Here is a 53,876-nt window from a genome sequence, read left to right on the forward strand (position 1 = left end):
CTCATGGGCTCGAACATGCAGCGTCAGGCAGTGCCGCTGCTGCGTGCCGAAGCTCCGTTCGTCGGTACCGGCATGGAACCGGTCGTCGCCCGTGACTCCGGTGCCGCCATCGGCGCCCGCCGCGGCGGCGTGGTCGACCAGGTCGACGCGACGCGTATCGTTATCCGCGCCACGGAAGACCTCGAAGCCGGCAAATCCGGCGTCGATATCTACCGCCTGCAGAAGTTCCAGCGTTCGAACCAGAACACCTGCGTCAACCAGCGCCCGCTGGTCACCGTCGGTGACGAGGTCAACCGCGGCGACATCCTCGCCGACGGCCCGTCGACCGATCTCGGCGACCTGGCGCTCGGCCGCAACGCGCTCGTCGCGTTCATGCCTTGGAACGGCTACAACTACGAAGACTCGATCCTGCTCTCCGAGCGTATCGTTGCCGACGACGTGTTCACCTCCATTCACATCGAGGAATTCGAAGTGATGGCGCGCGACACCAAGCTTGGTCCTGAGGAAATCACCCGCGATATTCCGAACGTTTCGGAAGAAGCGCTGAAGAACCTCGACGAAGCCGGCATCGTCTATATCGGCGCTGAAGTTCAGCCGGGCGATATCCTCGTCGGCAAGATCACACCGAAGGGCGAAAGCCCGATGACGCCGGAAGAAAAGCTTCTGCGCGCCATCTTCGGCGAAAAGGCCTCCGACGTGCGCGACACCTCCATGCGCATGCCGCCCGGCACTTACGGCACGATCGTCGAAGTTCGCGTCTTCAACCGCCACGGCGTTGAAAAGGACGAGCGCGCGATGGCAATCGAGCGCGAAGAAATCGAGCGTCTGGCAAAGGACCGTGACGACGAGCAGGCGATCCTCGACCGTAACGTCTACGGCCGTCTGATCGAGATGCTGCGCGGCCAGGCTTCCATCGCCGGCCCGAAGGGCTTCAAGAAGGGCAGTGAGCTTTCCAACGCCGTTGTCTCCGAATATCCCCGCTCGCAGTGGTGGATGTTTGCGGTCGAAGACGAAAAGGTCCAGAGCGAGCTCGAAGCGCTCCGTGGTCAGTACGACGAATCCAAGTCGCGCCTTGAACAGCGCTTCATGGACAAGGTCGAAAAGGTCCAGCGCGGCGATGAAATGCCTCCTGGCGTCATGAAGATGGTCAAGGTCTTCGTCGCCGTAAAGCGCAAGATCCAGCCGGGCGACAAGATGGCCGGCCGTCACGGGAACAAGGGCGTGGTCTCGCGCATTGTGCCGGTGGAGGACATGCCGTTCCTCGAAGACGGCACGCATGTCGACGTCGTTTTGAACCCGCTCGGCGTGCCTTCGCGCATGAACGTCGGCCAGATCCTGGAAACGCATCTGGGTTGGGCTTGCGCCGGCATGGGTCGCCAGATCGGCGAACTGATCGATGCATACAAGGCCAGTGGCAACATTGAGCCGCTGCGCAAGACCATCGGCGATGTCGTCGGTACCGGCCCGAAGGCCGAACAGGTCCATGAGTTCGACGATGATTCGGTTCTGCGTCTCGCCGACCAGTGGAAGCGTGGCGTTTCGATTGCGACGCCTGTTTTCGACGGTGCAAACGAAGCCGACGTCAACGACATGCTGCGTCTGGCAGGTCTCAAGGATACCGGTCAGTCGACGCTCTATGACGGCCGTACCGGCGAGCAGTTCGACCGCCAGGTGACCGTGGGCTACATCTACATGCTGAAGCTCAACCACTTGGTCGACGATAAGATCCATGCTCGTTCGATCGGTCCTTACTCGCTCGTGACTCAGCAGCCGCTGGGCGGCAAGGCGCAGTTCGGCGGTCAGCGCTTCGGCGAAATGGAAGTCTGGGCGCTCGAAGCATACGGCGCGGCCTACACGCTGCAGGAAATGCTGACGGTGAAGTCGGACGACGTCGCCGGCCGCACCAAGGTCTACGAAGCCATTGTTCGCGGAGACGACACGTTCGAAGCCGGTATTCCGGAAAGCTTCAACGTTCTCGTCAAGGAAATGCGCTCGCTGGGCCTCAGCGTCGAGCTCGAGAATACCAAGCTTGACGAGGCGCAGGCAGCTCAGCTGCCCGACGCGGCCGAGTAAGCACTTGATAGGGCGTGCGCTGCCAATGCAGCGCACGCCGGTCCCGCCGGGCGCCGTATCCGTGTCGGCCCGGAAGGGAAGTTTCGCCGCATCTCGCGGTTATTCTCGTTTAAGCGAGGGAGGCGGCTCCCGGGAATTTGCCGCCGACCATCGCATTTTAAGGGCGCTTTAGCCCATGAAGGAGACAGGCATGAACCAAGAGGTCATGAATCTTTTCAATCCGCAGGTGCCTGCACAGAATTTCGATTCTATTCGGATTTCGATCGCGTCTCCGGAGAAGATCCTCTCCTGGTCTTACGGTGAGATCAAGAAGCCGGAAACCATCAACTACCGTACGTTCAAGCCGGAACGCGACGGTCTGTTCTGCGCGCGCATCTTCGGGCCGATCAAGGACTACGAATGCCTGTGCGGCAAGTACAAGCGCATGAAGTACAAGGGCATCATCTGCGAAAAGTGCGGCGTCGAAGTCACGCTGTCGCGCGTTCGCCGTGAGCGCATGGGCCATATCGAGCTCGCCGCTCCCGTTGCCCATATCTGGTTCCTGAAGTCGCTGCCGAGCCGCATTTCGACGCTGCTCGACATGACGCTGAAGGATGTCGAGCGCGTCCTCTACTTCGAAAACTACATCGTCACCGAGCCGGGCCTGACCGCCCTGAAGGAGCACCAGCTCCTCTCGGAAGAAGAGTACATGCTCGCCGTTGACGAATACGGCGAAGACCAGTTCACCGCGATGATCGGCGCCGAGGCGATCTACGAGATGCTGGCCTCGATGAACCTCGAGAAGATCGCTGGCGACCTGCGCGCTGAGCTTGCCGACACCACGTCGGATCTCAAGCAGAAGAAGCTGATGAAGCGCCTGAAGATCGTCGAGAACTTCATGGAGTCGGGCAATCGTCCGGAATGGATGATCATGAAGGTCGTTCCGGTCATCCCGCCGGACCTGCGTCCGCTGGTTCCGCTCGACGGCGGCCGTTTCGCGACGTCGGATCTGAACGATCTCTACCGCCGCGTCATCAACCGTAACAACCGTCTGAAGCGCCTGATCGAGCTTCGTGCACCTGGCATCATCATCCGCAACGAAAAGCGCATGCTGCAGGAATCTGTTGACGCGCTGTTCGACAACGGCCGCCGCGGCCGCGTCATCACCGGCGCCAACAAGCGTCCGCTGAAGTCGCTCTCCGACATGCTGAAGGGCAAGCAGGGCCGCTTCCGTCAGAACCTGCTCGGCAAGCGCGTCGACTATTCCGGCCGTTCGGTCATCGTCACCGGTCCGGAACTGAAGCTGCACCAGTGCGGCCTGCCGAAGAAGATGGCGCTCGAGCTCTTCAAGCCGTTCATCTATGCCCGCCTCGACGCCAAGGGTTACTCCTCGACCGTCAAGCAGGCCAAGAAGCTGGTCGAAAAGGAAAAGCCGGAAGTCTGGGATATCCTCGACGAGGTCATCCGCGAGCATCCGGTTCTCTTGAACCGCGCACCGACGCTGCACCGCCTGGGCATCCAGGCCTTCGAACCTACCCTGGTCGAAGGCAAGGCGATCCAGCTGCATCCGCTCGTCTGCACGGCCTTCAACGCCGACTTCGACGGTGACCAGATGGCCGTTCACGTGCCGCTGTCGCTCGAAGCCCAGCTCGAAGCCCGCGTGCTGATGATGTCGACCAACAACATCCTGCACCCGGCCAACGGCGCGCCGATCATCGTTCCCTCGCAGGACATGGTTCTCGGCCTCTACTATCTGTCGATCCTCAACCAGAACGAGCCGGGCGAAGGCATGGCCTTCTCCGATCTCGGCGAGCTGCATCACGCTCTCGAAAGCAAGGTCGTGACGCTGCACACCAAGATCCGCGGCCGCTTCAAGTCGGTCGACGAGGATGGCAAGCCTTACTCGAAGATCTACGAGACGACGCCTGGCCGTCTGCTCATCGGTGAACTGTTGCCGAAGAACGGCAAGGTGCCCTTCGATATCTGCAACCAGGAAATGACCAAGAAGAACATCTCGAAGATGATCGACACGGTCTATCGCCATTGCGGCCAGAAGGACACGGTCATTTTCTGCGACCGCATCATGCAGCTCGGTTTCGCCCATGCCTGCCGCGCCGGCATTTCGTTCGGCAAGGACGACATGGTCATTCCGGATGCCAAGGCCAAGATCGTTGCCGACACCGAAAATCTGGTGAAGGAATACGAGCAGCAGTACAATGACGGCCTCATCACCCAGGGCGAGAAGTACAACAAGGTTGTCGACGCCTGGGGCAAGGCGACCGAAAAGGTCGCCGAAGAGATGATGGCGCGCATCAAGGCGGTCGAATTCGATGAGAAGACCGGTCGCCAGAAGCCGATGAACTCGATCTACATGATGAGCCACTCCGGTGCCCGCGGTTCTCCGAACCAGATGCGCCAGCTGGGCGGCATGCGTGGCCTCATGGCCAAGCCGTCGGGCGAAATCATCGAGACCCCGATCATCTCGAACTTCAAGGAAGGGCTGACCGTCAACGAGTACTTCAACTCGACGCACGGCGCCCGTAAGGGTCTGGCAGACACCGCCCTGAAGACCGCCAACTCCGGCTACCTGACCCGCCGTCTCGTCGACGTCGCGCAGGATTGCATCGTCACGCATGTCGACTGCGGAACGCAGACGGGCCTCACCATGACCGCCATCGTCGATGCCGGCCAGGTGGTTGCCTCGATCGGCGCCCGTATCCTCGGCCGCACGGCGCTCGACGACATCGATCATCCGGTCACGGGTGAGCGCATCGTCGATGCCGGCAAGATGATCCTCGAGCCCGACGTCGTCGAAATCGAAAAGGCCGGCATCCAGTCGATCCGCATCCGCTCGGCACTGACCTGCGAAATCCAGACGGGCGTCTGCTCTGTCTGCTACGGCCGCGACCTCGCGCGCGGTACGCCGGTCAATATGGGCGAAGCCGTCGGCGTCATCGCTGCTCAGTCGATCGGCGAGCCGGGCACCCAGCTCACCATGCGTACCTTCCACCTTGGCGGTACGGCAACCGTGGTCGACCAGTCGTTCCTTGAAGCCTCGTACGAAGGTACGGTGCAGATCAAGAACCGCAACATCCTGCGCAACTCCGATGRCAATCTCGTTGCCATGGGCCGCAACATGACCGTCCAGATCCTGGACGAACGTGGTGTCGAGCGGTCGTCGCAGCGTGTGGCCTACGGTTCGAAGCTGCATGTCGACGAAGGCGACAAGGTCAAGCGCGGCCAGCGTCTGGCAGAGTGGGACCCCTACACCCGTCCAATGATGACGGAAGTGGCCGGTACCGTTCAGTTTGAAGATCTGGTCGACGGTCTCTCCGTTCTGGAAGCGACCGACGAATCGACCGGCATCACCAAGCGTCAGGTCATCGACTGGCGTTCGACCCCGCGCGGCTCGGACCTCAAGCCGGCGATCGTCATCAAGGATGCCAGCGGCAATATCGCCAAGCTGTCCCGTGGTGGTGATGCCCGCTTCCTGCTCTCGGTCGATGCGATCTTGTCGGTCGAGCCGGGCACGAAGGTCTCCCAGGGTGACGTTCTCGCCCGTTCGCCGCTCGAAAGCGCCAAGACCAAGGACATCACCGGCGGTCTGCCGCGTGTTGCCGAGCTGTTCGAAGCCCGTCGTCCGAAGGACCACGCCATCATCGCAGAGATCGATGGTACGATCCGTCTCGGCCGCGACTACAAGAACAAGCGTCGCGTCATCATCGAGCCGGCGGAAGATGGTGTCGAGCCTGTCGAATACCTGATCCCGAAGGGCAAGCCCTTCCACCTTCAGGAAGGCGACTATATCGAAAAGGGTGACTACATCCTCGACGGTAACCCGGCTCCGCACGACATCCTGGCGATCAAGGGCGTGGAGGCTCTGGCCTCCTACCTCGTCAACGAGATCCAGGAAGTCTACCGCCTGCAGGGCGTCGTCATCAACGACAAGCACATCGAGGTGATTGTCCGTCAGATGCTGCAGAAGGTGGAAATCACCGATGCAGGCGACTCGACCTATATCGTCGGCGACAATGTCGACCGGATCGAGCTCGAAGACGTCAACGATCATCTGATCGAGCAGGGCAAGAAGCCAGCCTACGGCGATCCGGTTCTTCTCGGCATCACCAAGGCGTCGCTGCAGACCCCGTCCTTCATCTCGGCCGCATCCTTCCAGGAAACGACCAAGGTGCTGACGGAAGCTGCAATCGCCGGCAAGACCGACGGTCTGCAGGGTCTGAAGGAAAACGTCATCGTCGGCCGCCTCATCCCGGCCGGTACCGGCGGTACCATGACCCAGATCCGCCGCATCGCCACGTCGCGCGACGAGATGATCCTCGAAGAGCGCCGCAAGGGCACGGGTGCTGCCGTTGCCACGCCGATGCTGCAGGACATGGCCGAAAAGGCTCCGGCTGCGGAATAATCCGCGGCTGAAGTCGACGAATTGAAAAACCGCCCGGAGCGATCCGGGCGGTTTTTGTTTTATTTGCTCTGACTGGTCTGGCGGGGAGGGAGGCGCTGCTTCGCTTAGGCTGCCTTGACAGCGTCAGCGGCGGCTCCTTTCAGTTGAACCGGATGATCGCGACTTCGCCTTCGACGGCGCCCTGATAGGCAGATGCGTGCGGCTCTTCGGCCGGGACCTCGGTCAGCATGCCGATCTGGTCGAGATCGGCCTCGATGAAGCCTTCCTCGGCAAGGGCGTTCAAGGCCTCGCGTACGGCAGTGTCGTCGTCAGGCGCCTTCAGCATGATGTGCAGGTCGATGCCTTCGCTGGCGTCGGACTCATAGCCCTTGCCGATGATGATGAAGATCATCGGGCCGTCGAAATTATTGTCGTTATCAGGTGTCGTGATCATCGCCTGTCCTTCGGCTCTTTGACGATTCGGTCGCTCGAATCCTGCTGTGAGGGCCGAACGCCGCGATTGCTGATTCCTTAACTGTTTTTGCTGCAATGCCCAAGTTTTTATCTTGGTGCACAGCCGTGAATTCGTCTAGAAGGATGAAACAGGGCGTTTGGCCGGCATATCAAGGCGATACGGCGAGTTTATTTCTTAACCGGCCTTGACGAGACGGGTGGAAACCAGTAGTACCCCGGCCATCAGATCCCATGTGAGGCTTGGCTGTTCGGGGCGACGCGCCCTGAAGTTCACCTCAAACAAGGTTCTAAACGCACGTTGAAGTCATGATGCTGCACGCACGACGCATGTTTTATGCGTCCTCTGCTCCTTGTGGTCCATCTGCGGAAGCGGATCGGGCCATATTTTGCGCATTGACGGAGAGTGCGTCACTGCCGGAGACGGCGCGAGTTCAAGCCCGCAAGGGTACTGAGATAAAACGTAAGGGATGGTTGAATGCCTACCGTAAACCAGCTGATCCGCAAGCCTCGCCAGGCGAACGTAAAGCGTAACAAGGTTCCTGCACTCCAGGAGAACCCGCAGAAGCGCGGCGTTTGCACGCGCGTCTACACGACGACGCCGAAGAAGCCGAACTCGGCTCTGCGTAAGGTCGCAAAGATCCGCCTGACCAACGGCTTCGAAGTCATTGGTTACATCCCCGGCGAAGGTCACAACCTTCAGGAACACTCCGTCGTCATGATCCGTGGCGGCCGCGTTAAGGACCTTCCGGGTGTCCGTTATCACATCATCCGCGGCGTTCTCGATACCCAGGGTGTCAAGAACCGCAAGCAGCGCCGCTCCAAGTACGGCGCGAAGCGTCCGAAGTAATTCGGTTTTTGAATAATCCGGCGCTGCGCGAGGTCCTCCGCGTCATGAAGCGCCTTAACGGTTGAAGAGACAAAACTATGTCCAGACGTCATAAAGCAGAAAAGCGCGAGATCAATCCGGACCCGAAGTTCGGCGATCTCGTCGTCACCAAGTTCATGAATGCCATCATGCTCGACGGCAAGAAGTCCGTTGCTGAAAACATCGTCTACGGTGCGTTCGACGTTGTTCATGGCAAGTCCAAGCAGGAGCCGCTCACGGTTTTCCATTCTGCGCTTGAGAACATTGCCCCGCACGTTGAAGTCCGCTCGCGTCGTGTCGGTGGTGCGACCTATCAGGTCCCCGTCGATGTTCGTCCGGAGCGCCGCCAGGCTCTTGCTATTCGCTGGCTGATCGCTGCTGCCCGCAAGCGCAATGAAACGACTATGGTTGACCGCCTTTCCGGCGAACTGCTCGATGCGTCCAACAACCGCGGCTCCGCCGTTAAGAAGCGCGAAGACACGCACAAGATGGCTGACGCCAACCGCGCGTTCTCGCACTATCGCTGGTAATTCCGAACGGTATCGAAAGGCAGTCCACAATGGCTCGCGAATATAAGATCGAAGACTACCGTAATTTCGGTATCATGGCGCATATCGACGCCGGCAAGACCACGACCACCGAGCGTATTCTTTATTACACCGGCAAGTCGCACAAGATCGGCGAAGTCCACGACGGCGCAGCCACCATGGACTGGATGGAGCAGGAGCAGGAGCGTGGCATCACGATCACCTCTGCTGCCACCACGACCTTCTGGAAGGGCCGTGACGGCAAAATGCGCCGCTTCAACATCATCGACACTCCCGGCCACGTCGACTTCACCATTGAAGTCGAGCGTTCGCTGCGCGTTCTCGACGGCGCCATCGCGCTTCTCGACGCCAACGCCGGTGTTGAGCCGCAGACGGAAACCGTCTGGCGCCAGGCCGAAAAGTATAATGTCCCGCGGATGATCTTCTGCAACAAGATGGACAAGACCGGCGCCGACTTCTACCGCTCCGTCGAGATGATCAAGACCCGTCTCGGTGCAACGGCTGTCGTCATGCAGCTGCCGATCGGTGCAGAAACCGAATTCAAGGGCGTCATCGACCTGGTCGAGATGAACGCACTCATCTGGCGCGACGAGTCGCTCGGCGCCCAGTGGGATGTCGTCGAGATCCCCGAGGACATGAAGGCCAAGGCTGAAGAATATCGCGAAAAGCTGATCGAGACGGTCGTCGACATCGACGAAGCCGCCACCGAAGCTTACCTCGAGGGCATTCTGCCCGACAACGAGCAGATCCGTGCACTGGTTCGCCGCGGCACGATCGACGTCAAGTTCCACCCGATGTTCTGCGGCACCGCCTTCAAGAACAAGGGCGTGCAGCCGCTGCTCGACGCCGTTGTTGACTACCTGCCGTCGCCAATGGACATCCCGGCGATCAAGGGCATCGACTTCAAGACGGAAGCTGAAATCGAGCGTCATGCCGATGACAGCGAGCCGCTCTCCATGCTCGCCTTCAAGATCATGAACGACCCCTTCGTCGGTTCGCTGACCTTCGCCCGCATCTACTCCGGCAAGCTCGAAAAGGGCGCGTCGGTCATCAACACGGTCAAGGACAAGCGCGAGCGTGTCGGCCGTATGCTGCAGATGCACTCCAACTCGCGTGAAGACATCGAAGAAGCCTTCGCAGGTGACATCGTCGCTCTCGCCGGCCTCAAGGAAACCACGACCGGCGACACGCTCTGCGATCCGCTGAAGCCGGTTATCCTCGAGCGCATGGAATTCCCGGAGCCGGTCATCCAGATCGCCATCGAGCCGAAGACCAAGGGCGACCAGGAAAAGATGGGCCTCGCGCTCAACCGCCTGGCTGCTGAAGATCCGTCCTTCCGCGTCAAGACTGACCAGGAATCCGGCCAGACCATCATCGCCGGCATGGGCGAACTGCATCTCGACATCATCGTCGACCGCATGCGTCGTKAATTCAAGGTCGAAGCAACTGTCGGCGCGCCGCAGGTTGCCTACCGCGAAACCATCACCCGGACGCATGAAGAAGACTACACGCACAAGAAGCAGTCCGGTGGTACCGGCCAGTTCGCGCGCGTCAAGATCGTCTTCGAACCGAACCCGGACGGCGACGAATTCAAGTTCGAGTCCAAGATCGTCGGCGGTTCCGTTCCGAAGGAATACATCCCCGGCGTCCAGAAGGGCATCGAAAGCGTACTGTCTTCGGGTCCGCTCGCAGGCTTCCCGATGCTCGGCGTCAAGGCTACCCTCATCGATGGTGCCTTCCACGACGTCGACTCCTCGGTTCTCGCCTTCGAAATTGCATCGCGTGCCTGCTTCCGTGAAGCAGCCAAGAAGGCCGGCGCTCAGCTGCTCGAGCCGATGATGAAGGTCGAAGTCGTCACCCCGGAAGATTACGTCGGCGACGTTATCGGCGACCTGAACTCCCGTCGCGGCCAGATCCAGGGCCAGGAAAGCCGCGGTATCGCCGTCGTCATCAACGCGAACGTCCCGCTCGCGAACATGTTCAAGTACGTCGACAACCTGCGCTCCATGTCCCAGGGCCGCGCCCAGTACACGATGACCTTCGATCACTATTCGCCGGTCCCGTCGAACGTCGCAACTGAAATCCAGGCAAAGTATTCCGGTCAGAAGTGACCGGAATACCAATTGACCGATAACAAGAATTAGATCCCTTCGGGGACTAGCAAAATGGAGACCCGAAAATGGGAAAGAGTAAGTTTGAGCGCAACAAGCCGCACGTCAACATTGGCACGATTGGCCACGTTGACCACGGCAAGACGTCTCTGACGGCAGCGATCACGAAGTACTTCGGTGAGTACAAGGCGTACGATCAGATCGACGCGGCTCCGGAAGAAAAGGCCCGTGGCATCACCATCTCGACGGCGCACGTCGAGTATGAGACGCCGGCCCGCCACTACGCGCACGTCGACTGCCCCGGCCACGCCGACTACGTCAAGAACATGATCACCGGTGCTGCCCAGATGGACGGCGCGATCCTGGTGTGCTCGGCCGCTGACGGCCCGATGCCGCAGACGCGCGAACACATCCTGCTGGCYCGCCAGGTCGGCGTTCCGGCAATCGTTGTGTTCCTGAACAAGGTCGACCAGGTTGACGACGCCGAGCTTCTCGAACTGGTCGAGCTCGAAGTTCGCGAACTGCTGTCGTCCTACGACTTCCCGGGCGACGATATCCCGGTCGTCAAGGGTTCGGCMCTTGCTGCTCTYGAAGATTCGGACAAGAAGATCGGCGAAGACGCGATCCGCGAACTGATGGCTGCTGTTGACGCCTACATCCCGACGCCTGAGCGTCCGATCGACCAGCCGTTCCTGATGCCGATCGAAGACGTGTTYTCGATCTCGGGCCGCGGCACGGTTGTGACCGGCCGCGTCGAGCGTGGCATTGTCAAGGTTGGCGAAGAAGTCGAGATYGTCGGYATCCGTCCGACCTCGAAGACGACGGTGACCGGCGTTGAAATGTTCCGCAAGCTGCTCGATCAGGGCCAGGCYGGCGACAACATCGGTGCGCTGATCCGCGGTGTGAACCGTGACGGCGTCGAGCGTGGCCAGATCCTGGCGAAGCCCGGCTCTGTCAAGCCGCACAAGAAGTTCATGGCAGAAGCCTACATCCTGACGAAGGAAGAGGGTGGCCGTCATACGCCGTTCTTCACCAACTACCGTCCGCAGTTCTACTTCCGCACGACCGACGTGACGGGCATTGTGACGCTGCCGGAAGGCACGGAGATGGTGATGCCGGGCGACAACGTCACGGTTGCCGTCGAGCTGATCGTTCCGATCGCGATGGAAGAAAAGCTGCGCTTCGCTATCCGCGAAGGCGGCCGCACCGTCGGCGCCGGCATCGTCGCGTCGATCGTCGAATAATTAGCGGCTGGGCCACCAGGCCCAAGGAAAGGATAGGGACGCTGATCTCGGTGTCCCTCTCGATCTTTGAAACCGGTGGCCCGCTAACGTAACTGAAGGTAAGTCGTGTCCCTAAGTGGTGACACGCGGATAACAGACACAAGGATAAAGTCGAATGAACGGCCAGAATATCCGCATCCGCCTGAAGGCGTTCGATCACCGGATTCTCGATGCCTCCACGCGCGAGATCGTATCGACGGCTAAGCGCACCGGTGCAAGCGTCCGGGGCCCCGTTCCGCTTCCGACCCGCATCGAGAAGTTTACGGTCAACCGGTCCCCGCACATCGACAAGAAGAGCCGCGAACAGTTCGAGATGCGCACGCATAAGCGCCTTCTCGATATCGTTGACCCGACCCCGCAGACGGTAGACGCGCTGATGAAGCTCGATCTCGCCGCCGGTGTCGATGTTGAGATCAAGCTCTGAGACCTCGGGTCTTCGGGCTGAGTGAGAAGGATTGAACCGATGCGTTCAGGTGTGATTGCACAGAAGGTGGGAATGACCCGCGTCTATAACGACGCCGGCGAGCATGTCCCGGTAACGGTACTGCGTATGGAAGGCTGCCAGGTCGTAGCCACGCGCACTGTCGAAAAGAATGGCTATACCGCAGTTCAGCTCGGTGCCGGCCAGGCGAAGGTGAAGAACACGTCGAAGGCGATGCGTGGCAACTTTGCCATTGCCAACGTCGAGCCGAAGGCCAAGCTCACTGAATTCCGCGTGTCGGAAGATCAGCTGCTCGAGATCGGCACTGAGATCAAGGCGGGTCACTTTGCAGCCGGTCAGCTCGTCGACGTGACGGGCACGACGATCGGTAAGGGTTTTGCCGGCGCCATGAAGCGTCACGGTTTCGGCGGTCTGCGTGCCACGCACGGTGTGTCGGTGTCTCACCGCTCGCACGGTTCGACCGGCTCGCGCCAGGATCCGGGCAAGGTTTTCAAGAACAAGAAGATGGCTGGTCACATGGGCCAGACGCGCGTCACGACGCAGAACCTGGAAGTGGTTTCGACCGACGAAGATCGTGGTCTGATCCTGATCAAGGGTGCTGTTCCTGGTTCCAAGGGTGCTTGGATCATCGTGCGCGACGCCGTCAAGTCGGCCGCGAAGTAAGGGAGCCAGATCAATGGAATTCAACGTCAAGACCCTCGAGGGAAAAGACGCCGGGAAGGTTTCCCTTTCGGACGCGATTTTCGGCCTCGAGCCCCGTGAAGACATTCTCGCCCGCGTCATTCGCTGGCAGCTTGCCAAGAAGCAGCAGGGCACGCACAAGGCTAAGGGCCGCGCTGAAGTTTCGCGCACCGGCGCCAAGATGTACAAGCAGAAGGGTACGGGCCGCGCCCGCCACCATTCGGCTCGCGCTCCGCAGTTCCGCGGCGGCGGCAAGGCCCACGGCCCGGTCGTCCGCAGCCACGAGCACGATCTTCCGAAGAAGGTTCGTGCACTCGGCCTTCGCCACGCCCTTTCGGCCAAGATCAAGGCCGATGACGTCATCGTCATCGACAACCTGGTTGCCACCGAAGCCAAGACCAAGGCTCTCGCGTCCGTTTTCGAGACGCTCGGCCTGACCAACGCCCTCTTCATCGGCGGCGCAGAGCTTGACGGCAACTTCAAGCTCGCAGCTCAGAACATCCCGAACATCGATGTTCTGCCGATCCAGGGCATCAACGTTTACGACATCGTGCGCCGCGGCAAGCTCGTGCTTTCCAAGGCTGCGGTTGAAGCGCTAGAGGAGCGATTCAAGTGACCGATCTTCGCCACTACGATGTGATCGTCTCTCCGGCGATCACCGAAAAATCCACGCTGGTATCCGAAAACAACCAGGTTGTTTTCAATGTCGCCAAGCAGGCGACGAAGCCGGAAATCAAGGCTGCGGTCGAGGCGCTGTTCGGCGTCAAGGTCACGGCTGTCAACACTCTGCTGCGCAAGGGCAAGACCAAGCGGTTCCGCGGTTTCGTCGGCAAGCAGAAGGACGTGAAGAAGGCTGTTGTGACGCTGGCTGAAGGCCAGACGATCGACGTCTCCACCGGTCTCTGAGGTATAAGAAAATGGCATTGAAAACATTCAATCCGATCACCCCGAGCCAGCGCCAGCTGGTCATCGTCGACCGCTCGGCCCTCTACAAGGGCAAGCCGGTCAAGGCGTTGACGGAAGGTCTGACCAAGAGCGGCGGTCGTAACAACCTCGGTCGCATCACCGCCCGCTTCATCGGCGGCGGTCACAAGCGCACCTATCGTCTGATCGACTTCAAGCGTCGCAAGTTCGACATCGAAGGCACGGTCGAGCGTATCGAATACGATCCGAACCGCACGGCTTTCATCGCGCTGGTGAACTATGCTGACGGCGAAAAGGCTTATATCCTCGCTCCTCAGCGCCTGGCTGCCGGTGACAAGGTTATCGCTTCCGAGAAGGCTGTCGACGTCAAGCCCGGCAACACTATGCCGCTGCAGTTCATCCCGGTCGGCTCCATCATCCACAACGTGGAAATGAAGCCGGGCAAGGGTGGTCAGATCGCTCGCTCCGCCGGTGGCTACGCACAGCTCGTCGGCCGCGACCAGGGCATGGCGATCCTTCGCCTGAACTCCGGTGAACAGCGTCTCGTTCATGGCTCCTGCCTTGCTTCGATCGGCGCCGTCTCCAACCCTGACCACGCCAACATCAACGACGGCAAGGCCGGTCGTACCGTTTGGCGCGGCAAGCGTCCGCATAACCGCGGTGTTGTCATGAACCCGGTCGACCATCCGCACGGCGGTGGTGAAGGCCGCACTTCCGGTGGTCGCCATCCGGTGACACCGTGGGGCAAGCCGACCAAGGGCAAGCGCACCCGGTCGAACAAGTCGACCGACAAGATGATCATGCGCTCGCGTCATCAGCGTAAGAAGTAAGAGAGGAAGTCTCCAATGGCTCGTTCAGTATGGAAAGGTCCGTTCGTTGACGGCTATCTTCTCAAGAAGGCTGAGAAGGTTCGTGAAGGCGGTCGCAGTGAAGTGATCAAGATCTGGAGCCGTCGCTCCACGATCCTGCCGCAGTTCGTCGGTCTCACCTTCGGCGTCTACAACGGCAGCAAGCATATCCCGGTCAGCGTCAATGAAGACATGGTCGGCCACAAATTCGGTGAATTCTCTCCGACCCGCACCTACTACGGTCACGGCGCGGACAAGAAGGCGAAGAGGAAGTAACAATGGGCAAGGCAAAAGCCGAACGCCGGCTGAAGGACAACGAGGCGCAAGCAGTCGCCCGCACGCTCCGCGTCAGCCCCCAGAAGCTCAACCTGGTTGCTGCGGCTATCCGCGGCAAGAAGGTCGAGCGCGCACTCGCTGAGCTGGAGTTCTCCCGCAAGCGCATCGCAGGCGCCGTCAAGAAGACGCTCGAATCTGCGATCGCCAACGCCGAGAACAACCACGATCTCGACGTCGACTCGCTGGTTGTCGCCGAGGCCTATGTGGGCAAGTCGATCGTCATGAAACGTTTCCACGCTCGTGGCCGCGGTCGTGCGTCGCGCATTGAAAAGCCCTTCGCGCACCTGACGATCGTCGTTCGTGAAGTGCAGGCAGCAGAGGAGGCCGCATAATGGGTCAGAAAATCAATCCAATCGGTTTCCGCCTCGGCATCAACCGTACCTGGGATAGCCGCTGGTTTGCGGACAATGCCGAGTACGGCCAGCTGCTGCACGAAGACCTGAAGATGCGCAAGTTCGTCATGAGCGAACTGAAGCAGGCCGGGATCTCCAAGGTGGTCATCGAGCGTCCGCACAAGAAGTGCCGCGTCACGATCCACTCGGCACGTCCGGGCCTGATCATCGGCCGCAAGGGCGCAGACATCGACAAGCTCCGCAAGAAGCTGTCGGAGATGACGAATTCGGAAACGCACCTCAACATCGTCGAAGTGCGCAAGCCCGAAGTCGATGCGACGCTGGTCGCTCAGTCGATCGCCCAGCAGCTCGAGCGTCGCGTGGCTTTCCGCCGCGCCATGAAGCGCGCCGTTCAGTCGGCGATGCGTCTTGGCGCCGAAGGCATCAAGATCACCTGCGCCGGCCGTCTCGGCGGTGCTGAAATCGCCCGTACGGAATGGTACCGCGAAGGTCGTGTGCCGTTGCACACGCTGCGCGCCGACATCGACTACGGCACGGCTGAAGCAGAAACCGCATTCGGCATCTGCGGCATCAAGGTCTGGATCTTCAAGGGCGAAATCCTTGAGCATGATCCGATGGCTTCCGAGCGCCGTGCGATGGAAGGTGACGCCCAGGGTCCGGCAAGCCGTGATCGTGACCGCGACAGAGACCGTCGCCGCGACAACGCTTGATAGCGCGCGTGGCAGAGAAGTTCGGAGAATAAGAAAATGTTGCAGCCAAAGCGTACCAAGTACCGCAAGCAGTTCAAGGGCCGCATCAAGGGCGTCGCCAAGGGCGGTTCTGACCTGGCATTCGGCGAATTCGGCCTGAAGGCACAGGAACCCAACCGCGTCAACGCGCGCGAGATCGAAGCGGCCCGCCGCGCGATCACGCGTTATATGAAGCGCRCCGGCCGTGTATGGATCCGCGTGTTCCCGGACGTTCCGGTAACCGCAAAGCCGACCGAAGTCCGTATGGGTAAGGGTAAGGGCTCCGTTGAATACTGGGCATGCAAGGTCAAGCCCGGCCGTATGATGTTCGAGATCGACGGTGTCAGCGAAGAAATCGCCCGTGAGGCGCTTCGCCTCGGCTCTGCCAAGCTCTCGGTCAAGACGCGCTTCGTTCAGCGCATTGCAGAGTAAGGGATTGAGCTCATGAAAGCCTCAGACGTTCGCGCGTTCAGCGCTGACCAACTCAAGGACGAGCTTGCCAAGCTGAAGAAAGAGCAGTTCAACCTGCGCTTTCAGAAGGCAACCGGCCAGCTCGAAAAGTCCTCGCGCATCAACGAAGTCCGTAAGGATATCGCCCGCGTGAAAACCATTGCCCGCCAGAAGGCGGCAGAAGTTAAGGCCTAAAGGAAGAAAAATATGCCGAAGCGCATCCTGCAGGGCGTCGTCGTTGGCGACAAGAACGAGAAGACGGTAGTGGTTCGTGTCGAGCGTCGTTTCGCTCACCCGCTGCTCCAGAAGACCGTTCGTCGTTCCAAGAAGTACAAGGCCCACGACGAGAACAACCAGTACAAGATCGGCGATACCGTATCCATCGAGGAATGCGCGCCGATCTCCAAGGACAAGCGCTGGACGGTGATTTCCGCCCAGGGCAAGTAACAGAATTTTGCGCGAGGCCTTGCGTCTCGCCGAAATATCTGTATGAAGCAGCGTCAGAACGCTCGAATGCCGGGCGTTCTTTTGCTTTGAGCGCACGGAAGGTCCCGTTCGGGAAACCACCCTGGCACGATCGATCCCGCGCTATTCAGCTATTGCCGCGTCTGTGCTGCCGTCATGGCAGCTCGGCCGGCGAAAATTTTCATAAGCCGGAGTAGGGGGCTAGCCCAACCATTCCGGTAAACCAAGAAGGCGACCTGATATGATTCAGATGCAAACAAACCTCGACGTCGCGGATAATTCCGGCGCACGTCGTGTCATGTGCATCAAGGTGCTGGGCGGCTCGAAGCGCAAGTATGCCTCGATCGGCGACGTCATCGTCGTTTCGATCAAGGAAGCGATCCCGCGCGGCCGTGTGAAGAAGGGTGACGTGATGAAGGCGGTTGTCGTTCGCACCGCCAAGGATATCCGTCGTCCGGATGGCTCCGTCATCCGCTTCGACACCAACGCAGCAGTCCTCATCGACAACAAGAAAGAGCCGATCGGCACCCGTATCTTCGGACCGGTTCCGCGCGAACTTCGCGCCAAGAACCACATGAAGATCATCTCGCTGGCTCCCGAAGTACTGTAAGGAGCGAAGCGATGCAGAAGATTCGTAAGGGCGACAAGGTCGTCATGCTCGCTGGCAAGGACAAGGGCCGTACCGGCGAAGTTGTTCAGGTCATGCCGAAGGAAGATCGTGCCGTTGTTCGTGGCGTCAACGTCGTCAAGCGCCACCAGCGCCAGACGCAGACCCAGGAAGCCGGCATCATCAACAAGGAAGCCCCGGTTCACCTGTCCAACGTTGCAATCATCGACAAGGACGGCAAGCCGACCCGTGTCGGTTTCAAGGTTGTTGACGGCAAGAAGGTCCGTGTGGCCAAGCGTTCTGGAGAAGTGATCGATGGCTGAGGCAAAATATGAGCCGCGGCTCAAGAAGGAATATGTCGAGCGCATCCGCAAGGCGATGCAGGAGCAGTTCTCCTACGCCAACGAGATGATGATCCCGAAGCTCGACAAGATCGTGATCAACATGGGTGTCGGCGAAGCGACCGCTGACTCGAAGAAGCCGACGGTAGCTGCCGCCGACCTCGCTGCGATCGCCGGCCAGAAGCCGGTCATCACCCGCGCACGTAACTCTATCGCAGGCTTCAAGGTCCGCGAACAGATGCCGATCGGCGCGAAGGTCACCCTGCGCGGCGCCCGCATGTACGAGTTCATGGACCGTCTCGTGAACATCGCGCTCCCGCGCGTTCGCGACTTCCGCGGCCTGAACCCGAAGAGCTTTGACGGCCGTGGCAACTTCGCCATGGGCATCAAGGAGCACATTGTGTTCCCTGAGATCAACTACGACAAGGTTGATCAGATGTGGGGCATGGACATCATCGTTTGCACGACGGCGACGACCGACGACGAAGCACGGGCTCTTCTGAAAGAGTTCAGCTTCCCGTTCCGTCAATAACCGTAACGACGAGCGTAGAAAAGGAACCTGACATGGCGAAGACAAGCGCAGTTGAAAAGAACAAGCGCCGCCGTACTACGGTCGCCAACCAGGCCGCTAAGCGGGCTGGTTTGAAGGCGATCATCATGAACCAGGCTCTTCCGATCGAAGAGCGGTTCAAGGCCTCGATCAAGCTGGCATCCCTGCCGCGTGATGGATCGAAGACCCGTATTCGCAACCGTTGCGAAGTTTCGGGGCGTCCGCGCGCATATTACCGCAAACTGCGCATGTCGCGTATTGCGCTGCGTGAACTCGGCAATCTCGGCAAGGTGCCGGGTATCGTCAAGTCGAGCTGGTAAGGAGCAGGTTACATGACAATGACTGATCCGTTGGGCGATATGCTCACTCGCATCCGTAACGGCGCTTCCCGCCGCAAGTCGTCGGTCTCGACGCCTGCTTCGAAGCTCCGTGCACGTGTTCTCGATGTTCTGCAGTCCGAAGGCTACATCCGTGGCTATTCCGTTGTCGATTTCGGCAATGGCAAGTCGGAACTCAGCATCGAGCTGAAATATTACGAAGGCGCATCGGTGATCCGTGAGATCGGCCGTGTGTCCAAGCCGGGCCGCCGGGTTTATGTCTCGGTCAAGTCCATTCCGCAGGTCGCGAACGGTCTCGGCATCACCATCCTTTCGACTCCGAAGGGTGTGATGGMCGATCACCAGGCTCGCGAACAGAACGTTGGTGGCGAGGTTCTTTGCTCGGTCTTCTAAGATCGGGCAGGGATCTCCATAGCGAACAGACAGGATTGAAACATGTCTCGTATCGGTAAAAAGCCCGTTCAGGTGCCTGCTGGGATCACGGCTACGGTCGATGGCCAGAAGGTGACTGCAAAGGGCCCGAAGGGCGAGCTGTTTTTCGTTGCTAACGACGAAATCAGCCTCAAGCTTGAAAATAACGCCGTCGTCGTGACGCCGGTGAACCAGACCAAGGATGCGCGCGCAAAGTGGGGCATGTCCCGCACGATGATCGAAGGCATCTTCAAGGGCGTCAAGGACGGTTTCGAGCGCAAGCTTGAAATCAACGGCGTCGGTTACCGCGCCGCCATGCAGGGCAAGAACCTGCAGCTCGCTCTCGGTTTCAGCCACGACGTGATCTACGAGCCGCCGGTCGGTATCTCGATCGTTGTTCCGAAGCCGACGGAAATCGTCGTCAGCGGCATCAACAAGCAGCAGGTCGGTCAGGTTGCCGCCGAAATCCGCGAATACCGCGGTCCCGAGCCTTACAAGGGCAAGGGCGTCAAGTACGCTGACGAGCGGATCGTCCGCAAAGAAGGCAAGAAGAAGTAAGGATCACGCGAAATGGCTAGCAGGAAAGAAGCACTTGCACGTCGTGCCAACCGCGTGCGCCGTCATCTCAAGTCGGTGGCCAATGGCCGTCCGCGCCTGTCGGTTCATCGCTCCTCGAAGAACATCTACGCCCAGGTCATCGATGATGTGGCCGGCAAGACGCTTGCGTCTGCCTCCACTCTCGAGAAGGATCTGCGCGGTTCTCTGAAGACCGGTGCCGATACCGCCGCCGCTGCCGTTGTGGGCAAGCTCCTCGCAGAGCGCGCCTCCAAGGCCGGTGTTACGGAAGTCGTGTTCGACCGTGGCGCCTTCATCTATCACGGCCGCATCAAGGCTCTCGCCGAAGCGGCCCGCGAAGGCGGTCTCACCTTCTGATCAGTTTCCGGCCGGACGCCTCAAGCGCCGGCCGGATTTTCGCCGGACCGCAGGCGCTCTCCGAAAGGGGAGTGCTGATGCGGTCCACATTTGTTTGCCGATTGCACCCGGAAAAGAAAAAGGAAGAGGACAATGGCACAGGAAAGAAGGCCGCAGCGGGACGACCGCCAGAGCCGTGAAGAGCGCGATAGCGAATTCGTCGACAAGCTTGTCGCGATCAACCGCGTCGCCAAGGTCGTCAAGGGCGGCCGTCGTTTTGGTTTCGCAGCACTCGTCGTCGTCGGAGACCAGAAGGGCCGCGTCGGCTTCGGCCATGGCAAGGCACGTGAAGTGCCGGAAGCCATCCGCAAGGCAACCGAAGCCGCCAAGCGCGAGCTGATCTTCGTACCGCTGCGTGACGGCCGTACGCTGCATCACGACGTTCATGGCCGCCATGGCGCCGGCAAGGTTCTGCTGCGCTCGGCCAAGGTCGGTACCGGCATCATCGCCGGCGGTCCGATGCGCGCCGTATTCGAAACACTCGGTATGCACGACGTCGTCGCCAAGTCGACCGGTTCGTCGAACCCCTACAACATGGTTCGCGCCACCTTCGACGCTCTGAAGCACCAGGTTCACCCGAAGGACATCGCAGCTCAGCGCGGCATCAAGTATGCAACGCTGCAGGCTCGTCGTGGCGCCTCCGGCAACGCCTCTGAAGAATAAGAGGAGTTTGACAGATGGCCAAGGCTACCAAGAAGGCTGAAGCGAAGACTGTCACGATCGAACAGATCGGCAGCCCGATTCGCCGTCCGGACGTCCAGCAGCGCACGCTGATCGGTCTCGGACTGAACAAGATGCACCGTCGCCGCACGCTGGAGGATACTCCTTCGGTTCGTGGCATGATCCGTGCTGTCCAGCATCTCGTTCGCGTCGTCGACGAGAAGTGAGACGGAGGAAACGCTCATGAAACTCAATGAAATCAAGGACAACGAAGGCTCGACCCACAGCCGCAAGCGCCTCGGCCGCGGTATCGGTTCGGGCTCGGGCAAGACAGGTGGTCGCGGCGTGAAGGGTCAGAAGTCCCGTTCGGGCGTCGCCATCAACGGCTTCGAAGGCGGCCAGATGCCGATCTATCGTCGCCTGCCGAAGCGCGGCTTCAACAACATTTTCGCTTCCGATTTTGTTGTCGTGTCGCTGGCCCGTATTCAGACGGCGATCGACGCCGGCAAGCTCGATGCCAAGACGACCGTTGACGCAGCTGCCCTCAAGGCTGCTGGTGTCATCCGCCGCGTCAAGGATGGCGTTCGCGTTCTCGCCGACGGCGAGATCAAGGCCAAGATCACCATCGTCGTTGCAGGCGCCTCCAAGCCTGCCGTCGAGAAGATCGAAAAGGCCGGCGGCACCGTGACGCTGCTTTCGGCTCCGGCTGCAGCCGAATAAATAATCTGATGATATATCGCCCGGGGTGCTTCACACCGGGCGATTTTGCTCCCATATGTGGGCCTCACAAAAACTTGGCTGGCGCGCCCGCGTCATGCCGGTAAGACTCGAAAACAAGGGTGAGGCAAGGGGTTGCGCCGCAATCCGTCCTGAACCCGGTTTTGAATAATTTCATACTGATTCCGGGTCCGGTCTGTCCCCCAGAGACGCCGGAATTGGTAGCGCGGAGAAACGCATGGCTTCTGCAGCGGAACAATTGGCATCCAACCTCAATTTTTCGACCTTCGCCAAAGCCGAGGATTTGAAGAAGCGCCTGTGGTTCACACTGGCAGCTCTCCTCGTCTACCGACTCGGCACGCATATTCCGCTTCCGGGTCTCAATCCCGAAGCCTATGCCCAGGCTTTCCGCGGCCAGTCAGGCGGCATTCTCGGCCTTTTCAACATGTTCTCGGGCGGCGCTGTTCAGCGCATGGCGATCTTCGCGCTCGGCATCATGCCCTATATCTCCGCTTCGATCATCGTGCAGCTCATGACCTCGGTGGTGCCGGCGCTCGAAAACCTCAAGAAGGAAGGCGAGCAGGGCCGTAAGATCATCAACCAGTATACCCGCTATGGTACCGTCATCCTCGGTGCGCTTCAGGCCTACGGCATTGCCGCCGGCCTTGAAAGTGGCCAGGGCCTCGTCGTCGAGCCGGGCTGGTTCTTCCGTGTTTCCACCGTTCTGACGCTGCTCGGCGGCACGATGTTCCTGATGTGGCTCGGCGAGCAGATCACCTCGCGCGGCATCGGCAACGGCATCTCGCTGATCATTTTCGCCGGCATCGCCGCGGGCCTTCCGACAGCACTTGCCGGCACGCTCGAACTCGGCCGCACCGGTGCGCTGTCGACCTTCCTCATCCTGCTCGTCATTGTCGTCGCGATCGCCGTCATCGGCATCATCGTCTTCGTCGAGCGCGCCCAGCGCCGGCTGCTGATTCAGTATCCGAAGCGTCAGGTTGGCAATCGGATGTTCCAGGGCGATACCTCGCACCTGCCGCTGAAGCTCAACACTTCAGGTGTCATTCCGGCGATCTTCGCGTCGTCGCTGCTGCTGCTGCCGGCAACGGTCGCGGGTTTCGCCAACACCACGGCAATGCCTTCCTGGGCGACATCGATCGTCGCGGCCCTCGGTCATGGCCAGCCGCTCTACATGGTGCTGTACGGCGCGCTGATCGCCTTTTTCGCCTTCTTCTATACGGCTATCGTCTTCAATCCGAAGGACACGGCCGACAATTTGAAGAAGCATGGCGGCTTCATTCCCGGCATCCGCCCGGGCGAGCGCACTGCCGAATATATCGACTATGTGCTGACCCGCATCACGGTGATCGGCGCGATCTATCTGGTCTTCGTCTGCATTCTCCCAGAGATTCTGGTGTCGCAAACCGGCATTCCATTAGCCCTTGGTGGGACTTCGCTTTTGATCGTGGTTAGCGTAACTCTTGATACGGTTGCACAGATCCAGGGTCACCTGATCGCGCAGCAATACGAAGGCCTGATCAAGAAATCGAAGTTGCGTGGAGGAAAGAGGGGGCGATGAGACTTATCCTTTTGGGGCCGCCGGGCGCGGGTAAGGGAACCCAGGCCCAGCGGATCGTGGAAAAGCACGGCATTCCGCAGCTTTCCACGGGGGACATGCTGCGTGCAGCGGTTAACGCCGGCACGGATGTCGGCAAGCGCGCGAAGGCGGTCATGGACGCCGGCAAGCTCGTCTCGGATGAGATCGTCATTGCCATCGTTTCCGAGCGCATCGATCAACCCGATTGCGCCAATGGCTTCATTCTCGACGGCTTCCCCAGGACGCTCGTCCAGGCTGATGCCACCGAGGCGATGCTGAAGGCAAAGGGTCTCGGCCTCTCCGTTGTCATTGAATTCCGTGTCGATGATGACGAGTTGATTCGACGTGTCGCCGGTCGCTACTCCTGTGCACAGTGTGGCAGCGTCTATCACGATGCTGATAAGGCCCATCCGGCTGTTGAAGGCGTCTGCGACAAGTGCGGTTCGACGCACTTCAAGCGCCGTCCCGATGACACCCCGGAGACCATGACGGCTCGGCTGCAGGTCTACTACAAGGAAACCTCGCCGCTGATCGGCTATTACCATGCCAAGGGCAAACTCAAGTCCGTGGACGGCATGGCAGAGATCGATCAGGTGACGGCCGAGGTCGAAAGCATTCTTTCCAAGCTTTAAGGCTTTGAAAATAAACTTGGCGGAACGGTTGCTTTTCAGCAGTGATTCCGCTAAACACCGCGCCAACTCGCGACATTCCATGCGATCGGCGCGGATTTCCCAGGGAAGTCCGGGTGCGGTCGTTTTGACATGTTACGGACGTAAATCTGAACGGGCGGTTCTCAAGAGCCGCATAACGAAGCCCACTTGCCGGATGGCAACTGGAATGCAAGGAGAACAGGCGTGGCACGTATCGCTGGCGTCAACATCCCGACTGCGAAGCGCGTTGTTATCGCGCTGACCTACATTCACGGGATCGGTCCGAAATTCGCACAGGAAATCGTCGAAAAGGTCGGTATCCCGGCCGAACGTCGTGTGCATCAGCTGACGGACGCAGAAGTCCTTCAGATCCGCGAAGCCATCGATCGCGACTATCAGGTGGAAGGCGATCTTCGTCGTGATACCGCGATGAACATCAAACGTCTGATGGACCTCGGCTGCTACCGTGGCCTGCGTCATCGCCGCGGCCTTCCGGTTCGCGGTCAGCGCACGCACACCAATGCCCGCACCCGCAAGGGTCCGGCAAAGGCAATCGCTGGCAAGAAGAAGTAATTTCCGGGAAACCGGGGTGGGGAGGCTGGCGGTCTGCGCCGGCCTCTTTTGAGTTTGGAGCGGGACCATATGGGCGCCGTTCCGGTGTAGCCGCTGGCATTACGGCGGTGAAGAGATCAACGAAAGGAATACCATGGCTAAGGAAGCCGTCCGCGTTCGCCGTCGCGAGCGCAAGAACATCTCGTCGGGTGTCGCTCACGTCAACTCGACCTTCAACAACACGATGATCACCATCACCGACGCGCAGGGCAATGCGATCGCCTGGTCGTCGGCTGGCGCCAAGGGCTTCAAGGGCTCGCGCAAGTCGACCCCGTTCGCCGCCCAGATCGCTGCCGAAGACTGCGCCAAGAAGGCCCAGGAGCACGGCATGAAGTCGCTGGAAGTCGAAGTTTGCGGTCCGGGTTCGGGTCGTGAATCGGCTCTGCGCGCGCTCCAGGCTGCAGGTTTCATGATCACGTCCATCCGCGACGTGACCCCGATCCCGCACAATGGCTGCCGTCCGCGCAAGAAGCGCCGCGTCTGATCATCGCTCTCGTCACCGGTGAGCGCCTTCGCGCTCCCGGTGGTTTTCAAGCTCGGTTGCCACGATTGGATGGTGGCAACGAACGGAAGGCAAACTCATGATTCAGAAGAACTGGCAGGAACTGATCAAGCCGAACAAGGTGGAGTTCTCTTCGAGCTCGCGCACCAGGGCGACGCTTGTTGCCGAACCGCTGGAGCGCGGCTTCGGCCTCACGCTCGGCAACGCGCTTCGCCGCGTTCTGCTCTCCTCGCTGCGCGGTGCTGCCGTCACGGCGGTGCAGATCGATGGCGTGCTGCATGAATTCTCCTCGATCCCGGGCGTCCGCGAAGACGTGACGGACATCGTGCTCAACATCAAGGAAATCGCCATCAAGATGGATGGCGATGATGCAAAGCGCATGGTCGTGCGTAAGCAGGGCCCGGGCGTTGTCACGGCTGGCGACATTCAGACGGTCGGCGATATCGAAATCCTCAACCCCGAGCATGTCATCTGCACGCTCGACGAGGGCGCCGAGATCCGCATGGAGTTCACCGTCAACAACGGCAAGGGCTACGTTCCGGCCGAACGCAATCGTGCGGAAGATGCTCCGATCGGTCTCATCCCGGTCGACAGCCTCTATTCGCCGGTCAAGAAGGTGTCCTACAAGGTTGAAAATACCCGTGAAGGACAGGTTCTCGACTACGACAAGCTGAACATGACCATCGAAACCGATGGCTCGATCACCGGCGAAGACGCCGTCGCTTTTGCGGCGCGCATCCTCCAGGATCAGCTTGGCGTCTTCGTCAACTTCGACGAGCCGCAGAAGGAAACCGAAGAGGAAGCAGTCACCGAACTCGCTTTCAACCCGGCTCTCCTGAAGAAGGTGGACGAACTCGAACTGTCGGTCCGTTCGGCAAACTGCCTGAAGAACGACAACATCGTCTACATCGGCGACCTCATTCAGAAGACCGAAGCAGAAATGCTCCGCACACCGAATTTTGGTCGCAAGTCGCTGAACGAAATCAAGGAAGTTCTCGCTTCCATGGGCCTGCACCTCGGCATGGAAGTGCCGGCATGGCCGCCCGAGAACATCGAAGATCTCGCCAAGCGTTACGAAGACCAATACTGAGAAAACAAAAGGCAGGCTCTTTCGGCTGCCTTTCCCCGTCAAACAGCAGGCCGATCGCCTGCATGTGCCAGGAAACGGCAGGCCCACTTAGCGTAAGGGCACCTGCATTAAAGGAGAATAGCAATGCGCCATGGTAAAGCCGGCCGCAAGCTGAATAGAACTGCAAGCCACCGCAAGGCGATGTTCGCCAACATGGCGGCTTCGCTGATTACCCACGAGCAGATCGTCACGACCCTTCCGAAGGCCAAGGAAATCCGCCCGATCGTCGAGAAGCTCGTCACGCTCGGCAAGCGCGGCGACCTGCACGCTCGCCGTCAGGCGATCTCGCAGATCCGCGATGCCGCTGTCGTCTCGAAGTTGTTCGACACGATCGCAACGCGCTACGCCACCCGCAACGGCGGCTACCTGCGCATTATGAAGGCCGGCTTCCGCCAGGGCGACAATGCCGCCATGGCTGTGATCGAATTCGTCGACCGCGATGCCTATGCCAAGGGCGCAGCCGACAAGGCCCGCGTCGCTGCCGAAGAGCAGGCTGTCGCCGCTTAATCTTCCGCTCCGGCGGAAACAGAACAGCCGGGCTGCAAAGCCCGGCTGTTTTTGTTTCTGATATAGTGACGAGACCGGCTCCATTGCGCAAAATCATTCAGATTCGCTCTCCGCAGTTCCTTCGTCTGGCCGCCCTGTTTCTTGTCATCGTTCTCGGGCTGGTGCTCCGCAGGTTTGGCTATGCGGTCGATCTGCCTTTTATCGTCGTCAAATATGGCGGATCGGCACTCTGGGGAGCGATGGTCTATCTGCTCGTGGCGCTCTTTGTCACAAGGTCACGGCCGGCAGTAATTTCTGTCACAGCGCTGTTCATAACGATCTCAGTGGAATTGTTCCGGCTTTATCACACGCCCTGGCTCGACGCGTTTCGGCTGACCACGGCAGGCGCGCTGTTGCTTGGCCGGGTATTTTCGCTTTGGAACATGCTGGCCTATGCCATCGGCATAGCCGCGGCCTGCGCCTTCGATCCCGCACGTCGGGCTGCGACGCATCCTCGCGGGTAAGTTTGCAATCCTACGAAACAGACGCTACTGCGCGATTGCGCGTCCGCCCTTTGCCCTTCTGCCTGTTGCGTGCGATGGGCCGATAGGAGCGGTAGAGGATCAGTGCGATGATCAGCCCGACATAGATATATTGCTCGAGGTCGAGGATCTTGGTCGAGAGCGCGAAGTGCAACGCCCCGCAGGCGGCGATGATATAGACGAGGCGATGCAGCCAGATCCAGTTCTTGCCGAGGCGGCGGATCGAGAGATTGTTGGATGTCAACGCCAGCGGAATGAGCATCGCAAGCCCGGCCATGCCGAACATGATGAAGGGGCGCTTCAGCACGTCGTTGATCACGGCGGAAATATCCATCGCCTGGTCCAGCACCATGTAGACGGTGAAATGCATCAGCGCATAGTAGAAGGTCAGCAGACCGAGGGCGCGGCGATAGCGTAGATAGTTCCAGCCGAAGAGCTCACGGGCAGGGGAAACGGCAAGGGTCAGGATCAGAAAACGGATCGTCCAGATGCCGAGGAAGAGCTCGAAGGTCTTGACCGGATCGGCGCCGAGCTGGTCGGTCGCGCCGAGATAGAAAGTCCAGGCCGCAGGCACGAGCCCGACGACATAAAGCAGCCAGACGGAGGCGGGTTGCCAGCGCTTCGGGATGGCGAGCGACAGTTCCGCCATCAGAAATTCGCCTTCAGGTCCATGCCGGCATAAAGGCTCGCCACCTCGTCGGCATAACCGTTGAAGGGCAGGGTGGGATGGCGGCTCGCGCCGAAGAAGCCGCTTTCGCCGATGCGCCGTTCGCTCGCCTGGCTCCAGCGGGGATGGTCGACCGCTGGATTGACGTTGGCGTAGAAGCCGTATTCCTGCGGATTGGTGACCTGCCAGGTATTCTTGGGCTGCTGGTCGGTGAGTGTGATCCTGACGATCGACTTGATGCCCTTGAAGCCGTATTTCCACGGCACGACGAGCCGGATCGGCGCGCCGTTCTGGTTTGGCAGCGTTTCGCCATAGAGCCCGACGGCAAGCAGCGTCAGCGGATGGCGCGCCTCGTCCAGGCGCAGACCTTCGACATAGGGCCAGTCGAGCGACTGGAAGAAGCCCTTCTGCCCAGGCATCTCGTCCGGCCGCACGACGGTTTCGAAGGAGACGTATTTGGCGCTGCCGAGCGGCTCCACCTTGTCGAGCAGCGATGCCAGCGGAAAGCCGTCCCAGGGGATGACCATCGACCAGGCCTCGACGCAGCGCATCCGGTAGGTGCGCTCCTCGATCGGGAATTCCTTCATCAGCACCTCGAGGTCGAAGGTACCTGGCTTGTTGACCATGCCGTCGACCTTGATCGTCCAGGGCAGCGGCTTGAAATCGCTGGAAAGTGCTGCGGGATCGCCCTTGTCGAGGCCGAACTCATAGAAATTATTGTAGGTCGTGACGTCCTTGAGCGGCGTCGCCTTCTCGTCGACCTTGTACTTGCTCTCAACGGCGGAGAGGGCCGCAGCGCTCGCCTTGCCGGCGCTGTAGAGCGCCATGGCGCCAAGTGCTGCCGCGCCGAGGAATTCACGACGGCGCACATAGATCTGGCGCGGCGTGATCTCCGATGACGCGATCTTCGGTGGGCGATAGGTTGGCATGGCGAAATCTCCTGGGCGGATTTCTGCAATATAGTCTTTAAACGAACCGCCCGCATGTTCGGATGAGTGTCTAAGCCTTGAATATTACAGACGTGAAGCCAATTTTTTGTGTTCGGCCGTGATGGAATAGGCTGTAACGAAACGTCGCGCTGTACCGTATATGATCGATGGGCCTCATGGCGCTCAGGCCATGGCGTACCGGATTTGGCCTTCACGGTAGTGACAGCCCCCGTCGATTGGATTAGGACAATTCGAAAAAGCAGCGTTTGCCCGGCCTGCAGGCTCCATGCCGCCCCGCTTCGCCTGATAATTCCGACACGTTGAGGAAGACACCGATGCCAGCTTACCGTTCCAGAACCACGACCCATGGCCGCAACATGGCGGGCGCCCGCGGCCTTTGGCGCGCCACGGGCATGAAGGATTCGGATTTCGGCAAGCCGATCATCGCGGTGGTGAATTCCTTCACCCAGTTCGTGCCCGGCCACGTGCACCTGAAGGACCTTGGCCAGCTCGTTGCCCGCGAGATCGAGGCGGCTGGCGGTGTTGCCAAGGAATTCAACACGATCGCCGTCGATGACGGCATCGCCATGGGGCATGACGGCATGCTGTATTCGCTGCCCTCGCGAGAGCTCATCGCCGACAGCGTTGAATACATGGTCAATGCCCATTGCGCCGACGCCATGGTCTGCATCTCCAACTGCGACAAGATCACCCCCGGCATGCTGATGGCGTCGCTACGCCTCAATATCCCGACCGTCTTCGTCTCCGGCGGTCCGATGGAAGCCGGCAAGGTCGTGCTGCACGGCAAGACGCATGCACTCGACCTCGTCGATGCCATGGTCGCCGCAGCCGATGACAAGATCAGTGACGAGGACGTCCAGACCATCGAACGCTCTGCCTGTCCGACCTGCGGCTCCTGCTCCGGCATGTTCACCGCCAATTCGATGAACTGCCTGACGGAAGCGCTCGGCCTGTCGCTGCCCGGCAACGGCTCGACGCTTGCCACCCACGCCGACCGCAAGCGCCTCTTCGTCGAGGCCGGCCATCTGATTGTCGATCTCGCCCGCCGTTATTACGAGCAGGACGACGTAAAGGCGCTGCCGCGCATCATCGCTTCCAAACAGGCGTTTGAGAATGCCATGACGCTCGATATCGCCATGGGCGGCTCGACCAATACGGTCCTGCACATCCTTGCTGCCGCCCATGAAGGCGAGGTCGATTTCACCATGGCCGATATCGATGCGCTATCGCGCCGGGTGCCGTGCCTGTCAAAGGTCGCCCCCGCCAAGAGTGATGTTCACATGGAAGACGTCCACCGCGCCGGCGGCATCATGTCGATCCTCGGCGAACTCGACAAGGGCGGCCTCTTGAATCGCGATTGCCCGACCGTCCATGCCGAGACGCTGGGCGATGCGATCGATCGCTGGGATATCACCCGCACCAACAGCGAAACCGTTCGCAACTTTTATCGTGCCGCTCCGGGTGGCATTCCCACCCAGGTCGCCTTCAGCCAGGAGGCCCGCTGGGACGAACTCGACACCGACCGCGAAAACGGCGTCATCCGCTCGGTCGAGCATCCCTTCTCCAAGGATGGTGGTCTTGCCGTGCTCAAGGGCAACCTTGCGATCGACGGCTGCATCGTCAAGACTGCCGGCGTCGATGAATCGATCCTGAAATTCTCCGGCCCCGCCCGCGTCTTCGAAAGCCAGGATGCCTCCGTCAAGGCGATCCTTGCCAACGAGGTGAAGGCCGGCGACGTCGTCGTCATCCGCTACGAAGGCCCGAAGGGCGGCCCAGGCATGCAGGAAATGCTCTATCCGACGAGCTATCTGAAGTCGAAGGGCCTTGGCAAGGCCTGCGCGCTCATCACCGACGGCCGCTTCTCCGGCGGCACCTCCGGCCTCTCGATCGGCCATGCCTCGCCGGAAGCGGCAAATGGCGGCACGATTGGCCTGGTGCGCGAAGGTGACATGATCGACATCGACATCCCCAACCGCACGATCAGCCTGCGCGTCAGTGAGACCGAACTCGCCGCCCGCCGCGCCGATCAGGATGCCAAGGGCTGGTATCCCACAGAAGTCCGCAAGCGCAACGTCACGACCGCCCTGAAGGCCTACGCCGCCTTCGCAACGAGTGCGGACCGCGGCGCCGTGCGCGATCTGAACGCCCGCTGAGTCGCTTCAACCTGCGACCCGCTGATTAAGAGTCAGCTGCTCCGCCGACCGGTCGCTTTTAAAGCGGCCGGTTGATGTTTTTATAGGTCTCGCCGAGCTGCTTCAGCCGCTCGTCATAGACAGCCTTGATACAGGCCACATCCGCCCCGCATTCCTGCCGTTTCTTCAGCCAGGCGGTCTGTTCGTCCTGCAATGTTCCACGCGAGCCCATCGCCAGCAGGCCGGAGAGCAGCTCGAAGGTCGTCACCATCTTCACGTCGGCATCGTTGAGTGCGCGGTTGTCGCAGATCGCTTTCTCATCCGGCTTCAATTCCTTCGCATCGCAATCGAAGCTTGCTGCCTGTACCAGGTTCGATGCAATGAGCAGCATCGCAAAGCCGAGAGCCGCTGTCGTCGTTCTTGTCGTGATCATTCATATGTTCCTATTGCCGCCGGTCAGGCCAGCTTCCGCAGTGCCAGAGCCAGGAAGATGATGCAGATGAGCCAGACGGCAAGGATGAAGATCAGTCCGACCCGGCTGGAGGGACGTTCGATGCGCCTTGCCGCCTCCGTGCGAAGCTCGTTCATCACCTCTGCCGGAACGAGCCGGATCGCCAGCATGATGCCGAGCGGCACGATGAGGAGATCGTCGAGATAGCCGAGGATGGGGATGAAATCGGGGATGAGATCGATGGGCGACAGCGCATAGGCGGCAACGGCGCCGGCCACCGCTTTGGCATGCCACGGCACACGGGGATCGCGGGCGGCAAGCCATAGGGCCACGATGTCACGCTTCAGTGACCTCGCCCAGTTTTTGGCTTTTGATATCAGTTGCATGGCCAATCTTCCTGAATCAAATTCATAATGACTTCAACCGGTTTCCAAGACATCCCTTTGCCTTATTCTTCCATGCTTCCGCCCCCTTTCCTTTCTAGCGTCGGGCCGCAGAACAGGATGATTTTAGGCCGGTCGGCCTAAAATCTGAATCCTGTTCGCAATTAGATAGTTAGAGCATGATGTCGTCCGAAAACCGCTCACACTTTTCGGCATCATGCTCTAAAACGTTCCTCAAGAGGATTCAAAAGGGATACCCATGCAAGGCCTGTTCAAGCGCGCCTCCGTCTCGCTATTCGCTCTCATGCTCGTTCTGCCGGCTGCGGCCCATGCGCAGACGGCAAAGACCGTACCCGAGAGCCAGATGCAGATGCAGCTCTCCTTCGCCCCGCTCGTCAAACAGACGTCGGGCGCCGTCGTCAACGTCTATGCGGAAAAGACCGTAAAGCGGCAGTCGCCCTTTGCCGGCGACCCTTTCTTCGAGCAGTTTTTCGGCCAGCAGATGCCAAACCGTTCGGAAAAGCAGTCATCGCTCGGTTCCGGCGTCATCGTCGAGGCGAACGGCACTGTCGTGACCAACAATCATGTCGTCGAAGGCGCCGACGACATCAAGATCGCACTGTCGGATGGCCGCGAATTCCCCTGCAAGGTGGTGCTGCGTGATGACCGTGTCGATCTCGCCGTGCTGAAGATCGACACCAAGGAAAGTTTTCCGACATTGCCGATCGGCAATTCCGATACGGTCGAGGTCGGCGATCTCGTGCTGGCGATCGGCAACCCCTTCGGCGTCGGCCAGACGGTGACGAGCGGTATCGTCTCAGCACTTGCCCGCAACCAGGTGGTCAGGAACGAATTCGGCTTCTTCATCCAGACCGATGCCTCGATCAATCCCGGCAATTCCGGCGGCGCCTTGATGAACATGAAGGGCGAACTGATCGGCATCAACACGGCGATCTTCTCGCGCGGCGGCGGCTCGAACGGCATCGGCTTCGCCATCCCTGCCAATCTGGTCAAGGTCTTCCTCTCCTCTGCCGATGCCGGCGTCAAATCCTTCGAACGGCCCTATGTCGGCGCGAGCTTCGATGCCGTGACCTCGGAAGTGGCTGAGGCGCTGGGGCTGAACAAGGCCCGCGGCGCGCTCGTCGTCAAGGTCTCGGAAGGCGGGCCGGCGGCCAAGGCCGGGCTGAAGGCCGGAGAAATCGTCACTGCCGTCGACGGGATTTCTGTCGAACATCCGGATGCGCTGCTCTACCGGCTGACGACGGCGGGCCTCGGCAAATCGGTCAACCTCACCGTCGTCGAGAACGGCCGCGAGGAGCAGCTGCCGCTGACGCTCGCCCGTGCCCCGGAAACCTCGCCGCGCGACCAGCGCACGATCGGCGGGCATACGCCGTTTACCGGCGCCGTCGTCGAGAACCTGTCGCCCCGGGTCGCCGACGAGCTGCGCATGCCGCCGGAATCGGCAGGCGTCGTCGTATCCGAGGTGAAGGACGATTCGCCTGCTGCCCGTCTCGGTTTCGAACCGAAGGATATCATCGTCTCGATCAACGGCACGGATGTGAAGTCGACCAGCGAACTATCCCAGATCGCCGATAGCGACCCCGGCCTCTGGCGGGTCGAGATAGAGCGCGACGGCCAGCGCATCCGGCAATTTTTCCGATGAGCAACGATCTCTTCGCGCCGCGTATTCCGGAGGAGGTCGCTGCCAGGCGGCCGCTTGCCGACCGGCTGCGGCCGAAGACGCTTGCCGATGTCACCGGTCAGGAACACCTGACCGGTGAGGATGGCGTGCTGAAAAGGATGATCGAAAGCGGCTCGCTCGGCTCGATGATCTTCTGGGGTCCGCCCGGCACCGGCAAGACGACGGTGGCACGGTTGCTTTCGGGCGAGGCGGGCCTGGCCTTCGAGCAGATATCGGCGATCTTCTCCGGCGTCGCCGATCTGAAAAAGGTGTTCGAGACAGCCCGTTTGCGGCGTATGGACGGCCGTCAGACGCTGCTCTTCGTCGATGAGATCCATCGTTTCAATCGCGCCCAGCAGGACAGTTTCCTGCCCGTCATGGAGGATGGCACCGTCATCCTCGTCGGCGCCACCACCGAGAACCCATCCTTTGAGCTCAACGCCGCTCTGCTGTCGCGTGCCCGTGTGCTCACCTTCAAGTCGCATGACGAGGAGAGCCTCGAGGAACTGTTGAAGCGTGCCGAGGCGATCGAGCAGAAGCCGCTGCCGCTGACGGAGGATGCTCGCGTCAGCCTGATCCGCATGGCCGACGGCGATGGCCGCGCGGTGCTGACGCTCGCCGAAGAAGTCTGGCGCGCGGCGCGCGAAGGCGAGAGCTTCGACACAGAAGGCCTGACGCGCATCGTCCAGCGCCGTGCCCCGGTCTACGACAAGGCGCAGGATGGTCACTACAATCTGATCTCGGCGCTGCATAAATCCGTACGCGGCTCGGATCCCGATGCCGCGCTCTACTATCTCGCCCGTATGTTCGATGCCGGCGAGGATCCGCTCTATCTCGGCCGGCGGCTGGTGCGCATGGCGGTGGAGGATATCGGTCTTGCCGATCCGCAGGCGCTGGTGATCTGTAATGCCGCCAAGGATGCCTATGAGTATCTCGGCTCGCCGGAAGGTGAACTGGCGCTGGCCCAGGCCTGCGTTTATCTCGCCACCGCGCCGAAATCGAATGCGGTCTACACTGCCTTCAAGGCGGCAAGCCAGGCCGCAAAGCAGAATGGCTCGCTGCTGCCGCCGAAGCATATCCTCAATGCGCCGACCAAGCTGATGAAGGGCGAGGGTTACGGCGAAGGTTATCGCTACGACCACGACGAGCCGGACGCCTTTTCCGGCCAGGACTATTTCCCGGAGAAGATGGGTCGCCAGATCTTCTACGATCCGCCGGAGCGCGGTTTCGAACGCGATATCCGCAAGCGGCTGGAATGGTGGGCAAAGCTTCGCAAGGAGCGCAATCCGCGCTGAGGTGCGGTGCCTGTTCGGTTGGTGAAGGAGCTCAGCCGCCAAGAACGATCGCTATTGCAACCAGAAGCAATCCGAGACAAGTCATCGTCATCCCTGCATAAAAGGGCCTGCCTCCTGAAAACGTCGCCCACGCATAGCCCGTCACAAATAGCAGCATAACAAGAAACAGGTTGCTGGCTCTCAGAGCAAGCTGCGCATTGTCGATGAGAAGGAAAGGGATAACTGCCGGAATGGAGGTGGCAGAAACCAAAAAGAAGATCGCAATTGCGGCAAACAGATCGCCTTTCGATAGGGACACCTTCACAGGATCGGCCCGAGATGCGAGCGTCAGGAGTGACCGATAGAGTGCCTCCGCATCGGCGGCCTTTCCAGAAAATGGTGCTTCTTCAATCGGGAATTCGTTCGCGAGCACCTTGAGCGCCGCAGATTCACTTTTGGCGGCTTTGATTTGCCGAAAAAGGCGCAGCCGTCTGCTCCTGTAGAATGTCGTGCCCAGGATGAACAATACGGCGTCAATGATCCCCCAAGCGACATTGCATCCGATTGTTGCAACTAAAAGCTCCTGAACATTTAACCCCTCTTTTTCAAGAACAAGTCTCGAACCAATCGTCCACGTGAGCGCCATAATCAATCCGAAAAGTACTTCGCCGAGCGCATCGCCAGGATCGATGATATTGGTGATACGACCCATTGGGCTCGAAGTCATGGCCTACTCCCCACGTTGTGAAGATCTTCGTCTGCTACCCCACTTACCCTCGGCGCATCAAATGGCGAGCCGAGCTGCATCTGGTGGCGCTGCGGCGCGGGCAAGCCTCGCGACAGGAGAACTGTGATCGACGTGGCAGTCTGATTCAATGATCCTGATCAAGGATCGGGGAGGATCTACGCGTTTTCCGAGGGCTTGATGGCTGCACGAACGCCCTAATCGGGGGCGCCGGCTGGTTGGCAGGAGAGACGAGCCGAGAAGATGCGTGGTGCTGCCAAGCTCAGGAAACGCGCGGTGTCTTCTGATTTGGTGGTGCGGCGATTACCTTGACGGACGATTCCGCAAGCCCGTGATGACCTTCCATGTCGACGACGACATGCCAGTGACCGCTTTCCGGAACGGCGATCTTGATCGGCGATTTGCGCGCCACGCCGCCGATATATTTGAAATCGAGAACCTCGGTGAACCGCTGGAAATTCGGCGCCGTCATCAGGCGGACATTGTTCACCGCATTCAACGACACCTCGATGATCGTTCCGGCGCGTTGTTCCTTGAGATCATAATGGGTGAAGCGGAAATTCGGTTTCGGCATCGGTCTCGCGGCGTCTGAAGTCTCTGCGCCAGGATTTTACCAGCATGCCGGTTAAGGAAAAGTTGGATATTGGCCTCCAACCCATGTCTTCGGTCTCCCGCCGGGTGAAAACGGCGGGAGACCGGTAAGATTTAGTGGATATTCGCGGTGCTATGCGTAAAGGGCGCGAATTCGAGCACCATGCCTGCGGCCGCCCTATGGATATCAGCCGAGGGGCAGTTGCATTCCCCTGCAGCGAAATGGAGGGCGGCCGCCTCATTGATGAAGAGCCCGCCAACGAGGCCATCGCGATCGTGGACGATCCAGCGGCCGCTTCTGTCGCGGCCGACGGTGAAGCGGGCAGAAGGCGAGGGCGCTGCGGAAGGCAGGCTGCGGCGTTGCTGTGCGTTTGCCATTGTGATGATCCTTCGGTCCTGATGGTTCAGCGGGAGATGAGGCTGAAGGTCATCTGCACCAGCCCGGCAAAGGCCATCGCTGCCCCAAGGCGGGGCGCAATGGCGGCAAGGCCGGAGAGCATCGGATGGGAGGGATCGGCGGCGAGTGTGCTGAGGTGGCTGCGTTGCAGCGGGTCGCTCTCGGCACTCGGTTCAGTCAGGCGTGACATCGGTTTGTCCTTTCGAAGTCTCACTCAACCGCCGCTTGATAGTGCGGCGGTGTCACGCCTTGGAAGATAGGCGTCTGCGGATAGGGTTTCCATTTGGCGCCAGAGAGGAAAATATAAAAATCTCATAGGGATAGCGCCATCCTCGTGCTGCTTTCGTCAAGGAAAGGCGCAAGCGCCTCGCCGATGGCCAAACACACCTCCGGCTCGGCCGCGACAAGCGGAAGGCGAAGCTCGGCCTTCAGCCCGCGCATCAGCCGCAGCGCATACTTGATCCTCGCCGGATCGCCCTCCGGCCCGAGCGCTGATATCAGCGGTAGCAACCATTCCTGCAGCGAATGCGCGGCCGAAAGGTTCCCGGCCCGGGCCGACTGCTGCATCGAGGTGAAGAGCCGCGGCACCACATTGGCGCCCGACGAGATCGTGCCGTCGCCGCCGGCGATGGTGAAGGCGAGCGCGGAAGGATCGTGCCCGGCAAAGAAGCGGAAGCGCTGCCGCAGGATAGCCGAAAGGCCGACGAAGCGAGCGATGTCGCCGGTGGCGTCGCGGATGCCAAAGATTCCCGGGATGACGGCCAGTCTGTCGAGCGTTTCCGTCGAAAGATCGCTCGCCGTCTGCGCCGGCGCATGGTCGATGATGACGGGCAGTCCGCTTGCCGCCGCCAGCTGCTCGAAGTGGTGGACGATGCCCTGCTGCCCAGGCTTGGAATAATAGGGCACTGTGACGAGCGCTGCTGCGGCGCCGAGCACTTCCGCCTCGCGGGTGAGCGCGATCGTGCTGTCGGTGGAATTGGTGCCGGTGGCGGCGACGACCGGCACGCGGCCGGCCGCAGAGCGGATGACGAGATCGATTACCTCGGCGCGCTCCTGCTGCGAAAGCGTCGGGCCTTCCCCCGTTGTCGAGCAGACGGTGAGCCCGTCGACGCCGCTGAGGATCTGCCATTCCGCAAGCGCCCGGAGCGCCGGCCTGTCGAGACAGCCATGACGAAACGGCGTGATGAGAGTGGTGATCGCGCCGCCAAGGCGCGGCATTCTCGCCGTTTCCACGGGCCGGCCTCAGAGCCAGCCGAAAACGACGACGTAGAGCTCGACGCAGGCGAGCACCACGCCGAAGACGATCAGCGCTCGGGCAGTGCGCTTCTCGCGCATCCGCCGGCTGCCGCGCGTGATCCTGTAGGGGTGAAGGGATTTAGAATCGGAGGACATGACATATCGCATGGCATTTGACCTTTGCAGTGATGGCGAAAGCCTACTGCTGCGCGCGATAGGAAATCCATTCGGGGCACGGGGCGAAAATATAGGAATGGCATAAAGGTGATGGCAGTAATTTCGAAGCGCGGTGTCGGAAAAGCATGATCGCCGCCGTCCTTGCGGTATCGACGCAAACACGGAGCAAGGACATGTCGAAAATGACGCTGATTTCGATGATCGCAACGGCTGCCGCATTCCTCGCCGCGCCCGATATATCAGGTGCTGACGGTGGCACGCCGGCGAGCGAGGACAGAAAGGCCGTGGCGCCGATCGTCAGGAAGGGAAGCGTGCCGGTCAACGGCATCGATTATTATTACGAGATCCGTGGAGAGGGCGAACCGCTGCTGCTCCTTCACGGCGGCCTCGGGCAGATCGAGATGTTCGCGCCGGTCATGCCTGTTTTCACCGACCACCGGCAGGTGATCGCCGTCGATCTACAGGGCCATGGCCGCACGCCCCTCGGCAAGCGGCCGATCGAGCTTCCGGCCATCGGCGCCGATCTCGCGATCCTGGTGAAGCAACTCGGCTACGACAAGCTCGACGTCTTCGGTTATTCCTTCGGCGGCGGGGTGGCGCTGAACATGGCGGCGACCGCGCCCGATCGGGTGCGCCGGCTGGTGATACTCTCGGCGCCCTATGCGCAGAACGGCTTCTTCCCGGAGATGCTACCGCAACAGGCGGCCGTCGGCGCTGGTATGGCCGACATGATGAAGGACACGCCGATGTTCCTCTCCTACAAGGCGGTGGCGCCCGACGTTTCCGAATTTCCGAAGCTGCTCGACGCCATGGGCGCGCTGATGCGCGAACCCATCGACTATAGCGATGCCGTCACCAAGCTCACCATGCCGGTCATGCTGATCTATGGCGATGCCGACATGATCCGGCCCGAGCATATGATCGACTTCTACCACAAGCTCGGCGGCGGTCTGCGCGATGCAGGCTGGATGCGGGAAAACATGTCGAGGAACCGGCTGGCGATCCTGCCTGATCTCACCCATTACGAGACTTTCGCCTCGCCCCTTATGGCGAATATGGCAATGACCTTCCTCGATGGCGGCGGCAAGGCGCCGAACTGGGCCGAGCAGGTCGGAAAGTAAGTGAAGACGGCCGGGCTTTCCGGTTGCCTTTCCCTCTGCGATCAGCTGCCGCGCTGGTTTTCCCTATCCAATTGCGTCACCAGCGCCAGGATCGTTTCCGAGACTGGCGTCGGCACGGCACTCAGGCGTCCGAGCGTCACTACCATGCCGACCAGCGGCGTGATTTCGAGCGCCTTGCCGCCGATCAGGTCCTGCAGCATCGATGTGCGCACGGCGCCGATGTGGCGCGATTGTTCGAGCCGCTGCTCGACGGTCATGCTGAAACGCGCGCCCAAGGCCTCGCCGACGGCGCGGACCTCGTTCATCACCTTGCCGACCGTGGTCGAAAGTGCCGGATCTGCCATGATGTCGGTCATCAGCGCCCTGGTCAGCGCGCTGATCGGGTTGAAGGCGGTATTGCCCATCAGCTTGTTCCAGATCTCGTCGCGGATAACAGGCGTCGTCGTGATGTTGAGGCCGGCGTCGGTCAGCACCGCGGCGATCGCCTCGAGATCGGGCGAGATCTCGCCCGAGGGCTCGCCGAGCACGAAGCGGCCGTTGTTGGCAAGCTGGATCTCACCGGGATTGATCACCTCTGCGCCTTGATAAGCGACACCGCCGATGACCCGTTGCGGCCCGATCAGCCGCCAAAGCCTGCCGCCGGGATCGAGCTCGTCGAATTGCAGCTCGGCATGCCTGCTCAGGGTATCGCGGTGAAAATACCACCACGGAATGCCGTTAAGGATCATGACGACGCGGGTACCTTCCTTGAGGAGGTTTGCAATGCCTTCGGCAGCGGGTGCCAGCTGATGCCCCTTGAGGCCGGTGATGACGAGATCCTGCGGCGGCAATGTCTTGGGATCGTCGGTCGCCGTGAGGCGGACATTGAGCGGCCTTTCTGCATCGGCTTCGCGCAGGCTGAGACCGTTGTCGCGAATGGCGTCGAGATGGGCTCCGCGCGCGACGACGGAGATGGTGGCGTCGTTTCCGGCTTGGCTTGCAAGCTTGACGGCGATAGCGCCGCCGAGTGCGCCAGCGCCATAGATGCAGATGGACTTGATGGACATGCTCGCCTCTTCATGGTGGTGGTCGAACCTAGATCTAGGTCATTCCAGACGTGAGGCGAATGCTAATTTGCCGCATCATGGGTTTTCTTGCGGTCACAGCGGCGCTGCCGCCGCATTCCCGAGATCTGGGATGCGGCGGGCAGTGCCCTTCAGGCCAAGGCCGTTACATCGCTTGGAAAATCCGTGGACAGCGCGAGCTGGCGCCAGGCGGCAAGTTCCTTTTCGACGCTGGCATGCTGCTGCTCGATGACGGCCACCGTGTCGCTGCCGAACGGCATCCGCAGCGGCGGATTGGCCGAGTTGACCATCGTCATGATGCCGGTGGCGAGCCTGGCGGGATTGCCGGGCTGGGCATGGTTGGCGTCGGCGGCGAAACTGCGCATGTTGCCGGCCGGCGTGCCTTCGTAGTCGGCGATGGAGGCCGGGCTCACCGCCAGCGACGTGTCGGCGAGGAAATCGGTGCGGAAGAAGCCGGGCTCGACGATCGTCACCTTGATACCGAAAGGTTCGAGTTCGGCGGCCATCGACTCGGACAAACCTTCGACGGCGAACTTCGTCGAGCCGTAGACGCCCCAGCCGGGATAGCCGAAGTAACCGCCGATCGAGGAAAAGTTAAGGATGTGGCCGGAACGCTGGCGGCGCATATAGGGCAGCACGGCGCGCGTCACCTTCAGCAGACCAAAGACGTTCGTGGCATAGAGCCTTTCGATCTCTTCGGCAGTGGCTTCCTCGACAGCGCCGAGCAGGCCGTAGCCGGCATTGTTGGCGAGAACATCGATGCGGCCGAAGCGGGCGATGCCGGCAGCCGCGGCCTCTTTCGCTTGTGCCTCGTTGGTGACGTCGAGGGCGACAGCAAGCAGGTTCGGATGATCACCGAACTGCTCGGTCACGGTCTTCGGGTTGCGGGCGGTGGCGATGACGGCATCGCCTGATGCGAGGGCTTCCTTGGTCATCAGCGCGCCGAAGCCGCGGGATGCACCAGTGATGAACCAGACTTTCATGACGAATTCCTCTCGATAACTGTTCGGTTGGCGTCGCATCTCTGTGCTGACGGGTTGAATTTGACCGAAAATCCGTTGCTGTATAAGATTTGTTATTCTTGAAACTATGATGAGTGTATTTCAGTAATGCGAGCCACCGAACTGTCCGAACTTGCGGCCTTCGCGGCGGTCGCGCGGCATAAGAGCTTTCGGAAGGCGGGTGAGGAGCGGGGCGTCACCGCTTCCGCAATCAGTCATGCCGTGCTCAATCTCGAAGACCGGATCGGCGTTCGCCTGCTCAACCGCACGACGCGCAGCGTTTCGCTGACCGAGGCCGGCRAACTCCTGGTCTCGCATCTCGATCCGGCCTTCGGCGAGATGGCAGCAGCGCTCGATGCCCTGAACCGCTACCGCGATACGCCGTTCGGCAAGGTGAGGATTAATGTGCCGAACTCGATCGGCCCCTTCGTCATCGGCCGCATCATCGGCCCCTTGCTCAAAAGCAATCCCCATTTGCAGCTGGAGATCAACGCGACCGACAGGCTGGTCGATATCGTCGAGGAGGGCTTCGATGCCGGCATCCGCTTCGGCGAGCGCGTCACGGAAGGCATGATCGCGCTGCGCATCAAGCCGCGCATCCGCTTGGTCGTCGTCGGTTCGCCCGCCTATTTCGAGACCCGGCCGAAGCCGACGATACCCCACGAACTCAAGCGCCATCTCTGCATTCAGAACATGTTTCCGTCAGGTGCGCGCTATGCCTGGGAATTCGAGAAGGATGGCCAGACCGTCAGCTTTCAGCCAACCGGACCGCTGTCGCTCGATGACCACGAACTGATGATGCAGGCGGCACTTGGCGGTGTCGGCCTTGCCTATATCTGGGAGCCGCGCGTGGAGAAGGCGATCGCCAGCGGAGAGCTGATCCAGGTGCTGGACGACTGGTGCCAACCGGAGGAACCGCTCTATCTCTACTATCCGAGCCGCCGCCACATGTCGGCGGGCTTCAGAGCAGTCATCGACGCGATGAGAGCCGAGTAAAAAGGTCGGGATTCGCATCGCTCACCCTTTTGACTTCGCCGCGTGAACTGGCCAAAGATACTGCCATGGCCGTCATGGCCCGCATCATCGGGAGAGGTTGATGAACCGTCGGATTTTGCCAACTGCCAATCGAAGAGGACTAAAGCGGCCCAGCGGTCTGTTTCCTGCGCTGGCTGCGCTGATGCTGCTCGCCTCGGCGGCGGTCGGGCGGGACATCGGACCGCAAAGCCAAATCTCGCGCGAGCAGGTCGAAAAATTCATCGGCCTCTGGAAAGATCACTTTGCCGGCGCCGATAGCCTGCAGCAGCGGCGGACAGCCTTCAGGACGCTGATGGAGACGACGCCGGGACCGACGCGCATCCAGGTTCGGCAAGTCGATGCCGACGGCGTCGATGCCGAGTTGATGTGGCCCGCTCGTCTTCATCATCCGATCGGCCAAAGGGTGATCCTCTATGTTCATGGCGGCGGCTTTTCCAGCGGCTCGATCCGCACGCACAGCCTGCTCGCGGGATCTCTCGCCAAGGCCGCGTCCAGCGACGTTCTTCTCATCGATTATCGGCTGATGCCCGAATATGCTTATCCCGCGCAGATCAACGATGCGCTGACGGCCTATCGTTGGCTTCTCGACAACGGCTATCGCAACGAGAACATCATCGTCGCCGGAGACGGCGCTGGCGGCAATATCGCGATCGAGACGGTGCTGCGGCAGATGCAGGCGGCGAAACCGCTGCCGGCTGCCGTGATCGCGCTCAGCCCCATCACCGATCTTGCCGCGACGGGCGGCTCGATGACATCAAATGCCGGAAACGACCCACTGCTCGGCAAGGCTGAGATCGAGACGCTGCGCAAGACCTATCTCCGCAGCCGGTCTCCGACCGATCCCCAGGCATCGCCGCTCTATGCCGACATGGCCGGCTTTCCGCCGCTGCTGCTGCAGGTCGGCTCCGGCGAAGTCCTGCTGGATGATACGCTACGGCTCGCCGACAAGGCGCACCAGGCGGGAGTGGATGTCACCACCGAGGTCTGGCCGGGCATGCCGCATCAGTGGCAGCTGTTTCCCTCTTTGCTCGACGATGCCGATCGGTCGAGCCAGAATATCGCCGAGTTCGCGATCCAGCATTTTGCGGACAAACCGCAGGAGTAGAGGCCGCAGGAGTGACGGCCTGAGGAGTTGGAGCCGCAAGAGCACACGCCGGACGCTCTCCGTCATCGCATCATTGCGATGTGCCGCGGGACGGTGAGGGCGCCAGAGGCCGCTCGACTTCCCGGCCGACGCTGAGCGTCTTTCGCACATTCGGCTCCAGCCGCTCGATATAGGCGTGGTCGGGTGCAGCGCCCAGCGCATCCAGCATTTTCGAGAAGAAACACCGGGCCGCTGCCGCAGCGGTGACGTCGAAGACATCGGCATCGCTCAGCCCGTGTTTTTTCAGGCCATCTATATCCTGCTGTGTCACCGACGTCGCATCGCGTGCCACCTTGGCGGCAAAGGCCATGATCGCGCGTTCGCCGGCATCGATCGGCGCCTTCTCCGTCTCGTTGACAACAGCTGTCAGCCCGTCGCTGGTGAAACCCTCGCGCAGCAGCACCGAACCGTGTGCCAGCATGCAATACGAGGATTTCAGCTCTTTTGCCGCCGCCAGCGTCACCAGTTCATAGCGCCGCAGGCTCATATGGCCGCGAATGCTCGAAAGCAGCGCTGCCCAGCTCTCCATCACCTCCGGCCGGTGGCCGAAGGCCCGGTACATGTTCGGCAGATAACCGTAGTTCGCCTCGGCCGACGCATACATCGACGTCGTCTTCTCGCTGGCGGATGCATTGGGGGTGTGAATGAAAGCCATGGCATGATCCTCCTCTATTGTGAGAAGGATAGGGTAGATATGCAGGACAGCAATCCTGAAACATCAGGCAGCGTCACCGGTCGCGGAAGCGTTACCACTTCTCTTGATGGGAAGGGTTACGGTAAATGTCGATCCGCATCCTCTTTCGCTTCGAACCTCTATCGAGCCGCTATGCAGTTCAACGATCTGCTTCACCAGGTTGAGGCCGATACCCGTTCCGGCAATCCCGGTCGACGTCCGGGCACGAAAATAGCGCTGGAACAGCCGTGGCACGTCTTCTGGATCGATCCCCACCCCGTCATCGCTGATGGAAACTTTAACGTTTCCTGTCTCCGCCCATGCCGTGACGCGAATTTCCGATGTTCCAGGCGCGTATTTGACGGCATTGGAAAGCAGGTTGGTAAAGACCTGTGCCAAAGTGCGGGGATCGGCATCGATGAACTCCGGCAGCCCATCGATATCCAACACAAAACTGTGCGACTTTGCGATCGTCGACTGCCGCTCGCAACAGGTTTTTATCAATGATCTCAATGCGCAGGCGTCGTAATTGATATCGATCTTGCCGGCATCAAGGCGTCCGCTGACAGGATGCTCTCCATGAGATCGACAATCCGGTTCACCGATGCGCGGATTTGATCGACCTTGTCGCTGAGAAATTCGGGCTCGACCGCCCCCCTTTTTCGCAGCAGCCGCTGGGCAGCAGCGTCGATGATTGCAAGCGGGGTCCTGAATTCATGGGATGCCATCGCCACGAATTGCCGCTGCAATTCGTTGATGTTCCGCTCCTGCGCCAGCATGCGCTCGAGTTCCCGCGCCTGTCGCTCGACTTCCGCCGTGCGGCTCTTAACCGTCGCTTCGAGCTGATCATGATGTCGGCGCAGCTCTTCGGCAAGTCGAACGGTCTTGGTGACGTCCTCATGGGTGGCCACGTATCCACCGTTTTGCATCGGATTGTGGGTGATCTTGATAACGCGCCCATCGGCCAGGACGATGTTCTGGCTGGCCGGCGCACCGCGGGCTGTCGCTTCGAAGACCACGTCAAAATAGGTCGTGGTATCGGCCGGGCCATTTCCCTCCCGGCTGCGATAGGCCAGGATATCCACAAGCGGCGTTCCCGGTTGCGTCAGAAGGTCCGGCAGATTGTACATCCGCGCGTAGGAGGCGTTGCACAATATCAGGTTCTTGGTCGAATCGAACATGCATAGCCCATGCGGCATGTTGCTGAGGGCTGCGTCGAACCGGCGATGTTGTTCGGTCAGGCTGTCTTCGACCCGAATGAGAGTCGAGATGTCTTCGTAACTGAGGATCCAGCCTCCATCCCTCGATGGGGCGCAGGTCAATGAGACCATTCCTCCGTCCGAAAGGGCAAACTGAGACGTGGGCGGTCCACCGACCATCGATCGCCGGGACGCCACCGCACGGCAGTCTGCAGTGCCCGGCAATCCGTCGATATTCATGCCTTTGCGAATGGCTCCTTGCGGAAGGCCGAGAATATCAAGCGTGCGTGAATTGAAAGCCGTCACCGTACCGGCAGGATCAAGCAGAACAATGCCCTGAGGCAGGCTCTCCAGAATGGATTCAAACGAGTGTAACATCATCCGGCCCTGCTTCAGATCTGGCGCGTTTGCACGTATCCGTAGCATTCGTCAGAAACGATAAAGTTTCGCTAATGTCTACCGGCGGGAACTCCTCGACGGAAACCTGGAGCACACGCCTGATCCGGAATTCTTCTGTCGTTTGCGATAGGCGAACCAGYGTTCAAGCGGAAGCTGCTTTGGTTCTGCCGGCAGGCTGCGGAGAACCGTATGTCGACTTCAGGTGGAACGCCAGGCTGAGCAGCAGATAATCGTCCTTATTGTCGATGTCCTTGCCCATCAATAGCTGCGCCCGCTGCAGCCTTTGATAGAGGGTGTTGATGTGTATGCCGAGGGAGGCCGCTGCCTTGGACGCTGATTTTCCGCTCTCGATGTAGATTTCCAAGGTCCTTAGAAGGGCGTCGCCGTTTGCTTCATTCTCGAAGGGAGCGAGTATCTGATCTGCGAATTCCAGGATATCAGCAGCGGATTGTTTGCGCAGCAGTCTGTCGATGCCGGTCTCGCTGTGCATGAGGATGCCCGGCCGATGCCGCATGCCCATGAGATGCGCGGCCTCGACAGCCTGGGCGGCGGCTTCGGGATAACGATGGGGCGCGCTTTGAATCAGGCTCGCCCCGCAACACCATCCCTCCGCAGCCGCCTGGTCTCCGATGGATTCCAGGTTCGTCCTCAGGGTTTCCTCGGTGGCGGCGCAGAACAGCAGGAAGACGCCTTCGTCCGTATAGAACGACAGCTGGTTGCGGATCGTCGCCGCCTTCAATGCCTGCTGCAGTGTTCTCTGCAGGAACAGGCTCTGGTTCTGGGCGCTCTCCTGCTCGTGCCTGACAAAGATGATCTGGCAGTACTTCCTGATCTGGAAGCCGAACCGGACGGCTCCGCCAGACGTGACGAGATCATCCCTTCCCAAGGCCTCGAAGTGCTTCCGTCTCTTGCTGTTGAGGATTTCGTCCTGTGACGCGCTGCGGACAATTTCGAGCGCTACGAAAGCGGACACCACGCCCAAGATCGCCGCGGCATAGCTTGCATTGTCGCCGCGCTCGAAACGAAAGGCTCCGACGACGTCGTCGGCGACACGGACGGGATGCACGAGGACGGCCTCCGTGGTCTTCGGCTCCTTCCATTCCTTGGACCCGAACGTCGTTCCAAAAATATCGGCGTAGTGGAAATCGATGCCGTAATGCGTCGCTATTTCCTCGAGATGTTCGCTGAGTGGCCGGTGGTGCGTGAAGATGGAGAGGATGTCGTCATGGGCCGAGAGCGAGCGCGCCAGCTCCGCATTGCGCTTTTCGATCTCCAGCCGCATCCGGTTGATGCTTTCATTCGATCGGACGGCCAACTCGTAGGCCTGCGACTTCTTGTAGGCGATGGCAAGCTGCGTCGCGACGGCTGCAAGCAGGCTTACGCTGAATTCACCATAGGCGGACCCCTCCCGAAACGACATGACTGTCAGCGTTCCCAGCGTCGTCGTGTCCGTCCTGATGGGAACGCAGATAAGGCTGTGAGAGAGGCGCTGTTCGGACAGAAAACGAACGTTCGGCGCACGCAGGTTCGCATGAGCATCCCTGATATCTTCCGGGGAGTTCAGCAGGACGGGCGTTCCGGTTGAGAACACGCTGCCGGAGATCGATTCTTGAGGCGTGGTGCGGTAATTGTAATAATCGTCGTCGAAGCCGACCTGAGACACCGGAATGAGGAGATCCGACGCCTCGTCGTAAAGTCTCAGTACGCCAGCATCGCTCGCGGCTATCACACTCAGCGTCTGCTCGATCGCGTTCATGTTGATCTCGTTCGGATCGAGAGAATCGAGGACATTGCGATTGATGGCATTCATGGCCTGGACCGCGCGGTTCTGAAAGCGGATGACCGCGCTAAGCACTATCTTCTGCAGGCGGGCGAAGACGGTTTCATAGTGGGCGCCGGGAATCCGCACCTCGCAGACGGCCCCTGCAAAATAGGAAATATCGGCGGTCAATATGGCATCGTCCTCGTCGCGGCGGTGGCTGAAGGTGATCGTAGGTTCCGACGCGTCGGTGTCCGGAATCGTCGGTCGACCCGAAGCTCGCCGCCAGCTTACGTGCGGTCGGCTCGACAAAAGCAAAAGCGAACTCTCGATTTCGTCTATGATCGTCATGTGGCACCCATGTGTCTTTTCACACAAATAAACTGAGTGTGATGTGTGTTTCAACATCCAAAAACGGCTGCTCACATATTAAGCATGTTTTATAAACGCTCAAAAGGGGAGCATCCCATGCTTAGACAAATCAAGCGCAGGCACATTATCGTCGCGATGCTGTTCATCTGCTGGGTCGTCGGGTTCCTCGACAAGACCGCGATCAACATCGCCATCATTCCGATCGTCGACGAGTTCCACCTGACCTCCGAACAGTCCGGGATGATCATTAGCGCATTCTTTCTCGCCTATTCTCTGACGCAGCTCATCGGGGGCTACCTTGTTGATCGGCTGGGAACCCGCTCGGTCCTGACCTCGGCAGTCGGCATCTGGTCGATCGGCACGGTCGCGTGCGGCGCCGTCGGCTCCGCGATGGGGCTGGCCGTGTCGCGCGTTCTGGTCGGAATGGGCGAGGCTGTGTTCCCGGCGGGCAGTTCGGTCGCCATAACCGAGAACTTCAAAAAGGAGAGCATGGCCAGGCCGAAATCGGTCATTCAGTCGGGAGCCTCTGTCGGCTTTGCCGTCGGTTCGCTGGTAACCACGGCCTTGATCGCCTACTTCAACTGGCGTGTCATGTTCATCACCCTCGGCCTGGTCGGACTGGCCCTTGCGATCCTGCTCTATCTGGTCATGAAACCGATGGTTGGCGCGGCTTCGATCTCCGCCGGCCCGAAAAAGGCAAAGTCGGAAAAAGCCCGGATCACGGCTCTGCTCAAGAACTCGCTGACCTGGAAGATCGCCCTCTGCTACTTCTTCACGAACATCGTGTTCTGGGGTCTCCAGTCCTGGCTTCCGTCCTATTGGGTGAAGGTCAAGGGCATGAGCATGATGTCGATGGGCGCCTACTCGGCAATCCCGCCGACGCTCGGCTTCCTGTCCTTCCTGTTCTGCGGCTGGCTGCTCGACCGCTATTTCCACAAGAAGGAAAAGTACCTCATCTGTATCGGCGCGCTGGTGTCGGCGGTGTTCATCTATCTGATGGCCAACGCTACATCCATCCCGCTGGCCTTCTTCTATCTGACGGTTTCAAACGTGTTTCTGAACGCGATCTCGATCAGCGTGTTCGTGACGATCATGAAGCACTACCCCAGCCACTCCGTGGGGACCGCGACGGGCCTGATCAATTCGCTCGCCCAGATCGGATCGTTCGTCTCGCCCACAGCGATCGGCGCCATCCTGCAAGCCACGGATCAGAACTATCAGACAGCCTTCCTGGCGATGATCGGCTGCGCCATCGTGACCCTCGCCGTGGCAGCAACGCTTCCGGCCGGAAGCAAGGAAGAGCTGGTCGCAGATCAAGCAATTCCAGGACTGGTGAAATGACATATAACGACATCATCGAGCGCGCTGTCACCGACAAGGCGGAGGGGCTGCAATCGGCAGCGAATGAAATCTGGTCCTTCGCCGAAATCCGATATGAAGAGTACAAGTCGGCTGCACTTCTGGCCGACATTCTCGAAGCGGAGGGATTCTCAGTCGAGCGCCAGGCCGGGGGAATCGAGACGGCTTTCGTCGCGAGCTACGGTAGGGGACAGCCCGTTGTGGCGATCCTGGGCGAGTTCGATGCGCTGCCCAATCTCAGCCAGGAGGGCGACGTCGCGGGATACAAGCCCGTCGTCCCCGGCGGCAACGGCCATGGATGCGGGCATAATCTGCTGGGTGTCGGTTCGCTTGCCGCCGCCATCGCGCTCAAGGCCTGCAAGGACGAACTCGGGCTTGCCGGTACGATCCGCTTCTACGGCTGCCCTGCCGAAGAAGGCGGCGGCGGAAAGGCCTTCATGGCCCGAGAGGGATTGTTCGATGGTGTCGACGTCGCCTTCACATGGCACCCGTGGGATGAGAACCTCGCCTACCATGCAAGAATGCTGGCGACGAACCAGGTCTATTTCACTTTCCGTGGTGTGAGCGCACATGCGGGCTTCGAGCCCCATCTCGGGCGAAGCGCGCTCGATGCAGTCGAGCTGATGAATGTCGGGGCAAATTTCCTGCGCGAGCACATCGTCCAGGACGGCAGAATTCACTATGCGATAACGGATACCGGCGGAAAGGCGCCCAATGTCGTGCAGTCGCAGGCCGAAGTACTCTACAAGGTCCGCGCGCCGCTGATGGATCAGGTGCGGGACATCACCGAGCGGGTCAAGGACGTGGCTCGTGGAGCGGCACTGATGACGGGAACGGAGGTCGAAATCACCTTCGATGCAGCCTCTGCCGACCTCATACCGAACGCCACGCTGGCAGGTGTGATTCACCAGGAGCTCGACAAGATCGGCGGAGCGTCCTTCTCGAACAGCGAGAAGGAGTTCGCGGCGGAGATCCAGAGGACTTTTCCGAGGGATGTTCAAGCGCGCATCGAGAAGCGCGGGACGATCCTCTCCGGACATGTCAACGAGTTTCAGGAAAAGCCGACATTTCTCCATGGCTCGACCGATGTCGGCGACGTCAGCTGGATCGTTCCCACCGGACAGGTCTATATGGCGACATCAGCCTACGGAACGCCTCCGCATAGCTGGCAGATGGTTGCGCAGGGCAAGACTTCCTACGCGCATAAAGGAATGCTTCAGGCCGGCAAGGTCATGGCCGCCGCCGCCGCCAGATGTCTCCAGGACAGCGAGTTGATCGGCCAGGCGAAGCAGGAATATCTCAGGGAGCTCGGAGGCGCTTCCTACAGGCCTCTCATCCCGCTCGAGACGAAGCCGATGAAGGTCCGCTAGGCAAATGCGGACGGTTATGTGAGCCATGGAATAGCTGCGAGCAATAGCGAGCGGCGAGGGGACTTCAGCCGAGTTTGGCCAGTTGCTCGTCCAGAAGGTCAAGGCTGTCCTCTCCCACTTCGTTGACATCACTCGGCATGGGTTCACCTGTCTCCTGATAAACAAGCCAGGCGACGTACATGGCTGCTGTCGTCAGCGCGTTCCAGCCGTCTTCGCTGGGCTTTCCCACTGCCTCGGAGAGCCGGCGGAGCGTCCCGTGCTCATCGTCGCTGTAGATGAGGTCGGAGAAGTACCGGCCTGTCAGGCGTCCGCCATCACCCCAGGTACGGATTGCCGCCAAGGCGGCCTTGGTTTCGGGCGCGTCGGGTTCGGTGCGCTCGATCTGTGCGACCAAAACCGCGGCGATCGCTGCCAAGCGCCGCGCCTGTTCGCGTGGCGGCAGAACCGTCAGCTCGGCGCGCAATTTCATGTCTCCATGGTCTCCACTGGGCTTGTCACAACGTCTATCAACACAGAATAGAGGCCCTTCCTGCTTTTGGCAGAAGGTCCGCCGATTACGCCGCATTGATCGCTTCGACGGAAATACCGGGCGAGCCTGAATCCTCTACATTTTTGCTGCCAACGCATCGGTCGGTCGTGCGCCACGCACGATTCGCAGGTCGAAAAATATCGACATATGCCTCTCAGTTATGATCATTTTTTAGACCGTTCCAATTTTCGGGACGAGATTCCGGCAGTCGGGGGGGCAGAAATTTGCCGCAGATGCTTCTAATGTATAACGGTTCGTATAAATTTCGCTTGACGGAATTGGAACGTTCCAAATATTTAGGTAATCATTCGACGTTGGCGTCGGGAGGAAGACGTGACAAAGGCGCGGGTAACCGTCATCGACATTGCGAAAGCCGCAGGCGTCTCGAAATCGACGGTTTCGCTGGTGCTTCAGGGTTCCTCCCTGGTCAATGAGGGGACGCGTTCCAAGGTCAATGCCGTGATGCGCGAGCTGGGCTACGTCTACAATCGCGGCGCAGCCAATCTTCGGCAGGCCAGTGCCAAATCGAGGATCATCGGGGTCGTCGTGAACGACCTGACGAACAGCTTCTTCGCGGAACTGGCAGTCGGCGTCGACATGGTTGTTCAGTCGGCCGGATTCGTGCAGTTCCTGTCGAACACCAGCGAGAGCATCGACAGGCAGCGCGAGGTTGTCGCATCGATGCGGGAGCATGGTATTTCGGGGCTCATCGTGTCGCCGGCGCGCGCCACAGATGCCGCAGACTTCAAGCCACTCGTCGCGGCAGGGATTCCGGTGGTGGTGGTCGTTCGAAGCCTGCCTGGCGCCAAAGTCTCGTCCGTCGTCTCCGACAACCGGGCTGGCATGGTGTCTGCGGTCAAGCACTTGGCGGAGCTTGGTCACAAGCGCATCGCTTTTCTCGGCGGCTTTCCCGACACCGCTGTCTTCGACGACCGCCTTGCCGGTTACCGAAGCGGCATAGAGGCAGCCGGGCTCGACTATCACCAAGAACTTGTCATCTCGTCGGCGCCTTCGCGAGCTGGCGGGGTGGAGGCGATCGGAAAAGCGATCGTTCTTGCCGACAAACCCACGGCAGCCGTCTGCTTCAACGATGCCGTAGCCTTCGGTGTTTGCGACGGATTGCGTGCGCGCCGTCTGGAGCCCGGCTCCGACTTCGCGGTCGTGGGTTTCGATGACGTCATCGAGGCTCAGGCGGCGGTTCCCGCACTCACAACGGTTTCGGTCGATCCGCAGGGCATTGGGCGCCGCGGCGCGCAACTGCTTCTCAAGCAGATCAATGCGGGCAAGGCGGAGGCGGAGACTGTGACAACAGCGGTTCGGCTGGTTGTTCGCGAGAGCTGCGGAGCCCGCAAGAGCGTAAAAATCGAAACAGGATTCTGAGTAACGCCAATGAACAAGCATCTCACCTCGACCGAAGCGGCCGCGCTGATCCCGGATGGCGCTGTTGTAACGGTGTCTTCCTCGAGCGGTCTCGGTTGCCCGGACCTCATGCTGAAGGCGATTGGCGAACGTTTCGATGCGACCGGCCATCCCCGTGATATCACGACCCTTCATCCGATCGCTGCCGGTGATATGAGTGGCATCAAGGGCGTCGACTATATCGCCAAAAAGGGGCTGCTCAAGCGCATCATTGGTGGTTCCTATCCGTCCGGCCCGTCGTCATCAGAGCCGCCGCTGATCTGGCAAATGATCACCAACAACGAAATCCCGGCCTACAACATCCCCTCAGGTATCCTCTTCGACATCCATCGCGAAGCCGCCGCGAAGCGGCCGGGCGTCCTAACCAAGATCGGCATCGATACATTCGTCGATCCCGAGCGGCAGGGTTGCGCGATGAACGGCCTGGCTTCGGAGCATCCGGTGGTCAAGCGCGTCAGCTTCGAGGGCGACGACTGGCTGTTCTTTCCCTCGATCGTCCCTGAGGTTGCCATCATCCGCGCCACCACCGCCGACGAGCGCGGCAACCTGACATACGAACATGAAGGCGCCTACCTCGGCGGCCTCGATCAGGCGCTGGCCGCACGCAACAACGGCGGCATCGTTATCGCCCAGGTCAAGCGGATCACCAAGGAAGGCTCGCTGAAACCACATGACGTTCGGGTGCCCGGGATGCTGGTCGACTATGTGGTCGTCGATCCGGAACAGAAGCAGACGACGCAGACGCAATACGATCCGGCAATTTCCGGGGAGATCTTCCGCCCGCTCGATAGCTTCAGCGTTCCGGAGTTCAATGTTCAGAAAGTCATCGCGCGTCGCGTCGCGCAAGAACTTCAGGCGGGGAGCTGCGTCAATCTCGGCTTCGGCATCTCGGCCAACGTGCCGCGCATCCTGCTGGAGGAAGGGCTCCACGGCGCCGTCACCTGGGTCATCGAGCAAGGCGCGGTCGGTGGGGTGCCGTTGCTCGACTTCGCCTTTGGCTGCGCCTCGAATGCCGACGCCTACATGCCGTCTCCCTATCAGTTCACCTATTTCCAGGGCGCAGGCTTCGATGCCTCGCTGCTGTCCTTCCTCGAGATCGGCAAAGACGGTTCGGTCAACGTCTCGAAGCTCTCGTTCCGGCCGCATGTGACGGCTGGCGCCGGAGGCTTCGTCGACATCACGGCGCGGGCAAAGAAGATCGTCTTCTCCGGCATGTTCAATGCCGGAGCGAAACTTTCGATCGCCGATGGATCTCTTCTCATCGAGAAGGAAGGCAAGTTGAAGAAGCTCGTGAACGAGGTGGAACATGTCACTTTCAGCGGCAGGCGCGCGATCGAGCAGGGGCAGGATATCACCTATGTCACCGAGCGGTGCGTGATGAAGCTGACGCCTGGTGGTATCGTCCTCACCGAGATTGCGCCCGGCGTCGATCTCCAGTCTCAGATCCTCGATCAGTCGGAGTTTCCGCTGATCGTCGCGCCCGACCTGAAGGTCATGGACGCAGCGCTCTTCGCGGAGGCAACCATCGGCCTGTCGCTTCCGGCCAAAAGGGCACGGACGCTGGAGGGCAGCTTCCATGGCTAGCGGAACAGTCAGAATTGATGTCGATGGACATGTTGCGACGCTGACGATTTCTCGTCCGGAAAAGCTGAACGCGCTCGACCTCGACATGCTC

60 protein-coding genes and 2 pseudogenes are annotated in these 53,876 nt (G+C 60.3%); 45 read left to right on the forward strand and 17 right to left on the reverse strand.

Features of this window, described 5'->3' with window-relative positions; genetic code table 11:
* A partial coding sequence (gene rpoB / locus AC1D1Z_RS12505) for a DNA-directed RNA polymerase subunit beta (RefSeq protein ID WP_477850681.1) occupies positions 1 to 2,073 on the forward strand: 2,073 nt, incomplete at its 5' end.
* Positions 2,074 to 2,263: 190 nt separating this feature from the next.
* Complete coding sequence (rpoC, locus tag AC1D1Z_RS12510) at positions 2,264 to 6,472, forward strand: DNA-directed RNA polymerase subunit beta' (RefSeq protein ID WP_477850683.1); 4,209 nt, start codon at positions 2,264 to 2,266, stop codon at positions 6,470 to 6,472.
* A 139-nt stretch (positions 6,473 to 6,611) separates the two neighbouring features.
* On the opposite strand, the gene AC1D1Z_RS12515 is transcribed toward rpoC, so the two are convergent.
* Positions 6,612 to 6,905, reverse strand: coding sequence for a hypothetical protein (locus tag AC1D1Z_RS12515; protein WP_003547528.1), 294 nt, complete (start codon positions 6,903 to 6,905; stop codon positions 6,612 to 6,614).
* A gap of 495 nt (positions 6,906 to 7,400) precedes the next feature.
* Between AC1D1Z_RS12515 and rpsL the strand changes: the two genes are divergently transcribed.
* From rpsL to AC1D1Z_RS12675, 32 genes are all read left to right on the forward strand, one after another.
* Positions 7,401 to 7,772: a 30S ribosomal protein S12 gene (rpsL, locus tag AC1D1Z_RS12520; protein WP_003547537.1), complete on the forward strand. Its 372-nt coding sequence runs from the start codon at positions 7,401 to 7,403 to the stop codon at positions 7,770 to 7,772.
* Between the two features lie 77 nt (positions 7,773 to 7,849).
* On the forward strand, positions 7,850 to 8,320 hold the full coding sequence (gene rpsG, locus AC1D1Z_RS12525; protein WP_003547538.1) for a 30S ribosomal protein S7: 471 nt from the start codon (positions 7,850 to 7,852) through the stop codon (positions 8,318 to 8,320).
* Between the two features lie 29 nt (positions 8,321 to 8,349).
* A complete protein-coding gene (gene fusA, locus AC1D1Z_RS12530) occupies positions 8,350 to 10,449 on the forward strand; it encodes an elongation factor G (RefSeq protein ID WP_477850688.1) in 2,100 nt (699 codons plus the stop codon).
* Between the two features lie 68 nt (positions 10,450 to 10,517).
* The gene (gene tuf, locus AC1D1Z_RS12535) at positions 10,518 to 11,693 is read left to right on the forward strand and encodes an elongation factor Tu (protein ID WP_018241634.1); all 1,176 of its coding nucleotides are present in this window, start codon (positions 10,518 to 10,520) and stop codon (positions 11,691 to 11,693) included.
* Between the two features lie 154 nt (positions 11,694 to 11,847).
* Positions 11,848 to 12,156 (forward strand): 30S ribosomal protein S10, encoded by a 309-nt coding sequence (gene rpsJ, locus AC1D1Z_RS12540; protein WP_003547547.1) that lies wholly within the window; start codon positions 11,848 to 11,850, stop codon positions 12,154 to 12,156.
* A gap of 39 nt (positions 12,157 to 12,195) precedes the next feature.
* Positions 12,196 to 12,837, forward strand: coding sequence for a 50S ribosomal protein L3 (rplC, locus tag AC1D1Z_RS12545; protein WP_018067989.1), 642 nt, complete (start codon positions 12,196 to 12,198; stop codon positions 12,835 to 12,837).
* Between the two features lie 13 nt (positions 12,838 to 12,850).
* Entirely contained in the window at positions 12,851 to 13,471 is a 621-nt protein-coding gene (gene rplD / locus AC1D1Z_RS12550; RefSeq protein ID WP_003573800.1) for a 50S ribosomal protein L4, read from the forward strand.
* The gene (locus AC1D1Z_RS12555; RefSeq protein ID WP_003547550.1) at positions 13,468 to 13,761 is read left to right on the forward strand and encodes a 50S ribosomal protein L23; all 294 of its coding nucleotides are present in this window, start codon (positions 13,468 to 13,470) and stop codon (positions 13,759 to 13,761) included. The genes rplD and AC1D1Z_RS12555 overlap by 4 nt, the downstream gene beginning before the upstream one ends.
* A gap of 11 nt (positions 13,762 to 13,772) precedes the next feature.
* The gene (gene rplB, locus AC1D1Z_RS12560; RefSeq protein WP_018241641.1) at positions 13,773 to 14,609 is read left to right on the forward strand and encodes a 50S ribosomal protein L2; all 837 of its coding nucleotides are present in this window, start codon (positions 13,773 to 13,775) and stop codon (positions 14,607 to 14,609) included.
* Positions 14,610 to 14,624: 15 nt separating this feature from the next.
* Entirely contained in the window at positions 14,625 to 14,903 is a 279-nt protein-coding gene (rpsS, locus tag AC1D1Z_RS12565; RefSeq protein ID WP_003547552.1) for a 30S ribosomal protein S19, read from the forward strand.
* A 2-nt stretch (positions 14,904 to 14,905) separates the two neighbouring features.
* Positions 14,906 to 15,295: a 50S ribosomal protein L22 gene (gene rplV / locus AC1D1Z_RS12570; protein ID WP_003547553.1), complete on the forward strand. Its 390-nt coding sequence runs from the start codon at positions 14,906 to 14,908 to the stop codon at positions 15,293 to 15,295.
* Positions 15,295 to 16,026 (forward strand): 30S ribosomal protein S3, encoded by a 732-nt coding sequence (gene rpsC / locus AC1D1Z_RS12575; RefSeq protein WP_003547554.1) that lies wholly within the window; start codon positions 15,295 to 15,297, stop codon positions 16,024 to 16,026. The genes rplV and rpsC overlap by 1 nt, the downstream gene beginning before the upstream one ends.
* Before the next feature lie 36 nt (positions 16,027 to 16,062).
* Positions 16,063 to 16,476, forward strand: a complete 414-nt coding sequence (gene rplP / locus AC1D1Z_RS12580; RefSeq protein WP_477850696.1) for a 50S ribosomal protein L16 — start codon at positions 16,063 to 16,065, stop codon at positions 16,474 to 16,476.
* A gap of 12 nt (positions 16,477 to 16,488) precedes the next feature.
* On the forward strand, positions 16,489 to 16,689 hold the full coding sequence (gene rpmC, locus AC1D1Z_RS12585; protein WP_018241642.1) for a 50S ribosomal protein L29: 201 nt from the start codon (positions 16,489 to 16,491) through the stop codon (positions 16,687 to 16,689).
* Positions 16,690 to 16,701: 12 nt separating this feature from the next.
* The gene (gene rpsQ, locus AC1D1Z_RS12590; protein ID WP_003547557.1) at positions 16,702 to 16,941 is read left to right on the forward strand and encodes a 30S ribosomal protein S17; all 240 of its coding nucleotides are present in this window, start codon (positions 16,702 to 16,704) and stop codon (positions 16,939 to 16,941) included.
* 259 nt (positions 16,942 to 17,200) lie between these two features.
* Complete coding sequence (gene rplN / locus AC1D1Z_RS12595) at positions 17,201 to 17,569, forward strand: 50S ribosomal protein L14 (RefSeq protein WP_003573790.1); 369 nt, start codon at positions 17,201 to 17,203, stop codon at positions 17,567 to 17,569.
* Between the two features lie 11 nt (positions 17,570 to 17,580).
* Complete coding sequence (gene rplX / locus AC1D1Z_RS12600; RefSeq protein WP_003547559.1) at positions 17,581 to 17,889, forward strand: 50S ribosomal protein L24; 309 nt, start codon at positions 17,581 to 17,583, stop codon at positions 17,887 to 17,889.
* Positions 17,882 to 18,439, forward strand: coding sequence for a 50S ribosomal protein L5 (gene rplE, locus AC1D1Z_RS12605; RefSeq protein ID WP_018067987.1), 558 nt, complete (start codon positions 17,882 to 17,884; stop codon positions 18,437 to 18,439). The genes rplX and rplE overlap by 8 nt, the downstream gene beginning before the upstream one ends.
* A gap of 32 nt (positions 18,440 to 18,471) precedes the next feature.
* Positions 18,472 to 18,777: a 30S ribosomal protein S14 gene (gene rpsN, locus AC1D1Z_RS12610; protein WP_003547561.1), complete on the forward strand. Its 306-nt coding sequence runs from the start codon at positions 18,472 to 18,474 to the stop codon at positions 18,775 to 18,777.
* A 12-nt stretch (positions 18,778 to 18,789) separates the two neighbouring features.
* Positions 18,790 to 19,188 carry a 30S ribosomal protein S8 gene (rpsH, locus tag AC1D1Z_RS12615; protein ID WP_477850700.1) on the forward strand — a complete coding sequence of 133 codons (399 nt, stop codon included), beginning with the start codon at positions 18,790 to 18,792 and terminating at the stop codon, positions 19,186 to 19,188.
* 42 nt (positions 19,189 to 19,230) lie between these two features.
* Positions 19,231 to 19,764 carry a 50S ribosomal protein L6 gene (gene rplF, locus AC1D1Z_RS12620; RefSeq protein ID WP_017963907.1) on the forward strand — a complete coding sequence of 178 codons (534 nt, stop codon included), beginning with the start codon at positions 19,231 to 19,233 and terminating at the stop codon, positions 19,762 to 19,764.
* A 12-nt stretch (positions 19,765 to 19,776) separates the two neighbouring features.
* Complete coding sequence (rplR, locus tag AC1D1Z_RS12625; RefSeq protein WP_018241643.1) at positions 19,777 to 20,139, forward strand: 50S ribosomal protein L18; 363 nt, start codon at positions 19,777 to 19,779, stop codon at positions 20,137 to 20,139.
* A 132-nt stretch (positions 20,140 to 20,271) separates the two neighbouring features.
* Positions 20,272 to 20,841 carry a 30S ribosomal protein S5 gene (gene rpsE / locus AC1D1Z_RS12630; RefSeq protein ID WP_017963908.1) on the forward strand — a complete coding sequence of 190 codons (570 nt, stop codon included), beginning with the start codon at positions 20,272 to 20,274 and terminating at the stop codon, positions 20,839 to 20,841.
* Positions 20,842 to 20,855: 14 nt separating this feature from the next.
* The gene (rpmD, locus tag AC1D1Z_RS12635) at positions 20,856 to 21,065 is read left to right on the forward strand and encodes a 50S ribosomal protein L30 (protein ID WP_003547566.1); all 210 of its coding nucleotides are present in this window, start codon (positions 20,856 to 20,858) and stop codon (positions 21,063 to 21,065) included.
* Positions 21,066 to 21,081: 16 nt separating this feature from the next.
* Positions 21,082 to 21,558: a 50S ribosomal protein L15 gene (rplO, locus tag AC1D1Z_RS12640; protein ID WP_003547567.1), complete on the forward strand. Its 477-nt coding sequence runs from the start codon at positions 21,082 to 21,084 to the stop codon at positions 21,556 to 21,558.
* Between the two features lie 235 nt (positions 21,559 to 21,793).
* Positions 21,794 to 23,134 (forward strand): preprotein translocase subunit SecY, encoded by a 1,341-nt coding sequence (secY, locus tag AC1D1Z_RS12645; protein ID WP_018447022.1) that lies wholly within the window; start codon positions 21,794 to 21,796, stop codon positions 23,132 to 23,134.
* Positions 23,131 to 23,784: an adenylate kinase gene (locus tag AC1D1Z_RS12650; RefSeq protein WP_427149710.1), complete on the forward strand. Its 654-nt coding sequence runs from the start codon at positions 23,131 to 23,133 to the stop codon at positions 23,782 to 23,784. The genes secY and AC1D1Z_RS12650 overlap by 4 nt, the downstream gene beginning before the upstream one ends.
* A gap of 222 nt (positions 23,785 to 24,006) precedes the next feature.
* On the forward strand, positions 24,007 to 24,375 hold the full coding sequence (gene rpsM / locus AC1D1Z_RS12655) for a 30S ribosomal protein S13 (RefSeq protein WP_003573772.1): 369 nt from the start codon (positions 24,007 to 24,009) through the stop codon (positions 24,373 to 24,375).
* Between the two features lie 133 nt (positions 24,376 to 24,508).
* Positions 24,509 to 24,898: a 30S ribosomal protein S11 gene (rpsK, locus tag AC1D1Z_RS12660; RefSeq protein ID WP_003547577.1), complete on the forward strand. Its 390-nt coding sequence runs from the start codon at positions 24,509 to 24,511 to the stop codon at positions 24,896 to 24,898.
* A 97-nt stretch (positions 24,899 to 24,995) separates the two neighbouring features.
* Positions 24,996 to 26,006 carry a DNA-directed RNA polymerase subunit alpha gene (locus tag AC1D1Z_RS12665; protein WP_003547579.1) on the forward strand — a complete coding sequence of 337 codons (1,011 nt, stop codon included), beginning with the start codon at positions 24,996 to 24,998 and terminating at the stop codon, positions 26,004 to 26,006.
* Between the two features lie 123 nt (positions 26,007 to 26,129).
* A complete protein-coding gene (rplQ, locus tag AC1D1Z_RS12670; protein WP_003558556.1) occupies positions 26,130 to 26,552 on the forward strand; it encodes a 50S ribosomal protein L17 in 423 nt (140 codons plus the stop codon).
* An 83-nt stretch (positions 26,553 to 26,635) separates the two neighbouring features.
* Positions 26,636 to 27,055, forward strand: a complete 420-nt coding sequence (locus AC1D1Z_RS12675) for a ribosomal maturation YjgA family protein (protein WP_182566030.1) — start codon at positions 26,636 to 26,638, stop codon at positions 27,053 to 27,055.
* A 10-nt stretch (positions 27,056 to 27,065) separates the two neighbouring features.
* Here the strand turns inward: AC1D1Z_RS12675 and msrQ are convergent, their stop codons facing one another.
* Both msrQ and msrP read right to left on the reverse strand, forming a co-directional pair.
* The gene (gene msrQ, locus AC1D1Z_RS12680) at positions 27,066 to 27,722 is read right to left on the reverse strand and encodes a protein-methionine-sulfoxide reductase heme-binding subunit MsrQ (protein WP_115156938.1); all 657 of its coding nucleotides are present in this window, start codon (positions 27,720 to 27,722) and stop codon (positions 27,066 to 27,068) included.
* Positions 27,722 to 28,669 (reverse strand): protein-methionine-sulfoxide reductase catalytic subunit MsrP, encoded by a 948-nt coding sequence (gene msrP, locus AC1D1Z_RS12685; RefSeq protein ID WP_115156937.1) that lies wholly within the window; start codon positions 28,667 to 28,669, stop codon positions 27,722 to 27,724. The genes msrQ and msrP overlap by 1 nt, the downstream gene beginning before the upstream one ends.
* Positions 28,670 to 29,004: 335 nt before the next feature.
* On the opposite strand from msrP, the gene ilvD reads away from it, so the two are divergent.
* The gene (gene ilvD, locus AC1D1Z_RS12690; protein ID WP_018241651.1) at positions 29,005 to 30,843 is read left to right on the forward strand and encodes a dihydroxy-acid dehydratase; all 1,839 of its coding nucleotides are present in this window, start codon (positions 29,005 to 29,007) and stop codon (positions 30,841 to 30,843) included.
* A 58-nt stretch (positions 30,844 to 30,901) separates the two neighbouring features.
* Here ilvD and AC1D1Z_RS12695 read toward each other — a convergent pair whose 3' ends face one another.
* Both AC1D1Z_RS12695 and AC1D1Z_RS12700 read right to left on the reverse strand, forming a co-directional pair.
* Entirely contained in the window at positions 30,902 to 31,255 is a 354-nt protein-coding gene (locus tag AC1D1Z_RS12695) for a lysozyme inhibitor LprI family protein (protein ID WP_477850709.1), read from the reverse strand.
* Positions 31,256 to 31,278: 23 nt separating this feature from the next.
* Positions 31,279 to 31,659, reverse strand: coding sequence for a YkvA family protein (locus AC1D1Z_RS12700; RefSeq protein WP_477850711.1), 381 nt, complete (start codon positions 31,657 to 31,659; stop codon positions 31,279 to 31,281).
* A gap of 256 nt (positions 31,660 to 31,915) precedes the next feature.
* Between AC1D1Z_RS12700 and AC1D1Z_RS12705 the strand changes: the two genes are divergently transcribed.
* Positions 31,916 to 33,319 (forward strand): DegQ family serine endoprotease, encoded by a 1,404-nt coding sequence (locus tag AC1D1Z_RS12705; RefSeq protein ID WP_112902580.1) that lies wholly within the window; start codon positions 31,916 to 31,918, stop codon positions 33,317 to 33,319.
* The gene (locus AC1D1Z_RS12710; RefSeq protein ID WP_131664192.1) at positions 33,316 to 34,632 is read left to right on the forward strand and encodes a replication-associated recombination protein A; all 1,317 of its coding nucleotides are present in this window, start codon (positions 33,316 to 33,318) and stop codon (positions 34,630 to 34,632) included. Before AC1D1Z_RS12705 ends, AC1D1Z_RS12710 begins: the two co-directional genes overlap by 4 nt.
* Positions 34,633 to 34,663: 31 nt before the next feature.
* Here the strand turns inward: AC1D1Z_RS12710 and AC1D1Z_RS12715 are convergent, their stop codons facing one another.
* From AC1D1Z_RS12715 to AC1D1Z_RS12740, 6 genes are all read right to left on the reverse strand, one after another.
* Complete coding sequence (locus AC1D1Z_RS12715; protein WP_115156936.1) at positions 34,664 to 35,338, reverse strand: VIT1/CCC1 transporter family protein; 675 nt, start codon at positions 35,336 to 35,338, stop codon at positions 34,664 to 34,666.
* A 280-nt stretch (positions 35,339 to 35,618) separates the two neighbouring features.
* Complete coding sequence (locus AC1D1Z_RS12720; RefSeq protein ID WP_018447014.1) at positions 35,619 to 35,930, reverse strand: DUF1883 domain-containing protein; 312 nt, start codon at positions 35,928 to 35,930, stop codon at positions 35,619 to 35,621.
* A 131-nt stretch (positions 35,931 to 36,061) separates the two neighbouring features.
* The gene (locus AC1D1Z_RS12725) at positions 36,062 to 36,325 is read right to left on the reverse strand and encodes a hypothetical protein (RefSeq protein ID WP_477850714.1); all 264 of its coding nucleotides are present in this window, start codon (positions 36,323 to 36,325) and stop codon (positions 36,062 to 36,064) included.
* Between the two features lie 26 nt (positions 36,326 to 36,351).
* Positions 36,352 to 36,534: a hypothetical protein gene (locus AC1D1Z_RS12730; RefSeq protein WP_112902584.1), complete on the reverse strand. Its 183-nt coding sequence runs from the start codon at positions 36,532 to 36,534 to the stop codon at positions 36,352 to 36,354.
* 122 nt (positions 36,535 to 36,656) lie between these two features.
* On the reverse strand, positions 36,657 to 37,577 hold the full coding sequence (dapA, locus tag AC1D1Z_RS12735; protein WP_477850716.1) for a 4-hydroxy-tetrahydrodipicolinate synthase: 921 nt from the start codon (positions 37,575 to 37,577) through the stop codon (positions 36,657 to 36,659).
* A gap of 9 nt (positions 37,578 to 37,586) precedes the next feature.
* Positions 37,587 to 37,736, reverse strand: a complete 150-nt coding sequence (locus tag AC1D1Z_RS12740; protein WP_327209638.1) for a hypothetical protein — start codon at positions 37,734 to 37,736, stop codon at positions 37,587 to 37,589.
* 146 nt (positions 37,737 to 37,882) lie between these two features.
* Here AC1D1Z_RS12740 and AC1D1Z_RS12745 point away from each other — a divergent pair, with 146 nt between their 5' ends.
* Positions 37,883 to 38,878, forward strand: coding sequence for an alpha/beta fold hydrolase (locus tag AC1D1Z_RS12745; protein WP_477850718.1), 996 nt, complete (start codon positions 37,883 to 37,885; stop codon positions 38,876 to 38,878).
* Positions 38,879 to 38,919: 41 nt separating this feature from the next.
* Here AC1D1Z_RS12745 and AC1D1Z_RS12750 read toward each other — a convergent pair whose 3' ends face one another.
* On the reverse strand, positions 38,920 to 39,924 hold the full coding sequence (locus tag AC1D1Z_RS12750) for a ketopantoate reductase family protein (protein WP_477850720.1): 1,005 nt from the start codon (positions 39,922 to 39,924) through the stop codon (positions 38,920 to 38,922).
* A gap of 149 nt (positions 39,925 to 40,073) precedes the next feature.
* A complete protein-coding gene (locus tag AC1D1Z_RS12755) occupies positions 40,074 to 40,925 on the reverse strand; it encodes an oxidoreductase (RefSeq protein WP_477850722.1) in 852 nt (283 codons plus the stop codon).
* A 126-nt stretch (positions 40,926 to 41,051) separates the two neighbouring features.
* On the opposite strand from AC1D1Z_RS12755, the gene AC1D1Z_RS12760 reads away from it, so the two are divergent.
* Positions 41,052 to 41,939, forward strand: coding sequence for a LysR family transcriptional regulator (locus AC1D1Z_RS12760; protein WP_477850724.1), 888 nt, complete (start codon positions 41,052 to 41,054; stop codon positions 41,937 to 41,939).
* A 169-nt stretch (positions 41,940 to 42,108) separates the two neighbouring features.
* Positions 42,109 to 43,083, forward strand: coding sequence for an alpha/beta hydrolase (locus tag AC1D1Z_RS12765; protein WP_197729116.1), 975 nt, complete (start codon positions 42,109 to 42,111; stop codon positions 43,081 to 43,083).
* A 70-nt stretch (positions 43,084 to 43,153) separates the two neighbouring features.
* Here AC1D1Z_RS12765 and AC1D1Z_RS12770 read toward each other — a convergent pair whose 3' ends face one another.
* The 3 genes and pseudogenes from AC1D1Z_RS12770 to AC1D1Z_RS12780 all read right to left on the reverse strand — a co-directional run bounded on the left by AC1D1Z_RS12770 (position 43,154) and on the right by AC1D1Z_RS12780 (position 47,503).
* Positions 43,154 to 43,777 carry a carboxymuconolactone decarboxylase family protein gene (locus AC1D1Z_RS12770; protein ID WP_018241667.1) on the reverse strand — a complete coding sequence of 208 codons (624 nt, stop codon included), beginning with the start codon at positions 43,775 to 43,777 and terminating at the stop codon, positions 43,154 to 43,156.
* A 63-nt stretch (positions 43,778 to 43,840) separates the two neighbouring features.
* Positions 43,841 to 45,375: pseudogene (locus AC1D1Z_RS12775) on the reverse strand (sensor histidine kinase).
* Positions 45,376 to 45,535: 160 nt separating this feature from the next.
* Entirely contained in the window at positions 45,536 to 47,503 is a 1,968-nt protein-coding gene (locus tag AC1D1Z_RS12780; RefSeq protein WP_477850726.1) for a helix-turn-helix domain-containing protein, read from the reverse strand.
* A gap of 117 nt (positions 47,504 to 47,620) precedes the next feature.
* Between AC1D1Z_RS12780 and AC1D1Z_RS12785 the strand changes: the two genes are divergently transcribed.
* Together AC1D1Z_RS12785 and AC1D1Z_RS12790 are read left to right on the forward strand one after the other, a co-directional pair.
* Positions 47,621 to 48,865, forward strand: a complete 1,245-nt coding sequence (locus AC1D1Z_RS12785) for an MFS transporter (RefSeq protein ID WP_477850728.1) — start codon at positions 47,621 to 47,623, stop codon at positions 48,863 to 48,865.
* The gene (locus AC1D1Z_RS12790) at positions 48,862 to 50,253 is read left to right on the forward strand and encodes an amidohydrolase (protein WP_477850730.1); all 1,392 of its coding nucleotides are present in this window, start codon (positions 48,862 to 48,864) and stop codon (positions 50,251 to 50,253) included. Before AC1D1Z_RS12785 ends, AC1D1Z_RS12790 begins: the two co-directional genes overlap by 4 nt.
* Positions 50,254 to 50,317: 64 nt before the next feature.
* Here AC1D1Z_RS12790 and AC1D1Z_RS12795 read toward each other — a convergent pair whose 3' ends face one another.
* Positions 50,318 to 50,722 (reverse strand): Imm6 family immunity protein, encoded by a 405-nt coding sequence (locus AC1D1Z_RS12795; protein ID WP_018447001.1) that lies wholly within the window; start codon positions 50,720 to 50,722, stop codon positions 50,318 to 50,320.
* Between the two features lie 393 nt (positions 50,723 to 51,115).
* On the opposite strand from AC1D1Z_RS12795, the gene AC1D1Z_RS12800 reads away from it, so the two are divergent.
* From AC1D1Z_RS12800 to AC1D1Z_RS12810, 3 genes and pseudogenes are all read left to right on the forward strand, one after another.
* Complete coding sequence (locus AC1D1Z_RS12800; RefSeq protein ID WP_018446999.1) at positions 51,116 to 52,162, forward strand: LacI family DNA-binding transcriptional regulator; 1,047 nt, start codon at positions 51,116 to 51,118, stop codon at positions 52,160 to 52,162.
* 9 nt (positions 52,163 to 52,171) lie between these two features.
* Positions 52,172 to 53,785, forward strand: a complete 1,614-nt coding sequence (locus AC1D1Z_RS12805; RefSeq protein ID WP_477850733.1) for an acyl CoA:acetate/3-ketoacid CoA transferase — start codon at positions 52,172 to 52,174, stop codon at positions 53,783 to 53,785.
* Positions 53,778 to 53,876: pseudogene (locus AC1D1Z_RS12810) on the forward strand (enoyl-CoA hydratase/isomerase family protein); the annotation flags it as partial. The gene AC1D1Z_RS12805 and the pseudogene AC1D1Z_RS12810, both read left to right, overlap by 8 nt.

It is taken from the genome of Rhizobium sp. P1_E1, assembly GCF_056406015.1.

Excerpts from the sequence above, each read along its gene's own strand:
- AC1D1Z_RS12515 (WP_003547528.1), bottom strand. The coding sequence starts at position 6,905 with ATGATCACGACACCTGATAACGACAATAATTTCGACGGCCCGATGATC.
- rpsL (WP_003547537.1), top strand. The coding sequence starts at position 7,401 with ATGCCTACCGTAAACCAGCTGATCCGCAAGCCTCGCCAGGCGAACGTA.
- rpsG (WP_003547538.1), top strand. The coding sequence starts at position 7,850 with ATGTCCAGACGTCATAAAGCAGAAAAGCGCGAGATCAATCCGGACCCG.
- rpsJ (WP_003547547.1), top strand. The coding sequence starts at position 11,848 with ATGAACGGCCAGAATATCCGCATCCGCCTGAAGGCGTTCGATCACCGG.
- rplC (WP_018067989.1), top strand. The coding sequence starts at position 12,196 with ATGCGTTCAGGTGTGATTGCACAGAAGGTGGGAATGACCCGCGTCTAT.
- rplD (WP_003573800.1), top strand. The coding sequence starts at position 12,851 with ATGGAATTCAACGTCAAGACCCTCGAGGGAAAAGACGCCGGGAAGGTT.
- rplB (WP_018241641.1), top strand. The coding sequence starts at position 13,773 with ATGGCATTGAAAACATTCAATCCGATCACCCCGAGCCAGCGCCAGCTG.
- rpsS (WP_003547552.1), top strand. The coding sequence starts at position 14,625 with ATGGCTCGTTCAGTATGGAAAGGTCCGTTCGTTGACGGCTATCTTCTC.
- rplV (WP_003547553.1), top strand. The coding sequence starts at position 14,906 with ATGGGCAAGGCAAAAGCCGAACGCCGGCTGAAGGACAACGAGGCGCAA.
- rpsC (WP_003547554.1), top strand. The coding sequence starts at position 15,295 with ATGGGTCAGAAAATCAATCCAATCGGTTTCCGCCTCGGCATCAACCGT.
- rpmC (WP_018241642.1), top strand. The coding sequence starts at position 16,489 with ATGAAAGCCTCAGACGTTCGCGCGTTCAGCGCTGACCAACTCAAGGAC.
- rpsQ (WP_003547557.1), top strand. The coding sequence starts at position 16,702 with ATGCCGAAGCGCATCCTGCAGGGCGTCGTCGTTGGCGACAAGAACGAG.
- rplN (WP_003573790.1), top strand. The coding sequence starts at position 17,201 with ATGATTCAGATGCAAACAAACCTCGACGTCGCGGATAATTCCGGCGCA.
- rplX (WP_003547559.1), top strand. The coding sequence starts at position 17,581 with ATGCAGAAGATTCGTAAGGGCGACAAGGTCGTCATGCTCGCTGGCAAG.
- rplE (WP_018067987.1), top strand. The coding sequence starts at position 17,882 with ATGGCTGAGGCAAAATATGAGCCGCGGCTCAAGAAGGAATATGTCGAG.
- rpsN (WP_003547561.1), top strand. The coding sequence starts at position 18,472 with ATGGCGAAGACAAGCGCAGTTGAAAAGAACAAGCGCCGCCGTACTACG.
- rplF (WP_017963907.1), top strand. The coding sequence starts at position 19,231 with ATGTCTCGTATCGGTAAAAAGCCCGTTCAGGTGCCTGCTGGGATCACG.
- rplR (WP_018241643.1), top strand. The coding sequence starts at position 19,777 with ATGGCTAGCAGGAAAGAAGCACTTGCACGTCGTGCCAACCGCGTGCGC.
- rpsE (WP_017963908.1), top strand. The coding sequence starts at position 20,272 with ATGGCACAGGAAAGAAGGCCGCAGCGGGACGACCGCCAGAGCCGTGAA.
- rpmD (WP_003547566.1), top strand. The coding sequence starts at position 20,856 with ATGGCCAAGGCTACCAAGAAGGCTGAAGCGAAGACTGTCACGATCGAA.
- rplO (WP_003547567.1), top strand. The coding sequence starts at position 21,082 with ATGAAACTCAATGAAATCAAGGACAACGAAGGCTCGACCCACAGCCGC.
- secY (WP_018447022.1), top strand. The coding sequence starts at position 21,794 with ATGGCTTCTGCAGCGGAACAATTGGCATCCAACCTCAATTTTTCGACC.
- AC1D1Z_RS12650 (WP_427149710.1), top strand. The coding sequence starts at position 23,131 with ATGAGACTTATCCTTTTGGGGCCGCCGGGCGCGGGTAAGGGAACCCAG.
- rpsK (WP_003547577.1), top strand. The coding sequence starts at position 24,509 with ATGGCTAAGGAAGCCGTCCGCGTTCGCCGTCGCGAGCGCAAGAACATC.
- AC1D1Z_RS12665 (WP_003547579.1), top strand. The coding sequence starts at position 24,996 with ATGATTCAGAAGAACTGGCAGGAACTGATCAAGCCGAACAAGGTGGAG.
- rplQ (WP_003558556.1), top strand. The coding sequence starts at position 26,130 with ATGCGCCATGGTAAAGCCGGCCGCAAGCTGAATAGAACTGCAAGCCAC.
- msrQ (WP_115156938.1), bottom strand. The coding sequence starts at position 27,722 with ATGGCGGAACTGTCGCTCGCCATCCCGAAGCGCTGGCAACCCGCCTCC.
- msrP (WP_115156937.1), bottom strand. The coding sequence starts at position 28,669 with ATGCCAACCTATCGCCCACCGAAGATCGCGTCATCGGAGATCACGCCG.
- ilvD (WP_018241651.1), top strand. The coding sequence starts at position 29,005 with ATGCCAGCTTACCGTTCCAGAACCACGACCCATGGCCGCAACATGGCG.
- AC1D1Z_RS12695 (WP_477850709.1), bottom strand. The coding sequence starts at position 31,255 with ATGATCACGACAAGAACGACGACAGCGGCTCTCGGCTTTGCGATGCTG.
- AC1D1Z_RS12700 (WP_477850711.1), bottom strand. The coding sequence starts at position 31,659 with ATGCAACTGATATCAAAAGCCAAAAACTGGGCGAGGTCACTGAAGCGT.
- AC1D1Z_RS12705 (WP_112902580.1), top strand. The coding sequence starts at position 31,916 with ATGCAAGGCCTGTTCAAGCGCGCCTCCGTCTCGCTATTCGCTCTCATG.
- AC1D1Z_RS12710 (WP_131664192.1), top strand. The coding sequence starts at position 33,316 with ATGAGCAACGATCTCTTCGCGCCGCGTATTCCGGAGGAGGTCGCTGCC.
- AC1D1Z_RS12715 (WP_115156936.1), bottom strand. The coding sequence starts at position 35,338 with ATGACTTCGAGCCCAATGGGTCGTATCACCAATATCATCGATCCTGGC.
- AC1D1Z_RS12720 (WP_018447014.1), bottom strand. The coding sequence starts at position 35,930 with ATGCCGAAACCGAATTTCCGCTTCACCCATTATGATCTCAAGGAACAA.
- AC1D1Z_RS12725 (WP_477850714.1), bottom strand. The coding sequence starts at position 36,325 with ATGGCAAACGCACAGCAACGCCGCAGCCTGCCTTCCGCAGCGCCCTCG.
- AC1D1Z_RS12730 (WP_112902584.1), bottom strand. The coding sequence starts at position 36,534 with ATGTCACGCCTGACTGAACCGAGTGCCGAGAGCGACCCGCTGCAACGC.
- AC1D1Z_RS12740 (WP_327209638.1), bottom strand. The coding sequence starts at position 37,736 with ATGTCCTCCGATTCTAAATCCCTTCACCCCTACAGGATCACGCGCGGC.
- AC1D1Z_RS12745 (WP_477850718.1), top strand. The coding sequence starts at position 37,883 with ATGATCGCCGCCGTCCTTGCGGTATCGACGCAAACACGGAGCAAGGAC.
- AC1D1Z_RS12750 (WP_477850720.1), bottom strand. The coding sequence starts at position 39,924 with ATGTCCATCAAGTCCATCTGCATCTATGGCGCTGGCGCACTCGGCGGC.
- AC1D1Z_RS12755 (WP_477850722.1), bottom strand. The coding sequence starts at position 40,925 with ATGAAAGTCTGGTTCATCACTGGTGCATCCCGCGGCTTCGGCGCGCTG.
- AC1D1Z_RS12770 (WP_018241667.1), bottom strand. The coding sequence starts at position 43,777 with ATGGCTTTCATTCACACCCCCAATGCATCCGCCAGCGAGAAGACGACG.
- AC1D1Z_RS12780 (WP_477850726.1), bottom strand. The coding sequence starts at position 47,503 with ATGACGATCATAGACGAAATCGAGAGTTCGCTTTTGCTTTTGTCGAGC.
- AC1D1Z_RS12785 (WP_477850728.1), top strand. The coding sequence starts at position 47,621 with ATGCTTAGACAAATCAAGCGCAGGCACATTATCGTCGCGATGCTGTTC.
- AC1D1Z_RS12790 (WP_477850730.1), top strand. The coding sequence starts at position 48,862 with ATGACATATAACGACATCATCGAGCGCGCTGTCACCGACAAGGCGGAG.
- AC1D1Z_RS12795 (WP_018447001.1), bottom strand. The coding sequence starts at position 50,722 with ATGAAATTGCGCGCCGAGCTGACGGTTCTGCCGCCACGCGAACAGGCG.
- AC1D1Z_RS12805 (WP_477850733.1), top strand. The coding sequence starts at position 52,172 with ATGAACAAGCATCTCACCTCGACCGAAGCGGCCGCGCTGATCCCGGAT.